Source organism: Dialister succinatiphilus YIT 11850 (assembly GCF_000242435.1).
Lineage (GTDB): Bacteria > Bacillota > Negativicutes > Veillonellales > Dialisteraceae > Dialister > Dialister succinatiphilus.
Genome location: NZ_JH591187.1, coordinates 1 through 56,621 on the forward strand (window position 1 = coordinate 1; position 56,621 = coordinate 56,621).

Consider the following 56,621-nt stretch of genomic DNA (forward strand, 5'->3'; position numbering starts at 1 on the left):
CACGGAAATTATAACATTTCCACTCAAGGGGAGGCTTTCCTCTTTTATTGTTTCTGGAAAAATTCCCCTACCGAGTAAAATTTTACACTAAGAAAGGCTGGCAGCTGCTTTTGCACAGGGAGCAGAAAAGGCAGGAAATGAAACGGAATTGATTTCCCTGGCAGGCAGGAAGCTGGGATTCTGCACCGGATGTCTGTCCTGCCAGAAAACATTTCGCTGTTACCAGAAGGATGACGGGGCGGTTCTCTGCGAAAAAATAGGGAATGCCGATGTGGTGGTATTTGCTACGCCCATCTATTACTACGGAATCAGCGGACAGCTGAAGACTCTGCTGGATCGGTGCAATCCCCTGTTTCCGCAGGAATACCATTTCCGGGATGTATACCTTCTGATGGCTGCAGCTGATGACAACCCCCATACACCGGAAAGAGCCATTTCCGGATTGACCGGCTGGATTGACTGTTTCCCCAAGTCCCGCCTGGCAGGTGTGGTATTTGCCGGCGGCGTGACGGAGGCAGGAGATATTGAAAATCATAAAGAGCTTCATGAAGCCTTCGTAGCTGGCATGCATGTGCAATAAATCAAGGGAGAAAACAGAATGAAAAATGTAAAGAAGATAAAATGGATGATTCTTGCCCTGGCCGGTCTTGCTCTGGCAGGCTCTGTAATGACGGCGGAGGCTGCCGATGTGAACAGCCAGGGAGAAAAGGGAAACGGGGTGCGCCGGATTTCTACGACTCCCTGGCAGGGAGAGGAACCGCTGAAGCTCACTGATACCTGGGACAAAACCTTTCCCAAAAGTGACAAGGTAGACCATTCCAAGGTCACCTTCCATAACCGCTATGGCATAACCCTGGCAGCAGACCTGTACATGCCGAAAAACAGGAAAGGGAAAATGGCGGCCCTGGCTGTGGCAGGCCCCTTCGGTGCCGTCAAGGAACAGGCGGCAGGTCTCTATGCCCAGAAGCTGGCGGAAATGGGATTTTTAACCATGGCTTTTGACCCATCCTTTATCGGCGAAAGCGGCGGCAGAATCAGAAATGTGGCCAGTCCGGACATCAATACGGAAGATTTCTCGGCAGCGGTGGATTATCTCTCCAGCCGCGACGATGTGAATCCGGATAAAATCGGTATTGCAGGCATCTGCGGCTGGGGCGGCATGGCATTGAATGCCGCGGCTATGGATACAAGAATCAAAGCCACCGTTACATCCACCATGTACGATATGAGCCGGGTGATTGCCAATGGCTATTTCGACTATGAAAAGAACCAGAGTCTTTTAAAGAAGGAAAGAATGGAAAGACGGAAGGTCCTTAATGAAGAGAGAACCCTGGATTATAGAAATGGAAACTACAAGAGAGACGGCGGTGTGGTAGATCCTCTTCCGGCAGATGCGCCTCAGTTTGTGAAGGATTACTATGACTATTACAAAACAAAGAGAGGCTATCATCCCCGGTCTCCTAACTCCAATGACGGATGGAACCTGACCAGTGCCCTGTCCTTCATGAATATGCCTCTTCTGACCTATGCGGACGAAATCGAAAGCCCTGTCCTCATGATTCATGGTGAAAAAGCCCATTCCCGTTATTTTTCGGAAGATGCGTTCAAGAAACTGAAAGGAAACAACAAGGAACTCCTTATCGTTCCCGGTGCCAGCCACACAGACCTTTATGACAACATGGACAAGATTCCCTTTGACAAAATCGCCGCCTTCTTCCACAAGTACCTGGGGTGATGAAGAGCGCAGAGAAATCAGGGGGAGGGAAGCAGCCATTTTTCTCTTTCCTTAGTGTAAAATTTTACTCGGTAGGGGAATTTTCCAGAAACAATAAAAGAGGAAAGCCTCCCCTTGAGTGGAAATGTTATAATTTCCGTGCACAAATAAAACAAAGAAAGGGCTTTCCTCATGGATATTATAACAAAAACTGGAGAAATTTGGAGTGAAAATGCAATAGGAGCAGTCATTTCTATCATCAAGGAATCTGATGATTCTATTGAGTCTGAAAGGAAGTTATCTCATTGGCTCGAAGAAATGAACTGTCAGCTTATAGCTATGGCTCTGGAGCGTATTGACGCGGAGCTGTATCAGATTTACAGGTCACAGGGGTGGCGTGTGGCGCGCCGGGACTCCCGGACGATTTACTGTCGCTATGGAGAGCTGACCTATACCCGAAGACTTCTGCAGAAAGATGGGAAGAGCTTCTATCCCCTGGACCGCAAAATGGGCTTTGAGCCCAGAAAACACTACAGCATGGGAATGATTGAGCGGATTGTCGAGGCTGTCGCAATTACCACATCTCGAAGTGCCAGCGAACTCCTGCAAAGCCTGGCAGGGATTACCATCTCCCATCAGTCCGTTATCTCACTCAAGAATTATGCCGGTAAGAAGGCAAAGGCTTACGAAAAAGCATTGGCAGAAGAGGAAAAGGTTGAAAAGCCGACACAGCCGGAAATTATAGCGATTGAAGGAGATGGAATTGTACTCAAGAACAAGGAGAAAGGCGGCGTTTCGGAAGTGCACCGCCTCCAGGTATATGAGGGAGTCAGGAAAAATGGCAACAGGACAGAACTGGTAGGACTTCGCTGCTTTGCATCTACCAGCAGGAAAGAACTTTTTGCAATGGTAAGAAGCTATCTGCTTGGGCACTATGACCTGTCTAAGACCACAGTGCTGTCGAATGGGGATGGAGGGTCCGGATACCAGTTTCAGGACTTTGAGCGAATGGTAGAAGGCTGCCTGGATCACCAGCACTTCCGCGACTGCTATCATGTGCATGAAAAGATCCGGAACCGGCTCAGCTTCTGCAACAAGGAACTGGTAGACCACATTATCCGAGAGCTTCACCGGACCGACAATATTATGAAACAGATTCCGGTATGGATGGACACTGCCCGGAGCTGCGCCCGAACAGAGGCGGATTTGGAGGAGGTAGACAAGCTGCAGAGCTATCTGGAGAGAAATGCTCCCTATATCCCCAGCCTGAGTCAGCGCGGCATCCATACAGAGATTCACCTGGGGACTGCAGAAACAAATCACCGGTTCTACAGCTATCGCATGAAGCGGCAGGGACGGAGCTGGTCCAGCGAGGGAATGGAGTGTATGGTTTGGGTATTAACCGCCCGGAAGAATAAAACACTTACAGCAGCTCTCCTGTACCATGCTAATGGGAAAAGCTACAAAAAGATGGATAGAGCCATGCACAAGGCTGCGGTGCAGACAGAGCGTAAAATCGCCCAGAATGTCCGGAGTGAGGCGCAGAAGCGTAAAATGAGAAACTATAGGCCAGGATGCCTGGAGGGGCGTATAGGCGTTTATGGAGCTTCTTCTTCACCAATGGGGAGACTGGCCAGAGCTATACAGAAATACTGATTAAACCGAAGCCACGGAGATAGTAATTATCGACAGTCAAATGAATTACCGAGGAAAACTTGACACTTACTTCTCTTTCTCCCTGCTTTGAAGCTCCGGTGCTTCCTGTGGTAAAATAACAGACATATGATTTCTATTTTTATGACAGGAGACACACATGGAAGCACTGAAAACGGTAACCATCAGCAAACGGGCGGAACTGGCGGCCAGGGGAGGCCATCCCTGGATTTACGGTTCTGAAATCAAAGACATGGATGAAGGCATAGCGCCAGGAGACATGGTGAAGGTCCTTTCTTCCAAAGGGAAATTTGTGGGGACCGGGTTTTACAATCCTCATTCCAAAATCACTATCCGTATCTTCTCCACCAATGCCAATGACCGGTTCGATGAAGCTTTCTGGAAAAGGCGGGCTGCCTATGCCGTCGATTACCGTCTCCAGGTGATGAGGAAGGAAGATTATGACTGCTGCCGTCTGGTGTTTGGCGAAGCAGATCAGCTGCCGGGCTTGACGGTGGACCGTTTCGGCGATGTGCTGTCGGTGCAGGTGCTGTCTCTGGGCATGGAAAAAAGGAAGCACCTTTTCCTTGACGGCCTCATCGAAGTGCTTCGGGAAAGAAATCTTCCCGTATCCTGCATTTATGAAAGAAATGATGTGAAAATCAGGGAACTGGAGGGCATGGAGCAGTACAAGGGATTTTACCATTCCCCTCTTCTTGCTCCGGAAGAGGAAAAGACCCTGGTAGACATTGTAGAAAACGGCATTCGCTATACGGTGGATGTGGAGAATGGGCAGAAAACCGGTTTCTTCCTTGACCAGAAATTCAACCGCCTGGCGGCAGCTTCCATTGCCCGGGGACGCCATGTGCTGGACTGCTTTACCCATACCGGCGCTTTTGCGCTGAATGCGGCCAAAGGCGGAGCCGCTTCGGTGACGGCTCTGGATATTTCAGAGGAAGCGGTGCATATGGCTGCCCATAACGGCATCATCAACGGTCTTCCTATCCAGGCTGTCAGGGCGGACGTATTTGACTTCCTTACGGAGCTGGATCGCACGAAGAATCATGAATATGATTACATCATCCTGGATCCGCCAGCCTTCACGAAATCCGGCAGGACCGTGCACGAAGCCTTCCGGGGTTACAAGGAAATCAACTACAGGGCCATGAAAATCCTGCCCCGGGGCGGATATCTGGCCACCTGTTCCTGCTCCCATTTCATGGGAGAAGAACTTTTTGTGAAAATGGTGAAGGAAGCAGCCCGGGACGCCGGAGTCACCTTAAGGCAGATTGAATTCCGTCAGCAGGCACCGGACCATCCCATTCTCATGACGGTGCCGGAAACCTATTACCTGAAATTCTTCCTGTTCCAGATCATCTGACCACAGGAAAATTACATATTTATATGCTGCGCAAAAGGACGTTGAAGAAATGAGAGCCATTTCTTCAGCGTCCTTTTGCTTGCACCCTTCAGCGGGCCCTTTCCTGCAGGTATTCCTTGAGGTTCAGAATTTTTACGGCGGTCCAGCTGCCGTTCACATCCTTTTCCATAAGCACCTGCCAGGTAAAGTCTTTGTCCAGTTTTTTATCATGAACCTTCACATACACCAGGGCTTTGCCATTCTCTTCCTTTACGTCCAGAATATCAGTGAGGGAAAGGGCAGCGGAGCCCAGGGAGGCAGACATGATTTTCCCTGCTTTGCCGGAAGATTCCTTGCCATTTCCTTCCGTAAAGCGGATTTCCGTTTGGCGCACCATTTCATCGACGGCCTGTTTTTTCAGCATTTTCAGAAGGGAAGCAGCCAGCTCATGGTCTACCCTGCCATCGGAAGCCAGGTAGGCGGCGGTGTCATCTACGGCAGAGCCATAGACCCTATCCATGTCTACTCGTTCCTTGAAAAGCTGCAGGTCCTTTTTCTTCAGGGCCTGCTGGATTTCCCCTGCTGCATAGGCCGGAGTTCTGGACCAGTAGAAAACGTACCAGCCTCCGGCGGCACAGAGGATGAGGGCCAGGACCAGGACAGCTTTTTTTACGATGGTATTGTTCATAGATTTCCTCCTTTTTCTTTATTATATCGAAAGGGAGGAAAAAGAAACAGGGCTTCCCCCTGAAGGGGAAGTCCTGTGAGGAAAGAGGCTATTTTCCTGTATCGAAGAGGGCCTTCTGCTGGGTAAATTCGAGCATGCCGTAAATGCCGCCTTCCCGGCCGATGCCGCTTTCCTTGTAGCCGCCGAAGGGAGCTGCCGTATCACGGGGGCTGGCATTGATGTATACATTGCCTGCCTGAATTCTATGGGCCATGGCGATGGCTTTGTCCTTGGGACCGTACACACCGGCGTTGAGGCCGTAGCGTACATCATTGGCAATGGAGATGGCATCGTCCTCATCCCGGTAGGTAATGACGCAGAGCACGGGCCCGAAGATTTCATCCTGGGCGATGGTCATATCATTTTTCACATCGGTGAAGATGGTGGGCTTTATGTAGTAGCCCTTATCCGGAGAGTCCGGAAGTCCGCCCAAAAGGAGGCGGGCTCCTTCATCCATGCCCTTTCTGATATATTCGGAAATCTTTTTGTACTGCTGCAGGGAGGACACAGGGCCCAGCTTTACTTCATGGTTTTCGGGGCTGCCGACTGTATATTCTTTGGCGATTTCTGTCAGCTGTTTTTCTATGGTTTCCTTTTCTTCTGCCGGAATGAGGAGGCGGGAGAAGGCAGTGCAGGTCTGCCCGGAATTCAGGAAGATGCTGTTGAAGCACAGGTGGATAGGTTCGGTGTAGTCATGATCTTTGGCAGGAAGAATCACATAGGGGGATTTACCGCCCAGTTCCAGACTGATATGTTTCACTGACTCCAGGGCCTTCTTGCCTACCGTTACGCCGCCGGAGGTGGAGCCGGTGAAGGAAATCATATCCACCAGGGGATGGGAGGAAAGGGCATTGCCCACTTCACCGCCCCGGCCGGTAACCAGGTTGAATACGCCTTTCGGGAAGCCGGCCTTTTCAAAGGCTTCTGCCAGGTAATAGGAAGAAAGGGGCGTATGCTGGCTTGGCTTTAAAATCACCGTATTTCCCATGAGCAGGGCCGGTACGATTTTCTGGATGACCTGCCCCAGGGGATAGTTCCAAGGCGTAATGCAGCCGATAACGCCCACCGGTTCCCGGTAGGTGGTGGAATAGGCCATCTTTTCCACCAGAGGAACCTTTGGCGCCAGGTCTATGTAGGAACGGGTGCGCACGTACTGGTATTCTACCTGGGATGATTTGGTAAAGCTGTAGGGAGAGCCCAGCTCTTTGATGGTGATGTCAATGAGGTCATTTTCCTGGCTTTTGAAAATGGCAAGGAATTTTTCCATCAGATTGATTCTCTCTGTCAGCGGAAGGGCGGCCCAGGCCGGAAGGGCCTTATGAGCTGCCCTGGCTGCTTTGTCCACATCTATTTCATTTCCGGCGGGCACTCGGGCAAAAATCTGCCGGGTGGCGGGATTCTCTACTTCGATAAACCGGCCTGACGCACCGGCAGTCCACTGGCCGTCAATGTAAAGCTTTTCAAAATCCACTGGTAAAAACCTCCCTTGTACAAAAATGAAAAAGGGAATAGCAGATGACTTCTATTCCCCTCTTCGGTTTTATGAAATTGCAAAGGCTCATGCCTTTCCTTTATTATAGCCATTTGATTCAAAGGATACAATGGGAGGGGAAGTACGGAAAATCTATCCATCCATGGTATAATGAAGTTGAATCTATTTTTAGCAGGTTAATAATAATTTAATGAAAACATAATAAGGAGGTTTGAATGGGTTTACTGGATGAAACATTGAATCAGATTCAGCCATTGGATGAAGAGGCCATGGAAAAGGCAGCATTCCGGTGGAAGAATCTGTACACAGGCATGGGGGACTTGGGAAAAATGGAAACCATGGTAACCCAGTTTGCCGGTGTGACAGGGGAGGCCATGCCGGCGATCCCGAAGTGCTGCACCGTCATTGCCTGCAGCGATCATGGCGTTTATGCAGAAGGGGTTTCCGCCTATCCTCAGTCCACCACTGTAGGCATGACAAAGGCCTACGTGGAAACGAAGGGGGCTGCAGCCAATGCCATGGCCTATTATGCCCGCTCTGACATGGTGGTGGTAGACATGGGAATTAATGCTGACATGAGCGGAGTGCCGAACCTCCTTGACCGGAAAATCGCCTGGGGTACGAAAAATATTGCCCAAGGGCCGGCCATGACCCGCCTGGAGGCGATCCGCTCCATTGAAACGGGCATCGAGATTGCAGACGAAAAGGCCAGGGAGGGGTACCGGGTATTTACCATCGGTGAAATGGGAATTTCCAATACCACTTCCTCTGCCTGTATTCTGGGTGCTTTCAACCATTGGAATGCCATCGAAGTCACCGGCCGGGGCACCAATATTTCCGATGAACGGCTTCGCCATAAAATCGATGTGGTGCAGAGGGCAATGGATGTGAACCATCCTGATCCCAATGACGGCCTGGACGTACTTTCCAAGGTGGGCGGTTTTGAATACGGCTGCATGACCGGCGTCATCCTGGGGGCCGCTGCCAACCATGCCCTCACCATCATTGATGGCTTCAACACTACCGCCAGTGCGTTCATTGCCAAAGCTTTGTGCCCGGAAGTGGTCCATTACCTTATGGCGTCTCATCTGTCCCTGGAACAGGCCCATAAGAAATCGCTGGCTGCCTTGGGACTGACGGAATACATTGACCTGGACTTCCGCCTGGGTGAAGCCATTGGTGCCGGCATTCAGACAAGAATGCTGGACTATGCCCTTTCCGTATATCGGGAATGCGCGGCTAAAGAGGAAGAGGTGAAAGCATGAGTTCCATTCCGAAGTTAAATGAAGATGTGATGAAAGCCTGCCAGCTTTACGTGGATAATCTGATTAAACCGATCCATTCTCTGGGAAAGCTGGAGGAAATGGCAGTCCGCATTGCCGGTATTACAGGCATTGTCAAGCCTTCCTATCTCAGCAAGGCCCTGGTTATTTTCGGCGGCGATACGGCAGTGGACGGAGAAAATAAAACAAAAGGCCAGCTCTCTCATGATGAAATGAAGCTGGTGGCCCAAGGATACGGGCCGGTCAATGTTATTGCCCGGCAGCTGGAGTCGCCGGTGTACCTCATTGATGCAGGCCTTGAAAAGGATACCTCCGATATAGAAGGAGTGCTTACAAAGAAAATGATTCACGGCACCCATCACGGCAGGCCTGCCATGGATGATGAGGTGGTGGAAAATGCCATTTCCCTCGGCATGTCTGTGGCCAAAACCCTGGCTGCCCAGGGCGTGGAAGCGGCAGGGATAGGAAACATAGGGGAAAGATCCCTTCTCTCCGCCCTGGCAGTGACGGCATCCATTATGAAGGAAGACCTGATGAAAGTTTCTCAGGGAAGCAGCTTCCAGCTCTCTTTGTCCGGTGTCGGGGATTTTGCCAAAGACCCGGTGGGCAATCTGGCGGAAGTGGGTTCTGCGGAAATTGCAGCTCTCTTTGGCTTCGTGGTGGAAGCGGCCAGAAAAGGCATGATCGTAGTCTTTGATAATGCAGTGACCGGAGCGGCCGTGCTGGCGGCAGTGACGGTGTATCCGGAAATCAGAAACTTCATTTTTCCTTCAGTCTATTATGAAGAACCGATTCATAAAATGCAGATGCAGAAACTCAAGATGAATGCTTTCCTCCATTATGATTTCACAGAAGCCGAAGGATTCGGATCAGCCCTGGGCCTCTCCCTTCTGGATGCGGCCATTGACATGCTGAACCAGATGAAAACCTTTGGCACCGCCGACGTGGATGTGGCCATCGACGGCGCAGGAAGCGGGAGGCAGAGAAAGGAGATTAAATAATGAAAGCCCTTTTTATCAGATGCTACGGAAAACTGACGGCAGATATGATGATTGGCGGCCTCATCGACATGGGGGTGCCGCCGGTGTACCTGAAATCAAAGCTGAAGGATGCCGGCCTTCCGGACAATTTCATTGAAAAGCCCAATCCGAAAGCTCAGATTTCCGCTCATTATTTCCATATCCCGCCCTATGGGGACAAGCCCCTTCTTTTAAAGCAGGCAGACCTTTTCAGAATCTGGAAGGACATCTGCAGCAAAGGAGCGCCGGAGTGGGAAGAAACGGGATGGAAGGTATTCTCCGCTTTAACGGCCGGCGTGTCTCATGCCATTGATGAAATTCCGGCGGATGTGGTGGACCTCAGGCGGGCAGGCGTATCGGAGGAAAATCTGATATCCCTTTACCTCTTCCTGGCATGCCTGGACTATCTGGAGGTGGAAACCCTCTTTACCTGTCCCTTTACCATTTCCAAAGGAAAAACGGAGAAAGGAAAGTCATCGGCTGCTATTTTGACCGATGCCGTTTCCACAGTGGGGAAAGAAGTGCCTGCCGAGGATGTGGATCCTTTTGCAGCAGCCATGCTGGAAGGTCTTTCGGCTGCCTTCATGCCCATGGACGGCAGGTTCCTTACGGACCGCACTGCCTATGGCAGTTCCAGCGCTGAAAAGCCGACAGGCGATAATACCCTGGCAGAATATCTGGGATATTTCACGGACCGTGGAGAGTCTGTCTTCAGCAGGCACATGAAGGTCTTTGGCATGAGCGCAGGATTGGATTTATAGGGCTTCTGACTGACCGCACCGGCATCTTCTATGGATGCCGGTGTATTTTTATGCTTTTTTTAAATAATTTGTAAAAAGGGGCTTGCCAAAAGAAGAAAAATGAGCTATAATCACTTTCGTCGCACGGCGGAAGTCCAAAGACAGGAAATGAGATCTTGACTGATTCAAAACTTCCTGTTGACAGAAATGTCACAATGTGATAAAGTATAGGACGTGACGTTGAGGGTCAAATCACTGAAAGATAAAATTTCAAGAAGTGACTTGACAAACGACGAAAGCAATGATAAAATAATATCGTTGCTAACAAATGCGGAAGTAGCTCAGTGGTAGAGCACAACCTTGCCAAGGTTGGGGTCGCGGGTTCGAGTCCCGTTTTCCGCTCCATAGTTAGTATCATCCGAGAGGATGTGCTATAGATTCCTGAATAGCTCAGCCGGTAGAGCGCGTGACTGTTAATCACGATGTCGCAGGTTCGAACCCTGCTTCAGGAGCCATAGGGGTATCGCCAAGCGGTAAGGCAACGGACTCTGACTCCGTCATGCGTAGGTTCGAATCCTACTACCCCTGCCAATGATCCATTAGCTCAGTCGGTAGAGCACTTGACTTTTAATCAAGGTGTCCCGCGTTCGAGTCGCGGATGGATCACCATATGTGGCCTGTTCGTCAAGTGGTTAAGACACCGCCCTTTCACGGCGGGTTCGCGAGTTCGAATCTCGCACAGGTCACCAATGTGGGCGATTAGCTCAGCTGGGAGAGCGTCTGCCTTACAAGCAGAATGTCAGCAGTTCGATCCTGTTATCGCCCACCAAACGGCCCGGTGGTGTAGTGGTCTAACATGCCGCCCTGTCACGGCGGAGATCGTCAGTTCAAATCTGATCCGGGTCGCCACAATTTTGCCTCGGTAGCTCAGTTGGTAGAGCAAAGGACTGAAAATCCTTGTGTCAACGGTTCGATTCCGTTCTGAGGCACCATATATGCGGCTGTGGCGGAATGGCAGACGCGCTACTTTGAGGGGGTAGTGATCTTTCGATCGTGTGAGTTCAAGTCTCACCAGCCGCACCACAATTTCCTAATTACTTGTTGTTTAACTTCATATGCGGTCGTGGCGGAACTGGCAGACGCGCTATCTTCAGGCGGTAGTGGAGTAATCCGTGAGAGTTCAAATCTCTCCGACCGCACCACTCAAAAATGAACTTCCAAGTGTTGAACTTGGAAGTTTTTTTGTGTCCAAAAAACTGGAAAGAAAATGTTTTTCTGCTGAGAGGTGTACAGGATTTTTTCTCCTCTTTGCCATATAATAAAAGGAAAAAGGAGGTTTCCATGCATTCGTCGGTCTACTTCTTCGCCTTAGGGCATTTGGCCACAGACTGGTCTCAGGGCGCCATACCGGCGCTGCTTCCCTATTTCATTGCCCGCTTCGGTCTTTCTTACCAGGAAGCAGGCCTGCTGGTTTTTGCCAATGTGCTCATTGCTTCTGTCATGCAGCCGCTCTTTGGTTATTATTCCGATAAGGTTTCCAAGCCCTGGTTTGTGCCGCTGGGCCCTCTGATCTGCGGGGCCGCTATTTCTTTCGCAGGCTTTGCCCCGGGCTATGCGTCCCTTTTTCTGTCAGCCCTCTGCTGCGGCATAGGCAGTGCCCTTTTTCATCCGGAAGCGGCCCTTATGGTGAATCGGATTTCCGGAAGCCGGAAAGGCCGGGCCATGGGAATCTTCTCTGTAGGCGGCAATGCGGGGTTTGCCATAGGCCCCCTTCTGGCAGGTTTCTGCGCCTACCGGCTGGGCATCCAGTCCCTCCTGATATTCGGTATCCTTAATGCGGTTATGGCATTTGCCATAGTCCGCTGCATGGCTTCCCTTCGCCCTGCCATGGCTATGGCGGAAAAGGAAGAAGCCCGGGTTCTTGGGGGAATGGAAAGAAAGAACGACTGGATATCTTTTGGAAAGCTGTCTGTATTGATACTGGCCCGTTCTCTTGGATTTACCTTAAGCAATACCTTCATCCCGCTCCTCTGGATTCACGTACTGGGGGCCACGGAAGGGGAGGGAACCACAGCGCTATCCATTCTTTTCGGGCTGGGGGCCTGCTTTACCTATCTAGGCGGTCTGCTGGCAGACAAAATGGGATTTTTGAAAATCATTCACCTGGCCTTTCTTTCCATGGTACCGGCCTATTTCCTTCTCACCCACACAGAAAACCTGGCATGGGCTTTTGTGCTTCTGATTCCGGCGGCCCTTTCCGTCTTTATGCCCTATAGTCCCATCGTTATCCTGGGGCAGACCTATCTGGGGAGAAATGCCGGCTTTGCCTCCGGCGTGACCCTGGGACTTTCTACCACCCTGGGCGGCATGGTTGCACCCCTGGTTGGCTGGGCAGCTGATATATGGGGCCTTCAGACAGCCCTCCAGATTCTCTGGGTGGCAGGCCTTATGGGAGCAGCCGTATCCTTCACTCTTCCGGCTGTGAAAAAAGAGGAATGACCTGTTTCAAACATAGAAGGTTTCATATGATATAATAAAAGAAATTTATACCTTATACCTATTTTTCAGTCACAGGAGGATATATGAACGCATTTGCAGCACTTGGGGTAGCAGAGGATTTGACAGCCCTTTTGAAACTGCAGGGGATTAAAATGCCCACCCCCATCCAGCAGGCTTCCATCCCGTCCATTTTTAAGGGAAAGGATCTGATTGGTCGATCCCAGACAGGCACCGGCAAGACCCTGGCCTACCTGCTTCCGGTTATCCAGCGGGTGGATAAGGACAGGGGCGCCACCCAGGTCCTCATCATGACCCCCACCCGGGAACTTTCCAAGCAGGTATTTGACGTATTCCGCCCCTTTGCTCTGAAGCTCGGTCTTGACGGCGTAGATATCATCGGCGGCAGGACCATTGAAAACCAGCTGCAGAAGCTGAAACGGGATCCACAGGTCATTATCGGTACCCCTGGCCGCCTTCTGGATCATATCCGGAGGAAAAGTCTGGACCTTTCCCAGGTGAAAACGGTAATCCTGGATGAGGCGGATCAGATGCTGGCCAATGGTTTCAGGGAAGATATCGAAGCTCTGGTGGATGAAACGCCGAAAAAGCGGCAACTTCTCCTCTTCTCTGCCACCATGCCGGACGAAGCGGTGCGGCTGGCAAGGAAATATATGAAGCATCCGGCTTTTATCGATGTTTCTGAAAAAACGGCAGCTTCCACAGTGGAACAGCGGGTCTATGAAACGACCAAACCAAGGAAGTTCAAGCTTCTGGTACGCCATCTGACGGAAATGAATCCCTACATGGCAGTGGTTTTCTGCAATACCAGGGAAGAAGCCCATGAAATTGCAGGCAAGCTGCAGGAAGAAACAGATTTCGTGGTTGATGAAATCCATGGCGACATGAGCCAGGGTCAGCGGAACCAGGTGATTCGTGAATTTGAAAAGGCGAAAACCCAGATTCTCGTGGCCTCGGATATTGCAGCCCGGGGGCTGGATGTGGAAGGCATTACCCACGTATTCAACTATGACATTCCCCGGAATCTGGAATACTATGTCCACCGCATCGGCCGCACCGGAAGAGCAGGAACAAAAGGTATTGCCATTACCTATGCCACCCCTGAAGATGGGAGTCTCCTTCGAAAACTGGAAAAATCCATTTCCGAAACCATTACCCGCTACGATGAAAAGGGAAATGTACGGCGCGTAAGACAGGGAAAACCGAAAAAGAAAGTGGTAACCCCCGGCATGTACAAGCCTACCAAGAAAAAGGAACATAAAGCTCTGGGCCACAAGGGAAAGAATATGCGCCAGAAGCGGAAGAAAGACAAAACGGATAAAAAAGGAAAAAAGAAATAAAGAAATAAAGAAATAATGGAAACCGTCCGGACATCCGGACGGTTTTTTCGCGGAGGGCTGGTGGAGAGTGAGACGGCTTTCCTCTATCCGCTTACCGAGGAATCCTATGCTTGAAAGAAATCAAAGACCACTGATTACCAGACAGCAGTCTTTCCTCCGGCTGATTGTTATGGGCAGAGGAATCGATATCGGCAGGTACCTGAATTCTTTGCTCTGGCTGGAATGACCGTGTGCTGCGGGCGGGTTATTCTGCAGCGCTGACTTCATATTCATTGCCTCGGCGGCAATCCGCAGCCCTTCGGCCCAAAGGGTCATTAACCTTTCTCATTGGACGCTGCCCCATGTGGTACAATATACCTATTGAGGTGATAGTATGTGTAAAAATAAAGACTGCATAAAACAGATGCTCTGGCTGATGGCGCTGACCATTCCCTGGGGACTGGGGGGATTTGTGGTTCACACGGCCTTTTCCCTGTCCCTGGGAATCCTTGTTTACTGGGCGGCAGGACTTCTGGTGCCTTTGATTTTCTACCTGGTGCAGAAGAAGGGCTGGGGCAGCGAGCTGGGAGGCCTTAGGGGTGCCGTTCACGGGCCTGTCTGGATTTCTCTGGTGATTGTAGAGATGGTGGTATTCTGGAATTATCTGCCCTCCATTGACCGGATATGGAAGACTTCCCCGGTTCCTGCGGCAGCAGCATCATTCCTGGTGCTTTCTTTCTTCGTTATCCTTGCATTCTTCCTGGACCGGTGGCTTTCTCTTATCTACGTCCGGCTGAAGGAGAAAAACACCCTGGCTGCCCGATGGCTGGGCTCAGCCTTTTTCAGCGGCCTTATCCCCGGCACGGCCATGATTTCCTTTCTGGGGCTTTACTATGCCGGCGGCATGCGGCTGGATCCCTTTACGGCCTCTTTCTTCCTCATGGAAATCTTCGGCTTTGTATTTTATGGGAAGATTCTGCTGGCTATGATGACTTTCGGAGTTTTCCTGTTTCTATCCCTTGAGGGGCCCCGGGGCGAGCGGGCGGTGACTTCTGTATTTTCAGCCATTTTCTGGCTCTTCCTCCTCTTCATTCCAGTGGTGGTTTCTTCCCGCATCACGGGAAGCGGCCTGTGGAGGGCTTACCTGGATCCTTCCTATCTTTCCGTATTTCCCTATCTTTCCGATCTCTGGCTTACCGGCCTTGCCCTTATGGGAGCCCGGCGGCTTACGGCATGGATTTTCAGGTAGAGAAGTGTTGACAAATAAAATTTGTTCGCTATAATAATTGTTGGCAGATAGAGGGGCTCTGCTTTGCCGGTATCGGAAAAGAACCGGACCGCAGAGTGAGTATATCGCTAAGTTTACGGCTTATATCTCGATGAGAGTAAGAACGGAGGTTATCAAATGGAAAAAGTTAATCATGCACCCCAGGAAAATCACGTATTTTTAAGTATCCGTCAGCTCACCGTATCCGGTCTTCTGGCAGGAATTACCATTTTCCTGGGCCTTACGGGGTACGGATTTATTCCCCTGATTGTAATGAATGCCACCATTCTTCATATCCCCACCATTATCGGTGCCCTGGTGGCAGGACCGAAGGTAGGAGCGCTGGTGGGATTCCTGTTCGGACTCTTCTCCTTCATCCAGACCCTGCGGGCGCCAAGTCTGCTTCTGCAGTTTGCCCTGCAGTACAATCCTTTCTATGATGCTTTCATCTGCATCGTTCCAAGGGTGTGCATCGGTCTCTTTGCATGGTTCCTTTATAAACATATGCCCGGCAGGGAAGGCATTCGTGTTGGTATTGCCGCTGTAGGCGGATCTCTCTGCAACACCGTCCTCTTCCTGGGTTCCTTCTTCCTTCTGGTAGGTGCTCCCTATGCAGCATCCAAGGGGATTTCTGTGGAAGCTGTCGGTGCAACCATTATGGGTATCGTTGGCATGAACGGTGTACCGGAAGCCATTGTTTCCGGTGTCATCATTGTACCGGTGGTGACCATGCTGAAAAAATCGGGCTGGAAGATGAAATAAAATGAGAAGACTGCAGGCAGGTGCCTGCAGTTTTTTTATGGGGAGACAGGTATGAAAGTGCTGATTGACGGCGACGGCTGCCCGGTGATTGCGGAAACGGAAAGGGCGGCCGCTCTCTATGGGCTGGAGGTCCTTATATTCTGCGATACCAGCCATCTCATCTCTTCCAGGACAAGCCGGGTCATTCTGGTGGATCAGGGACGGGATGCGGCGGACTGGGCTATTATTTCCGCTGCGAAGAAGGGGGACCTGGTGATTACCCAGGACTATGGACTGGCATCACTTGTCCTTTCCAGAAAGGCCTACGGGTTTCATCAGAATGGATGGCAGTACAGGGATGAAAATATAGAATCCCTTCTGATGGAACGGTATGAGGCGGGAAAGGCCAGGCGCTCAGCCAGGAATCATCTGAAAGGGCCGCCCAAGAGGGACAAAAGACAGAATGAACTCTTTTTCCAAAGACTCTGCGCATTTTTGGAAAAGGTAAAAGACAAATAAAAAGGATGCGGCATTTGCCGCATCCTTTTTATTTGCTGCCATCAGGCTTCGTCTTTGCCCCGGAGCCGTTCATCGCATTTGGCAATGAGGGCGGCAGAGTCTACTCCTGCGTCCCGGCACATGGTGCCGATGGTGGTCTTCATGTCAGAAGGCATGGCAATCTTTTCTTCCTGGAAAACGGGAAGGAGCTGGGGATACATGGTGAGAATGGTTTCCATGGGGGTATCATTGGTGAGAAGGGGTTTCTTGTACTTGTCTGCAATGAACTCATTCATTTCACCGATGATTTCAAATACATCCATACCATGGGACTGGGCGGCCTGCCACAGGTTTTCATCGTAGGAAACAAAGCAGCCTACACAGGACATGCCGTATTCCATAAGGAAGGGTCCCATTTCCGGATAGACTTCAATAATCTGCATGATATTGTTTTCCGGGCGGACGAAATCTCCTTCCTTCAGAGGCGGCACATCGGGGGATGCGAAACCGCCGCCGTAATAATCGCCGGCTTCTCCCTCAGAAGCGCCGGGCATGGTATTTCCAAGCACCGCATCCCGGAAGGCTTCATAGCCCATGTTGTCAATAAATTCTTCCATGGACTGGTAATTTTCATGTTCCAGGTAGTAAGTGCAGGCTTTGGTCATAATGGAAAGGGCATCGGAAGGGAACTGGGCGAAGGCGAAGAAGGTCTTCTTTCCGGTGTAAATATCCCAGCCGTCGGACATGCCTACGGAACGGATGGGAAGCGGTGTGGTCATGGTGCAGGTCAGGATGCAGGAAGGCCAGGAACCAAAAGCCAGAAGGCCCAGGTCCTTCAGCGTATCTTCCACATCATCCTTTGCCAGTCCGGAAATGATGGGACGGCCCTTGGGGTCAAGGATATAGGTGCCCTCATGCTTTTCGGCCACCTCTTTCATTTTGTGCTTAAATTCATTCCGTCCTTCTGCAATGTCAGGAATGAAATCGATTTCAAGGGAAAAGGTCAGATTATCTGCTGTCATACATAAGCTCCTTTCAAGAGGATGGATTCTATACATTCATACTTTTCTATCTTATCACGGACCGGCTGTTTAAGCAATACAGGAATGAGGTTTCCTGTTGATGTGAAAGGCGATGGGGCCATGACAGGCAGGAAACTATGAGCGAAGAGTTTCCTGTGGAAAAGAAACACAGTGGGACCAGGGTGGACAGCGAACTATTCCTTTTCCCCTCAAACATGGTACAATATATCAAATCCATCTGTGTTCTTCTCAGGGAGGCAGGAACATGAAAAATTGGAAGAAAAAACTGACAGCAGCCATGCTGGCAGCGGTATGTCTTACGGGGGCAGCTGCGCCGGTGACGGTGGAAGCAGCCACTACGACCCAGAAGATTCTTTACGGAGCGGCGGCTCTCCTTTTTATTTCCAGCTATTATACCCGCATGGATGATAAAGCGGGGATGCAGCTTCTGGACCAGTGCCAGCAGCAGACAGGCGTGTATGAATCGGCAGAAGCGGATAACCGGGTGCAGTCCATTTATGAAAATATACGGAATACCGGCGCCGTGGAGCGGAATTACAATGTCTATGTGTCCCCCAGCGAGGACATCAATGCCTTCATGAGCCTGGGCGGCGTGCTCTGTGTCAATAAAGGCTCCCTGGATGCCTTTGACGATGATGAGCTGGCCTATGTGATGGCCCATGAAATTTCCCACGGCGAAAAGCGGCATAACGTGAACGGCGTGAAGAAGAGTGTAGGCCTGATTACGGCGCTGGATATTTATCTTGGCAGTGATGCGTCCTACGGCGAATATCTCCTTGGAAATATTGCGGCCAACTATGTGGCCAATGCGGTATTCACCAAGGACCAGGAAAAAGAGGCGGATGATATGGGCTTCCAGTACCTTGTGGAAGCGGGCTACAACCCCGGCGGCGGAGCAGCCTCCATGCAGGTGCTGAAGGATAAGTACGGCGAAAGCTCTCCCTCCGGCATCAAGGCGGTGCTGGCACCGGGCAACCACCCCAAAACCAGCGACCGTATCAATAAGAACCTGAAATGGATGAAGCAGTATTCCGGCGGCCATGTGGATGTGAAGGACGGCTGGATCGTGGTGAATGGTGAAAAGGCTTTCCAGCCATCTGCCGCAGGCCGCTATACCGATAAGGAGAGGACCTTCCTCACGGCGGGCAAACTGGACAGACTCTACCATGCGGGCCATGTACCGGATGCGGTGATCCAGGATGATACCATTTACTGTGGAAATACGGCGGTGTACAGCCTGTCATCTGCAGAAGATGGAAAGCTCTATGTGGCAAACCTGAACAAAGGGATTGCCAAAGACCGGGGCGAAGCAGTACAAAGTGATTTTGACATCGATTCCCGAAGAAAAAAGATAGAAAAGAAAGCAAAGGCCGGGAAGCAGAATGGCGGCAGCGTTGAAAACGAAGTACAGGCAGGCGCCATTCCAGAAGCCGGCTGACAGGATTGACAGTACTGATTTACTCATGAAATCTGCTTTTATAAGAAATTATATGAAGTGGCATCATGGGATTCCCATGGCATAACACGTAAGGCATCAAAGCAGTGAGGGGTAAATCTGTGCTTTCGCAGAAAGGATTGTATGAATTAAATTATGAAGAAATTATTGGCTCTCCTTGTTTTGGCGGTTGTATTTGCAGGCGTGGCTTTCGGCATTCTGGCTCTCATTACCCCGGAGCCTCCCAGAAAACCGGAGCTGCCGGCTCCGCCGAAAACGGGAGCCGTAGCGGCGGCCTTGGTGGACGGTAATTCGGGAGAACTCCTGGCAGAGAAAGAAGGTACCCTGAAGGTGTATCCTGCCAGTACTACCAAGATTCTGACCTGTATCATCGCTCTGGAAGAGGGGAAGGACAAACTGGATCAGAACGCAGTGATTACTCAGCGGGCCATGAAGCAGGACGGCACAAACCTGGGAGTCCGCCCGGATATGCCTTTGTCCCTGCACCAGATGCTCTACGGCATGATGCTTATTTCCGGCAATGATGCCGCTGTGGCCACAGCGGAAACGGTGGGCGGCTCCTATGACCGCTTCATTGAAATGATGAATGAAAAGGCCGCATCCATCGGCGCCAAAAATTCTCATTTTGCCAACCCCAATGGCCTTACAGACCCGAATCATTACACCACAGCTGAGGATATGGCAAAGATTGCAGTCTACGCCATGAAGAATTCTGATTTCAGGGATATTGTAAAGAGAAAGACCTATCCCATGACCTACAAAAATGGCATTTACCGGAATGTGGCAAACCGGAATGAATTCCTTTCCAGCGGCTACGAAGGAGCCAACGGCATTAAAACGGGCATGACCGAGGCTGCCGGTGACTGCCTGGTGGCCTCAGCAGAAAGGGATGGACAGCTGATGATTGCAGTGTTCTACAATGATCCCAAACGGTGGCAGGATGTGAAGACCTGGATGGACTACGGCTTTGCCGCTGCCAAGGTGGAAAGGGAATATCATGAGGCACTGGCAGCAGAACCCTCTATTTATAAATTTGTGAACCGCATGCTGGGAAAGGAGCCGAAGGAAGTGAATGGTTAAAAAGAAAAAAGCTCCCTTCCTGAAGCGCCTTTTTCCAGGAAGCCCGGTGCTGCGCATTATCTTTGTGGTAGTTACCCTGATTACGGCCATTGTGGTGGTGCAGAATGCATACCATTACATCAGAATCAGACAGCAGGAAGCGCAGCTTTTCCAGGAACGAGATAAACTGGCCCAGGAAAAGCAGGAACTGGAAACAAAGAAAGAGGAACTGGAAGATCCGGCCAAACTGGAGAAAAAAGCCCGGGATGACCTGGGCCTGGTGAAACCGGGAGAAGTGCCTTATGTGCGATGAACAAAAAGACTGCGAGAAAATGGTCAGCCATTTTCTCGCAGTCTTTTTGTTTCCTTACCATTCCGATGCGTGGTCAAGGAGCCAGCCGCCGGCAGTGCAGGCCGGGCAGATACAGTATTTTACGCCCTTATCCTTTGCCTCATGGGCAGCCTTTGCCAGATTTCTGGCAGTATCGGCGCCCAAAAATGCAGCACCCTCTTTTGATTCAAAGAAAGGAATCACATGGTCGATGGAGTTCACATCTTCCTTCAGTTCCTTCTTCAGCAGAACAGCGGCTTTCTCTTCATCCGCTGTTCCGGCGGCATCCAGGTATGCCTGACATACCTTTTTCAGCCCGCTGTAGCAGCTGGGCGCATTCATGACTTCTTTCACCTTGTTTACGATTTCTTCTTTTGCCATAAGAATCATCCTTTCTGTTCAAACATCATATGAGACGTGGCTTCTGCAGCCACCGTGCCGTCCTCGTGGAGTACCCTGGCTTCCATCACCGACAGGGGTCCTTTCCGCCGGATTTCGCGGCACACAACTTTCACTGTTTCTCCAATGAGCACGGGCGTGCGGAAACGGGTTTCCATTTTTCCCGTATAGGCGGGAATGCCGGTATTCAAAAAGAGATAGTTGCCCATGACTTCGTCCATGAGGGTCATAATCAGGCCGCCGTGCATGCGGTCATTATAGCTCTGGTGTTCATGGGAGGGGGTAAAGAAGGCAAGACAGCCGCTGGGAATGGAAAAGAAATGGAGATGAAGCCCCAGAGGGTTTTCCTTCCCGCAGGCAAAGCACATACTGTAGGCCGGTCCGCCGGACAGTTCGGTAAGGGGGCGGCCCAGCTTCTCCTCTTCTTCATGAAGAAGCTCCTTTTCCCTCACGTTTAAGGGGTATGGTTCCTTCTGATTCATATAAAGCCTCCTTCAGAGATGCAGCAGCTTTCTCTTTTTATTATAGCATGATGAAACAGAGGGAAATAAAAAAACTGCGGATATTCCGCAGTTTCAAGTGGGTTTTTCTGCTTCTCAGAAACGGTCCAGCAGGTGGTAGCCTTTTCCTTTGAGGAAGGCTTCTGTTTCCGATTCAGTGGTGGAGAATACAGCAATAGGGGAGCTGGTCTGGCGGTCGAAGGAAATATAGAGATAGCGGATCATGACATTGGCATTCTGCAGGTCCGAAAGGATATGGTCCAGGGTGCCGGGCTTATCGGATTTCATATCTACAGCCAGTACCAGGTCTACCCGGCACTGATATCCTTCTTTTTCCAGCGCTTCACTGGCCTTGTCGGACTGATCTACAATGAGTCGGATAATGCCGAATTCGGCACTGTCTGTGGCCAGCATGGTATAAATATTGATGTCGTTCCGGGCGAGAATAGAAGTGATTCGGCTCAATGCGCCCTTTGTATTAGCAGCGAAAATGGAAACCTGGTGTAACATAATATCCTCCTTCATCAGAGCCTTCCGCTCTGTTTATTACAGTGATTTTATCATAAATGGCAGAAAGGAGATAGGGGAGAAATGAATGGATGCTGCCGGCGCCATTCCAGGCCGTTCATGGCGACAAAACTTTACAAATTTATTTCAAAAATCCTATTGACTTTTTTCATCAAGGCAGTATAATATCAACCATAACACGAAAGAACGAATGGCAAGGATCGGGATAAGTATCGTGCAGAAGGTTTCAGAGAGCTGACGGCTGGTGCAAGTCAGTACGAAGCAGGATACAAGCTCACCCGGGAGTTTCGGAAGTGAACCAAGTAATTTTCGACGCCGCCTGCGTTACAGGCATGACAAGCAATGATCGGGACAAGGAATATATTGGTCCATGGCACAGAGAGCCGGCGGATGGTGCAAGCCGGTGCATTCCAGTATTGACTATCACCTGTGAGCCCCTTGGTTGAACGTAGTAAACCGAGGCGTCTGTCCACGTTACGGATATAAGCACAGAGTATAATGTAGGGTGGTACCGCGCATGTCGCCCCTATTTCCGAAAGGAAATAGGGGCGTTTTTTGTAGGACCTCTTTTCATAAACCTCTTGCTTCATGAGTGATAAATACAGGGTGGTACCGCGGATTCCAATTCGCCCCTGCTGCAATGACGCCAGATTGCAGCAGGGGCGTTTTTTTAATCCATTCGTTCTTTCATAGAAATGAAGGCCTGGCCTTCTTATTTTGGAAAGGGGATTGAAGATCGTGTTTTTTCAACAGCTTGTCAACGGTTTAACGCTGGGAAGCGCCTATGCGGTCATTGCCATCGGCTATACGCTGGTATTCGGCGTATTGAACATCGTCAACATGGCACATGGCGGCATCTTTATGATCGGCGCTTACATCGGCCTGCTTCTCGTAACAGAAGCGGGACTGGGCATTTTCCCGGCACTCATTGGTGCCATGATTGGCGGCGCCGTATTAGGGTATGGACTGGAAATCTTTGCACTCCGTCCGCTCCGCCGCCGCAAAGTGACTCATCTGGCTCCATTAATCAGTACTATCGGTGTGTCCACATTCCTGGAAAGTGTGGCACTTATGGTATGGGGTCCGCAGACCCGTTCTTTCCCGGCTGCTTTCGGGAACGGTCTGATGGACTTCGGCGTATTTAAGATTTCCGGCATCCAGATTATTTCCCTGGGTACCGCTGTGGTTCTCATGGCTCTCCTTACGGTGATGCTGAACAAGACAAAAATCGGCAAAGCTGTGAGAGCCACTTCTGAAAATGCGGAGACCGCCGGTCTTCTGGGTATCAATACCAGCCGCATCATTACCTTTACCGTCATGCTGGCTTCTGCCTTAGGTGCTGCAGCCGGTGTCCTCATCGGACTTTCCTTCAACGCCATCGAACCAACCATGGGTACTTCCATGGGCCTTAAAGGTCTGGCAGTCCTCATCATGGGCGGCCTGGGCAATGTAGAAGGCGCTATGGCCGGCGGCTTTATCCTCGGCATTGCTGAAGTCTTTGCCGTAGCTTATGGCTCTTCCACCTATCGTGATGCTGTGGCATTCGGCATTATTATCCTGATTCTCTTCATTCGCCCTGAAGGCTTGTTCTCCAAGGCAGGCAAAGGAGGCAGACCGTAATGGATGAAATTTTAAATGGCTACTTCCTGCAGGTATTCACCTTTGTATGCATTAACATTATCCTGGCACTCACCGTCTACATGACCGTGTGCACCGGTATCCTTTCCCTGGGCAATGCAGGCTTTATGAGCCTGGGGGCTTACACTTCCGCAATTGTTACCACCCAGTATGGCGTACCTATGCCTGTGGGCATTGTATTAGGCGGTCTTTTCGCCACTTTGATTGCATTGATTATCGGTCTTCCGACCATTCGTCTTCGCGGCCTTTACCTGGCCATTGCCACCATGGGCTTTGGCGAAGTGGTTCGAGTGATTGCCCTGAACCTTGACATCACCCACGGTGCTTTGGGTTTCTCCGGCATTCCTTCCATGGCCAGCGTTCTCTCTGACTATGCCAGCGACATGGGCCTTCTGGATGCTCTGGAAATTGATTCCCAGACCGGCGGGCAGCTTCTGATGAACATTGTTCTCCTCATTATCGTAGTGGCAGTAGTAACCTTCTGGTATCGCCTGGAACATTCCCGCATCGGCCGTGCCTGGGCTGCGGTAAAGGCAGATGAATATGCTGCATCCCTCACCGGCATCAATGTGGTGGAATACAAGATGATGGCCTTCCTCTTCAGTGCTTTCTTCGCCGGTGTAGCCGGTGCCCTCTATGCCCATGCGACCTTCTTCATCAGCCCCACCGACTTCTCCTGGAACAAGGTGGTTGATATCCTGGTTTACACCGTATTCGGCGGCAGCAACGTACTTTGGGGCTCCGTCCTGGGCGCTACAGTGCTTACCATCGTTCCGGAATCTCTCCGTGCCATGGCAGAATACAGAGATATCATCTACGGCCTCATGCTGGTAGCCCTCATGGCCTTCCGTCCTGACGGCATCCTGTCCTATGATGCGGTGAAATGGATTTCCCGCAAATTCAGCAAAAAGCAGAAAGCCTCTGCAGAAGGAGGAAACCAGTAATGCTTCTTGAAATGAAAAACGTAGTGAAACAGTTCGGCGGCCTTACCGCTGTTTCCAATATGTCCTTCTCCGTAGAAAAAGGAGAAATCTTCGGCGTCATCGGACCAAACGGCGCCGGCAAGACCACCATTTTCAACCTGATCACCGGCGTATACCAGGTGACGGAAGGGGATATCCTCTTTGACGGCCAGTCCATCGAAGGGAAGAAACCCTACCAGATCATCAACATGGGTATTTCCCGTACCTTCCAGAACATCCGCCTTTTTTCCGGCATGACTGTACTGGAAAACATTCTGGTCGGTCATCATGACCGGCTGAAATCCGGTCTTCTGGCCAGCTTCCTCCACACCTCTTCCCAGAAGAAGGAAGAAAAGGAAGCCCGCCAGCAGGCGCTGGAACTCCTGCGGTTTGTAGGCCTTGAGGCAGATGCGGACCGTCTGGCCACTGAACTTCCTTACGGCAAACAGAGAAAACTGGAAATCGCCAGAGCTCTGGCCACCCAGCCCAAACTCGTCCTTCTGGACGAACCGGCAGCCGGCATGAACGACAGCGAAACCGCAGCTCTCACTGAGCTGATTCACAATATTCGCGAAAAATTCGGCACCACCATTATCCTCATTGAACACGACATGCACCTTGTCATGAGCCTCTGTGACCATGTCATGGTAGTCAACTTCGGTAAGAAACTGGCTGAAGGGGTACCGGAAGAAGTACAGAACAACCCAAAGGTTATTGAAGCTTATCTCGGAAAGGAGGATGAATGATGCTTCTTGAACTGAAAAATGTAGAAGCTGCCTATGGCAACATTAAAGCGTTAAAAGGCATCAACCTCTCCGTACCGGAAGGGAAGATCGTAACCCTTATCGGCGCCAACGGTGCCGGTAAGTCTACCACCATGAAAACCATTATGGGTATCATGAAACCCATTGCCGGTGATGTTCTCTTCAAAGGAGAATCCATCGCAGGCATGAAGACCCACAACATTGTAAGAAAAGGAGTAGTCCTCGTTCCGGAAGGTCGTCAGATTCTTCAGAATATGACAGTCCGTGAAAACCTGGAAATGGGTGCCTACCAGAGAAATGACGCAGAAGGAATCAAGGAAGACCTGTCCAAGGTTTTTGAACGGTTCCCCCGCCTCTTTGAAAGACAGGGCCAGTTCGCCGGTACTCTTTCCGGCGGCGAACAGCAGATGCTGGCCATTGGCCGCGCCGTTATGGCCAAGCCGGAAGTCATGCTTCTGGACGAACCGTCCATGGGCCTGGCTCCTCTGGTGGTACAGCAGATCTTTGATGTTATCAAAGACATTAACAAAATGGGTACTACTGTTCTTCTTGTAGAACAGAATGCGCGTAAAGCTCTCCAGATTGCCGATTATGCCTACGTTATGGAAACAGGCAAAATCGTCATGGAAGGCCCGGCGCAGGAAGTTGCCAGCAACCCGGATGTCATGGCGGCATATCTGGGCGGCAAGAAGAAACAGTGACCAATATAACAGCCGTTCAGGTTGTAACACGATCCGGGAAAAGGGACAGAGAAATCTGTCCCTTTTCTCTTTGCTAAAAAAGAACATAAAGTGGGCAGTGCTTTGCGGACAGGTCTGAAATTCAAAATCTCAAATCTCAAATCTCTCTCTTCTGAACCATCCTATGGGGTATGGTATAATAAAAAGTAACTTTATGCGAAATTCCGATTTTCCCATGATGGGAAAATCCTGCTGATTTCTGCTCCGGCAGAAGGAGGAACAATGAAGAAGAAACTGGTTATTATTGATGGCAGCAGTCTTTTATACCGCGCCTTTTTTGCCCTGCCGCCGACTATGACATCGCCGGACGGGACGCCTACCAATGCCATATACGGGTTCCTGCGCATGCTTTTGGGCCTGTACCGGGATCTGGACCCGGAGTACATGGCAGTCACCTTTGATAAGGACCGCCATACGTTCCGTACCGATATGTTTGCCGATTATAAGGCCACCAGAAAGCCGGCGCCGCCGGAGCTCATTCCCCAGTTTGATCTGATTCTGGATGTGCTTTCCGTGCTGGGGGTAGCGGTATACAGCATTCCCGGCTATGAAGGGGATGATATCCTGGGCACTTTATCTGCCCGCTATGAAAAGGAGCTGCCGGTAGATATCGTCACCGGCGACAGGGATGCCCTGCAGCTTTCCAGCAGCCGCACCACGGTGCTTCTGACCCAGAAGGGAATCACCCATATGGCCGTCATGACGCCGGAGGCAGTTTATGAAAAGTACCACATTACCCCCTCCCAGGTCATTGATATGAAGGCCCTCATGGGGGATACGGCGGATAATATTCCCGGAGTCCCCGGCATTGGAGAGAAGACGGCCCTGGGGCTTCTGACGGAGTACAAGGATCTGGATAATCTTTATGCCCATGTAGATGAAATCAAGGGAGCCCGGGGAAAGAAGCTCACCGCCCATAAGGATATGGCCTACTTATCCTACAAGCTGGCCACCATCAAGCGGGATGTACCTGTGGATGCTTCACTGGAGGATATGAAGCAGCCTGTACATGTGGCAGAAATGAAGGAGCTTTTTGGAAAACTGGGAATCAACCTTTTAAAAGAGTTCGCTGCACTTCCCCGTTTCCAGGAATTGTCCCAGGTGAAGAAGGAGGAAAGCGAAGAAGTTCTTCCGCCTGTGGAAATCTGGAATCCCGCTGTCTCCTTTAAAGGAAAGACCGCTGCTCTCTGGGTCCATCTGTCCGGCAGGGCGCCTTTCTTCAAGGCGGAAGAGGTGGTGGCTGCTGCTGACGGCCATGCCTGGCTGGTGGAGGCGGACCATTTCGGCCCTGCTGCCAAGGCACTGAAAGAGGCAGAGGCTGTGGTGGTGGAAGACAGCAAATCCCTTCTTGAGTCGGATTTTCCTGCAGAAGACCTTCCTTTCTTTGATATGTCCCTGGCAGCGTACCTTCTGGATCCCACCAGGGTGACCTATCCCTTGTCCTATATGGCCGGCCTTTTTGAAAAGCCGGTGATTTATCCCGATGATTTGGATGATATGAAGGAGAAGGGCTGCTGCATTACCCTTTTCCTGGCTTCCCTCTATGAAGATGCAAAGAAGAAGCTGGAAAAAAACGGGGTGCTGTCCCTGTTCCGAAAGGTGGAGCAGCCGCTGGTGCCGGTACTGGCAGCCATGGAGAAAGCAGGCATTGCCACAGACCAGGAAAAATGGAAGACTGTCAAAGAAGAAATGGAGAAGGAAGAACGGCTTCTCATGAAGGATATCTTCACTGAAGCCGGGGAATCCTTCAATCTCAATTCTCCGAAGCAGCTGGGCCATATTCTTTTTGAAAAAATGGGTATGCCTGCAGGGAAAAAGACGAAAACCGGCTATTCTACCGCCGCCGATGTGCTGGAGGAGCTGGCTCTGTCCTATCCTATGGTGAAGAATATTCTTCGCTATCGCAGTCTGGCCAAACTGGTTTCCACCTATCTGGAGGTCCTGCCGCAGCTGATTCGTCCGGAAACAGGACGCATTCACACCTCTTTTAACCAGACTGTCACCGCCACAGGCCGGCTTTCCAGCTCGGATCCGAACCTGCAGAACATTCCGGTACGCACGGAGGAAGGAAAGAAAATCCGCTCTCTCTTCGTGCCGGGAAAAGGCTATGACTGCTTTATTTCCTCCGATTATTCCCAGGTGGAGCTCCGGGTGCTGGCCCATATGTCAGGCGACGAAAGTCTGATCAAAGCCTTTCTGAACAGGGAAGATATCCATAGAAGAACGGCGGCAGAGGTGCTGGGCATTCCTTTTGAAGAGGTAACACCGGAGCAGCGCTCTCATGCCAAAGCCGTTAACTTCGGCATCATCTACGGCATCAGCGATTTCGGCCTGGCCAGGCAGCTGGGTATTCCAAGAAAACAGGCGGCCAGCTATATCGAGGCCTACTTCAAGCGCTACCCCAGTATTCATGATTTCATGCATTCCATGGTGGAAAAAGCAAAGGAAACGGGGCGCGCCGTCACCCTCTTTGGAAGGTATCGGGAACTGCCGGATATTAACAGCAAAAACTTCAACCGCCGCTCCTTCGCCGAGCGGACAGCCATGAACACCCCTATCCAGGGTACGGCGGCGGACATCATGAAAATGGCCATGATTGAAGTGTACAAAAAGATGAAGGCAGGCGGCTATAAGAGCCGGGTGCTCCTTCAGGTACACGATGAACTGGTGGCAGAAGTGGTGAAGGAGGAAAAGGAAGAAATCGCAGCCCTTCTGAAGGAAACCATGGAGTCTGTGGTGAAGCTGAAGGTTCCCCTGGTGGCTGATGTGAATGAAGGAAAGAACTGGGCGGAGACGAAATAGTGAGCTAGTGGACTAGTCCACTAGCCCACTAGTCCACTAGTCCATTAGCAGACATTTTATAAAAAGGAAGTATTATGTATCGTATCGGTTTAACGGGAGGCGTCGGCAGCGGCAAGAGCACGGTGTCCTCCTATATGCATGAATTAGGCATTCCCGTGATTGACGGGGATAAGCTGGCCCGGGAGGCAGTGATTCCCGGGAGCCTGGCCATGAACCGGCTGAGGGAAGTCTTCGGTCCCCATATTTTCCTTCCCGACGGGTCGCTGGACCGGCTGAAGGTGGGGGAAATTGTTTTTAACGATGAAGAAAAGCGACAGAAGCTGAACGGCATCATTCATCCCTACATCTGGTACCGCACCAGGGAAGAGCTCATCCGGGCCCAGGAAGATGGGTTTCCAGTGGTGGTGCTGGATATGCCGCTCCTTCTGGAAATCAGCTGGCAGCTCAGGGTGGAAGAAGTATGGCTGGTGGAAGTGCCTCTGGAGGTGCAGATTGCCCGGGTCATTTCCCGGGACGGTTTCACCAGGGAGCAGGTGATGGAGCGCATCCGGAAGCAGATGCCTACCACGAATAAAATGAATTACGCAGACGTGATTATCGACAACAGCCGCTCGGTGGAAGATACCCGGCGGCAGGTGCGGGAAGCACTGAAGCATGTACCGGGATTTCAATTTCCCAAAGGAATGGAAGAAGTATGAGAGTCGCATTGAAACGCAGAAAAAAAGAGGTACAGAGACACCAGGGAAACACCGGCGCCATGGTGTTTACTCTTTTGACTGCGCTTCTTTGCGTGCTTACCCTTCTTCTTACCGATAATATCCGCTTCCTGAAGCCCAGCGAGCAGGTGTCCCATATTATCGTGCAGTGCGCCGATGAGGAGCATATTTCCGCAAGCCTTCTGGAAGCAGTGATACGGACGGAAAGCAAATTCAATGAAAAGGCGGTATCCCATGTAGGCGCCGTGGGCATGATGCAGCTCATGCCGGAAACGGCCCACTGGATTTCCGAGCAGAGCGGTCTGCCTTCAGACAACCTGGCCAGTCCGGAGCAGAATATCCCCCTGGGCGCCTGGTATCTGAATTATCTTTTGAAACAGTACCATAACAATGAAGTCTTTGCGCTGGCAGCTTATAATGCAGGCCGGGGCAATGTGGATGAGTGGATTGAGAAAAATCACTGGCCGGAAGGATTTTCCGACATGGACAAGATTCCCTTCCCGGAAACCAGGGAATTTGTGAAATCCGTGGTTTCCGCAAGGGACCGGCTGGAAGCGGAAAAGAAAGGAACATAGTATGGGAAAAGAGGATAAGCTGGAACAGGAAAGGGCAGAAAGGCGTCAGAAATTCCTGGACTGGGACATAGAAAAGGAGCTGCCTTCGGATATAGAAGGGTATAAGCTGAAGCCGCTGGACCGGCAGGAGGGGCGCATTTATTTTGCCTTCTGCTGGGAAAATGAAAAAAACGGCTGGCAGGTGAGGGCTCTTTTTGATGAGGAAACCATGGATTACATGGTGAAATCGGATCTGCGCATGATGATCCTGACAGAAATCGAGCTCATTACCGGTGATTTTGAAGAATTTAAAAGAAATATGAAGCTCCTCACACCCCGGTATATTGCCAGGGAACTGGTGCATAGGGAAAATGTATCGGTGCTGGTGCGGGGAAAGGGGTTCATGGTGTGGGATTACAGTCAGTTCTTCCCGCCCGTCATCGGCCACTATGAACGGATTATCGAACCGTCCCGTCCTCTCCTGGGGCTCAATGGCTCCTATATTATCGCGTCCTATGAATGCAGGGAAAAGGAAACAGGCATCCTTTTTTTCTACAATGTATACAGAGATGAATATTACGGCGAACTCAGGGCCAAAGGTATTCCCGGCATTATTCATCAGTATGATGCCAAAACCATACAGGACCTGGAAAAGACCATCAAGGCCCATTTGGAAAAGGACCTGAGTGAGCTGTATGAGCATCCGGAGATTCCGGACTGAAAGCAGTTTCAGATACCAAGGCATAACCGTTGATTTCATGGAAGGGGAGAAGGTCATGAAAAGCAGTGAAGAAGTGGTGATGGCCTATGTACGGCAGCTGGAAGACATGGAAGAAGAAGTTTCCCGGCTTTTGAGCGAGAATCGCATACTGAAAGGAAGACTGGAGGGAGCCCGGAGAGCTGGCACGCCCATCGATTCGGAGCTCCTCTCTGCGGGGAAGGAAAAGGATCTCTATCCCGGCGAACGGCACGAAATTCTCATGGATATTTTGAAATCGGTGAGGAAGGACATGAAGGACGGCACTCGGCGGGCCGATATTTTAGATGACCTCATCAAGGCCAATCCGGTGAGCGGTGAACCGAAACGGCGCTCGGAAGCGGTGAAGGTGGCGCTGAAGGGGTACCGCGGACTGGATGATAATACGAAACGAAAGCTGGCGGTCCTTGGCATTGAAGGAAACGAAAAGCACAGCAAGCACTATATTTTAAGATATTACGGTGATTCCCGGTACATGGTGACCATGACCGCCTCCGGCAGCGATGCGGGACGGGGCGGATTGAATCTGGCCAGTGACGTGGTTCGGAATTTCTTCTGACAGGAGGAACTCATGAGAATCCTGATTTTCGGCATAGGCGGTATCGGAGGCTTTGCAGGCGGCGCCCTGGCAGGGACAGGGAGTGATGTGTATTTCTACGTTCGGGGAAAGAACCGGGAAGCCATAGAAAAAGAAGGACTTCATGTGACATCAGAGCTTCTGGGCGATTTCACTGTGCATCCCAAAGGCATGGGACAGGATGGAAAGGCCCTGGGGAAGATGGATGTCATTCTTCTGGCCTGCAAGGGAAACGGACTGGCAAAGGCCTGCCATGACATGGCGCCCATGGTAGCAACCCACACGGTGGTGGTGCCTCTTCTGAACGGCGTCCTTGTGTCGGACCTCATGGAGCCCCTTCTTCCGCCCTGCTTCATAGCCGATGGCACCATCCGTGTCTTCAGCCATCTGGAAAAGCCGGGTCATGTGGTGCAGACGGCAGGCAGCGGACAGGTGGTGATGGGCATGAAAGACGGCAGGGATCTGCCCCTTCTCCATGAACTGGCAGCCCTTTTGCAAAAATCGGGCATTCCGGCCAAAGTGACCCATGATATCCGGCTGGACAGCTGGGAAAAATACGCCCTCATGGCAGCCAACAGTGCCCTTTTCTGCCTTTTTGACGGTCCTGCAGGAAAAGTGCGGCGCCAGAAAAACTATAGACAGGTGGTGGCAGAAACAGTGGGAGAAGTGATTGCCATGGCCAAAGTGCAGGGCGTCATCATTCCTCCGGCCTATAAGGAAGACTATCTTCGTCTCTTTGATTCCCTCCCTGACGACACCGTTACCTCCCTGTATCGGGACCTGAAGGATGGAAAGAAAGTAGAAGATACGGAAACAGAAATGATTCTGGGAAGGATGGTGGACCTTGGAAAGAAAGCGGGGCTTTCGGTGCCCTGCTTTGAAAAAGCCTATGCAATGGCTAAAAGCATAGGGAAAAGAAATTGGGGCGGCCATGGGATGAAACATACATGACAAAATGACAGGGGGTGTCTCTACATCTAAAGAGGCACCCCTTTTTCCATGCTCTGACAAACATGAAAAAGTCGGTATACAGGGCGCAAAAGGGCTGCTGTTTTCTTTGAACTGCAGGCTCAATCGTGGTAACATAGACATAAAAAAGAACAATGTTTTGAAATTCAAGGGAGAGATAGAAATGACATTGGATGAACTGCCTCAGGGGAAAACGGCAGATGTGACAGTGGTTGGCGGAGAGGGACCTCTGCGCCAGCACTTTCTTGATATGGGCCTGATTCCGGGGGCAGAGGTGACGTTTATCAAGTTCGCTCCTCTGGGGGACCCCATGGAGCTCATGGTTCAGGGGTATGAACTCACCCTTCGCGTGGAAGATGCAAAGAAAATTCAGGTAGATCATCTGCGGGACCGGGATATGACAAAGAAGGAAATAAAGCAGCCCACGCTGATTCAGCATCCGGGCCTGGGGGAACCGGGGCGGGTGCACGAGCTTTCGCCCTACCATGATGCAAAACCGGTGGAAGGAAAACTCGTTTTTGCGCTGGCAGGAAACCAGAACTGCGGAAAAACCACTCTTTTCAACCAGCTCACCGGGTCCAACCAGCATGTGGGCAATTTCCCCGGCGTTACCGTAGACCGGAAGAGCGGTTTTATCAAAGGCCATCCGGACTGTGAAGTGGTGGATCTTCCGGGAATTTATTCCCTGTCTCCCTATACCAGTGAGGAAATCGTTTCCCGTAAATTCATTCTGGAAGAGAAGCCCAGTGCCATTATCAACATTGTGGATGCCACCAACCTGGAACGCAACCTGTACCTCACCATGCAGCTTATGGAGCTGGATGTGCCCATGGTGCTGGCTCTCAATATGATGGACGAGGTGGAAAAGAACGGCGGCTCCATCCTTATCAATGAAATGGAAGAAATCCTGCAGATTCCAGTGGTTCCTATTTCCGCCGCCAGGAACCAGGGGGTGCAGGAACTGGTGCGCCATGCAGTCCATGTGGCAAGGTACAGGGAAAAACCGGGCATCCGGGATTTCTGCAGCCCTTTGGACCATAAGGGAGCGGTGCATCGGGCCCTTCACGGCATTATGCACCTGATCCAGGACCATGCGGAAGCGGCCGGTATACCGCTGCGCTTTGCGGCAGGCAAGCTGGTGGAAGGAGACCATCTGGTGGAAGAGGCCCTTCATCTGGAAAACAATGAAAAGGAAATGATCGGTCACATTATCAAACAGATGGAGGAAGAAAGGGGACTGGACCATGCAGCAGCCATGGCAGATATGCGATTCCTCTTTATCCGGCGCCTCTGCGATAAGACGGTGGTGAAGCCGAAGGAAAGCAGGGAGCATGCACGGAGCCGGAAGATGGACAGGATACTTACAGGGAAATACACGGCCATCCCCATTTTCATCCTCATTATGGGTCTTGTATTCTACCTGACCTTTAATGTCATCGGCGCCTTTTTCCAGGATCTGCTGGCCAGCGGCATCGACAGGCTCACAGAGCAGGTAGACGCAGCCCTGACGGCAGCTGGGGTGAATGAGGCGGTGAAGTCTCTCCTGGTGGATGGTATTTTTACCGGCGTAGGCAGTGTATTGAGCTTTATCCCTATCATTATGGTGCTCTTCTTTTTCCTTTCCATTCTGGAAGACGGAGGATACATGGCCCGGGTGGCCTTTGTTATGGATAAGCTGCTTCGGAAAATCGGTTTGTCCGGAAGAAGCATTGTGCCCATGCTCATCGGTTTCGGCTGTTCCGTACCGGCCGTCATGTCTACCAGGACACTGCCTTCCCTTCGGGACCGCCGAATGACCATCATGCTCATTCCCTTCATGAGCTGCTCTGCCAAGGTGCCTATTTATGCTTTCTTTACAGCGGCCTTCTTCCCTCACACCGGGGGTCTGGTCATGACGGGCCTGTATCTTACCGGTGTATGTATGGCCGTAGTGGTGGCCCTTCTTTCCAAGAACACCTTTTTCAAGGGAGAAGCAGTTCCTTTCGTCATGGAACTTCCCAATTACCGTATGCCGGGAGCTAAAAACGTGGGCCGTCTCATGTGGGACAAAGGAAGGGATTTCCTCCAGCGGGCCTTCACCGTCATTTTCGTGGGCACTATCATCGTATGGTTCCTCCAGAGCTTTGACCTGACCCTCAACATGGTGGAAGACAGTAAGGACAGCATTCTGGCCCTCCTGGGCGGCTGGATTGCGCCCCTCTTTTCGCCCCTGGGATTCGGAGACTGGAAAATGTCCACTGCCCTTATCTGCGGCTTTATGGCCAAGGAAAGCGTAGTGGCCACACTGTCCGTGCTTTATGGCAGCGTTGGCGCTCTGGAAACGGCGCTGACACCGATGGCAGCCTTTTCCTTCCTGATTTTCTGCCTTCTCTATACCCCCTGCATTGCCACCATTGCGTCGGTGCGCCGGGAAAACGGCGGCCGCTGGGCATTGGAAATGGTGATTTTCCAGTGTGTCGTAGCATGGATCGTGTCCTTTATCGTATGGCATGGAGAACTTCTCCTTTTTGGAAATTAAAGGAATTGAGATGAAAAAAGTCTGGCTCACAGCCCTTCTATCCCTCTTTCCTGCGGTGGCAGGAGCAGAGGTGTATACCCTTCCCGGCGTGGTAGTGACGGCGGAAAACCGGAAGGAAACAAAAGATACCGTCTTTCTGCCCCATGAAACTTTGACAGAAAAGGACATGGAGCGCATGGGTGCTTCCAATGTGGTGGAAGCCCTTTCTACAGCACTGGGGGTGGACCTTTCCTCCGGAAGCCAGGACAGCCGGACGGTCATGGGCAGCAATCAGCTCATGATACGGGGCATGAACAGCAGCCAGACACTGGTCCTTGTGGATGGACACCGTCTGGCCGATGAAGATACCGCCTCTTCCCAAAACATGAATCTGCTGCAGCGCTTTGACCTGTCCCAGGTGGAACAGATAGATATTATCCGTGGCGCCGACGGCGTTTCATACGGCTCCTCCGCCATGGGCGGTGTGGTCAATATCAGGACGAAGAAACCGGGCAGCGGTGAAAGCAGCGCCGGATTCCGTCTGGGGGAGGGAGAAAATACCCTCTATTTTCATGAAGATGCAAAGGGGAAAGGCCCTTTCTACCTGGCGGTAAGCGGCAGAGTGACCAGAGTCAGGCCCCTTTCATTCTGGCGGGACAGTTTTTCCAGAAGCATTCATTACGACGGCTTTGATGTACCCTCCTACGGCATTCGCCGCTATGCAGGGCTGGATGGCCTTTATGATTTTCGAAACGGCAGCACCCTGAGGCTCAAAGCAGACTATTTTGATGAAGATACATCCATGCGTTTTTCCGATGCCTCCATGGATGCCTCTGGCATCCATGTGGTGCTGCAGCAGGATGAAAAAAGCCGCACCGAAAGGACCCAGTGGAATACGTCCCTCACCTATGAAGGGAAAACAGCAGGAAATGTATACAGCGGTGAGGTCTACTACAGCCGCTTGAAGAAGTACAGCGAAACATGGAATGGCAGACCCGATTTCAAAGACCAGATCCATAGTCCTTACGTACTGCCGGCTCTGACTTCTCTGACTTCCAGACTGGACAATCTTTTCAAAGCCCGGGACTACGACCGCGCCTTCTATGAAATCTGGGGAATCAGCGGAAAGGATACCATAACCCGGGGCAGCCACCGCCTCACCTTCGGCAGCGAATGGAACAGGAGCACCTACACCGGTACCAGGCTTTCAAGGGAAACGTATTCCGGCACAGGAAATAAAGGCGAAGATGGTCACGGGCAGACAAACGGTGCCTCCTATGTTTCCGACACCTGGCATGTGAACTCCCGTCTCACCTTCCTCCCCTCTGTCAGATTGGAAAGGGACAGCAGCTTCGGTTTTCTGGGCGTACCGGCGGCAGGCCTGTCCTATCGGTTCAATGACCGCATGACCTGGAAAACGAGCTATGGAAAGGGGTTCCGCGCCCCTTCCATCAGTGAAAGATACATTCATCTGGACCACATGGGGGTTACGGTGGACGGAAATCCGGACCTCAAGGCAGAAACTTCCCGCAGCTTTGATACGGGACTGGAATGGAAGGATGGAAAAACGGCGTGGACCATTTCATGGTTTGACCAGAAGGTCAAAAATCTCATTGACTATGAAGAAATGGCAGGCAGCGCCATGGAATACCGGTATGTAAACAGGAAACAGGCGGAGCTGAAGGGACTGGAAGGAGAAATTTCCTACGCCCTTCTGCCGCGCTGGACAGTGCGGGGCACCTATACCTATCTGGATGGCCGGGATCGATCTGAAAACACGCGGCTTCCCAACCGCAGCCGCCACACCGCCATGCTTTCCCTTTCCTACGACAGTAAAGCTCCCTATGGCCTCTCCGGCATGATCTGGTCCGCCTTCAAAAAGGATTTCTACTTCGATGACAGGAACTACACATGGAATGAAGTGAACCTGTCCCTCCAGAAACACTGGGGAGAGAAATTCACCGCTTCTTTTGGCCTCTACAACCTGCTGGATAAGAAAATAGATGCCCTCTATATCCACGGCCGTTCCTGGTTTGCTGGAATGGAAATGAAATGGTAGGAATCACAGGCGCTTACAGGCGTAAGAGGTTGGCGCCTTTACATGTAGAAGGCGCCCTTTCATCATAAAACCGGTGTAGAGAGCTGGTAAAACATTCGCCATCAGAAGCGTCAGAATTTTTTCAAAAAAGTACTTGACAGACAGAAAAACGGGCGGTATTATATACACATCTTCAGACAACCAAACGAACTGAAACAAGCTATGAACGAGACAAAAGGTTTGTTGTTCAATCTTCAGAGAGCCGGTGTATGGTGCGAACCGGTAGATGGCAGCATTCATAATATCCCTCGAGAGCTCTTACACCGAATTAAGTAGGTGCAGGCGATCATTCACGTTACGAATAGGACTACAAGTACAATGTAGGGTGGTACCGCGATCATCGCCCCTATCTTCTGATGAAGGTAGGGGCTTTTCTTATAGGTGCCGGTTGATTTGCAGTCCGTAAGTGATAAGTGGGAGTGGTACCGCGCATAAAGCGCCTCCGCTGATGGGAAACCATCAGCGGAGGTTTTTATTTTTCTGTTTCATTCACGTTTGGAATCTATTTAATTTTTTTGAAAGAGGGATAAACTATGCAGAAGAAATGGTTAAAAGGAATGGCAGCTGTCATGGCAGCTGCAGCACTGGCAGGCGCATTCGCAGGATGCGGTGGAGATAAGAAGGCAGCAGCCAGCGGCGCTGCCGGCGGACAGACTGTAAAGCTGGGATTTGTTACCGCTTATACCGGCCCCGGTGCAGCTTATGGCCAGGCTATGAAAGACGGTGTAGATCTGGCTGTTGAAGAAATCAACAAGGATCCGAACACCAAGGTTAAAATCGACCTCAAGACCTACGATACCAAACTGAACAAGTCCGAAGCCATCAATGCTTTCAAGAAATGCATTGAACAGGACAAAGTTCTTGCCATTGAAGGACCTATGACCTCCGGCGAAATGTTCGCTGCAGGCCCCATTGCCCAGCAGTCTAAAGTCGTTGCTTTCGGCACCGGCACCACCGCTACCGGCATCACCGACCTGGGTGACTACATCTTCAGAAACGCCATCCCTGGCAAACTGGCTATTCCGGTGACCCTGAAAAAAGCACATGACAAACTGGGATTCAAGAAAGTAGCTGTTCTCTATTCCAACAACAACGACCAGATGGTTCGTGAAAATGATATTTACCAGGAAGAACTGAAGAAGATGGGTGTAGAAGTGGTAGCTACCGAAACCTTCGCAGATAAGGATACCGACTTCTCTGCACAGCTCACCAAGATTCAGGCTGCCAACCCTGATGTCATCGCTGTAGCAGGCCTCTATCAGGAAGGCGCCCTCATTGCCAAGAAAGCCCGTGAAATGGGAATGAACCAGCCCATCATCGGCAACAACGGCTTCAACAGCCCGGCTTATATCCAGCAGGCCGGCGATGCAGCTAACGGCACCCTGGTAGCTACACCGTGGAACCCGGAAAGAAAGACCGACAAGGCCCAGAACTTCCGCAAAGCCTTCGTTGCTAAGTACGGTCATGAACCGGATCAGTTCGCTGCCCAGGCTTATGATGCCATGTACGTCATCCACCAGGCTGTAGAACAGTCCGGCACCACCACGGACCGTAAGAAATTCCGTGATACCCTGGCTAACATCAAAAACTTCGAAGGTGCTACAGGCAAATTCGAATTTGACCAGAACCGCGATCCGAAGATGGACCTGGACGTACTGGAAGTCAAAGACGGAAAATGGGTTCCTTTCGCTTAACAGTTTAAAAAGCGCATAGCCTGTCCCTGATAGGAAACGGGAAAAACCAGTGGATAGGGCAGGACGAGCAGCACCCCTGACGCTGCGTGTCCCTATCCATCATAGTTTTTCCCCAACGCAAAACCGCAGTGCATCCCTACGCACTGCGGTTTTGTATTGGGGAAAATAAGCGGCCCTCCATATGGGAACGCCGGGTGCTTTCCTGTATTTCCCTAGGGGCCTGCGCCTGCGGCGCAGAGGGTCGTATAGCCCTAGGCTGACGCATGGACCAAGGGTTGTGTCCCCACAGGGGAAACGACTCACTATGATTTGTGCGTCGCTGGCGCTCCTGCATCCTCTGCTGTCACTGACTCACTGGATTTTCAGGGCGCTAATGCTCCCTTACAAATCCAGTTCGCATAGTGCAAATCATGTTCGCTGTGCATCGCTTCGCTCAAGGGGCAGCGGCCGTGGCGGGCATCTTTAATTTATAGATGGCGCCGGTATGATCAAAACTTCACAGTCCTCGGGACCAAAGACCGTCAAACTTATGAACCCGATCGCCGAAGGCCGTTCCATCTTAAAAACCTTCCCCTATGAACCCTCACGGGGGGCTCTCCATCTCATTTCTAATCCTGTGTTCCGTTGTATACAGAGAACGAGCATTCTATAATAAATACAGAACGTTTATTTCACAAAAATAAGTTTGATGGAGGAGCCATGGCGGACGATGTGTATGTGTGCATAGATTTGAAAAGTTTCTATGCTTCGGTGGAATGTGCGGCCCGGGGGCTGGACCCTTTTACCACGAACCTGGTAGTGGCGGATCCGTCTCGAGGGCCCGGAGCCCTGTGTCTGGCGGTGAGTCCCGGGCTTAAGGCAAAGGGGGTCAGGAACCGGTGCCGGCTTTTTGAAATTCCTCCTTCCCTGAAATACATTACGGCCCTGCCGCGGATGGGGCTCTATATGGAAGTGTCTGCAGATATTTACAATATTTATCTTCATTTCTTTTCTGCAGAAGACGTGTACGCCTATTCCATTGACGAATGTTTCATCCACGCTTCGCCCTATCTGGCCATGTACCGGAAAGACGGCATGGCACTGGCGGAGATGATGATGAAGGCTGTGTATGAAAGGACCGGCATCTGCGCCACCGCAGGGGTGGGAACCAATCTTTTTCTGGCAAAAATCGCCATGGACATTGTGGCCAAGCATGTACCGGAGCATATAGCCTATCTGGATGAAGGCATCTTCAAGGAAACCCTGTGGTACCACCGCCCTCTCACGGACATATGGAACATAGGAAAGGGCATTGCCGGAAGGCTTCAGAAATATGGGGTCTATGACCTTCATGGCGTCACCCTCCTTCCTCCCGAAATGCTGTATAAGGAATTCGGCGTGAATGCGAAATACCTCATCGACCATGCCCATGGCTGGGAACCCTGCACTCTGCAGGATATCCATTCCTACCGTCCTGGGACCCGTTCCATCCATACGGGACAGGTCCTTTTTGAAGATTACACCTATGAAGAAGGGGAAATCCTGCTTTATGAAATGGCGGAGTTGCTGATACAGCAGATGCTGGGACAGGGCCTCGCAGCCCGGGGCATCTCCCTCTATGCCGGCTATTCGGGACGGGAGAGGAAGGGGAGCAGCGGCAGCAGAAGGCTGGATGGATATACCGACGTTCCGGAAGATATATGGCAGGCTTTCCATCAGCTGTATCAGGACAAGGTCATTCCCCGTTTGGGCATACGCACCCTCCGTCTGGCACTGGAGGATGTGGCGCCGGCAGATGAAGTACCCCGGCACTTTTCCCTCTTCCGATCGCCTTGGGAAGAAGAAAGGCAGAAAAAGGTGGAGCTGGCTATGATGGATATTAAAAGTAAATTTGGAAAAAATGCGCTGCTTCGCGGTATCGACTATTTCCCGAAAGCCACCCTGCGGAGCAGGAACGGTCTCATAGGAGGTCATCATGAGTGATATCAAAAGGGCCTGCCAATTTCTTCCCTTCGATGGTCTTTCCGGCTATGGCACCCTTCTGGCGGAAACAGGAAGGGAAAGAGAAGAGAAAAGGCAGGTATCAGAAGATCGGGCGGCGGTACTGGATCAAATGACAGGACTTCTGAAGAAGAAAGACAGGTTGGAAGTGGTGTTTTACGACCGGGACTGCTACCGCAGGATAGAAGGCACGGTGGAGATGGTGGACCGCATCGGAAGGAAGCTCTGCCTGGAGGGAAGAAAGATTCCCTTTGAAGATGTATGGGAAATCCATAGGAAAAAGAGACCATAGAAATTTCATCAAAAGGGATGTGAAGAAAGGATTGACATTTTTTCACATTCCTTTTTCAATGCCTCTCGGCTCCATGCACCGGGCTTCCGGGCGCCTTGGAATCTGTCTGCTGCAGACATACATAGGCCTCTCATCTCCATGGTATAATAGTAAAAATATGAAGAAAGCTGATGCAGGAATCAAAGCAGCGGGCCATGGCATCGGCATTTTTCTGAAAGGAGGGATAGGATGGACAGCCGCTTTTTTGTGGTATTTGCAGATATTCTGCTGCCCCTGGCTCTGGGCATGGCGCTCAGGCGCTGGGGCCTTTCCAGAGACATACTCCGACTGATTATAAAGGCCAATGTGGTAGGGGTGGCGTCATTTCTGTCCCTCGTATCATTCTGGTCCGTCCATGTGACCCGGGAGCTGCTGTGGCTCCCTGTTTCCATTCTGCCCATCTGCTTTCTGCCGGTGCTGATTTTTTATCTGTTCCAGAAGAACCGTTTCACCAATCCCCTGGACCAGGGAAGCTACCTGATTTCCATGATGCTGGGCAACATAGGCACTCTGGCGGGCCTCTGTGCTTATGTACTGTATGGAGAAGTGGGCTTTGCCTATGTACAGCTCATTGCAGTGCCCCAGATTCTGGTGATTGTGCTCTTCTGCTTTCCCATGGCCCAAAGATTCTATGAAATGGGAAACGCCAAAGGGAAAAGAGGGGAAAGGACGCAGTTTATCAAGCTCCTGCTCACACCGAACCAGCTGCCTGCCCTGGGCGTGGCAGCGGGGCTTCTGCTCTCCGGATGTCAGGTGGAACGACCGGAAGCCGTGGGCACCCTGTTTACCCTGCTGATTCATGTCAGTGCCTGGATGGGCATGATGCCTGTAGGTTATGACCTTCATCTATCCAGCGTAGGCACCTGGGCTTTCCGCCTGTGGCCTATCTTTCCGGTGAAATTCATTTTTCTGCCGGCCGTTCTTTATGGTCTGACCCGTCTTTTCGTATCTGACCCGGCCATGATTACCTGCGTCATTCTTTCTGCCGGCGCGCCGACTGCCATTTTTGCAGTGGCAGCGTCCCAGCTGTATGGATTAAATGTGGATATGGCGGAATCGTCCTTCGTCACCACCACCCTGGTCTTTCTCTTCATCCTCTATCCGCTGGTTTATTTCAGCGGTCTGGCAGGATAAGCGGGCGAGAGAAAGCAGGCGCACGGAAAGAGGGACATGAAATCTTCGGAAATATGGAGGCGGCCGGTCGCAGGGCCATGAGGAAACGTGTATAATAGAAATACTATTTCATGGAAAGAAGCAGGGAAGCGAAAAGGAAACTTTTCAGGGGAGGATGTATGAAAGAAGAAACCATGAGGGCCAAGGGCCAGTTTATTTTTGCTATGATGATTTTCGGGACGCTGGGGATTTTCATCCGTTATATCCCTCTGCCCTCCACAGTGATTGCAGAGGCCCGGGGGATTCTGGCTACCCTGTTTCTTCTGGCGATGGTGTGTCTGCGCCATTCTTCCATATCCAGAGAAGCAGTGAAGAAAAATTTTAAAATTCTATTTCTTTCCGGTGCCGCCATCGGGGTGAACTGGATTCTTCTCTTTGAAGCCTACCACTATACTACGGTATCCACGGCCACCCTGTCCTACTATATGGCGCCGGTTTTTGTCATTCTGGCCTCTCCCTTTGTGGTGAAAGAAAAGCTGACGGTCGTGAAATTTCTCTGCGCCCTTTCTGCCTTTGCAGGCATGGTCCTCATTTCCGGCGTTCTGACGGAGCCGGGAGAAGGGGTTACCTTCAAAGGCATCGGCTTTGGCCTGGGGGCCGCCGCCTTTTATGCGTCAGTCATGCTTTTGAACCAGTTTCTGAAAGATATCAGTGCCTACGACATGACCATTACCCAGCTGGGACTGGCATCCCTGGTGCTTCTGCCCTATACTCTGGGAACAGAGGACTTTTCATCCATGACCTTTGCACCGCTCACGGTGGTTCTCCTTCTTACGGTAGGCATCGTCCATACAGGCATTACCTACACCCTTTATTTCGGAAGCATGCACCATCTCCATGCCCAGACTGCGGCCCTTTTCAGCTATATCGATCCCATCGTAGCCATCATTCTCTCCGCCTGCTGGCTGGCAGAGCCTCTGGGCTTTAGCGGCATAGCTGGAGCCATTCTCATTCTGGGCTCCACAGTGCTGAGCTCCTTTTGCCAAAAAACAAGGGCCTGAGGATTGGGGGCTGCCGGTGGCGCCTTTTATTTAGGGTAAGCCTGTAACGCTGACTTCATGTGCATCGCCGGTTGGGGCGATACCATACCCCTCGGGCCCGCAGGGGCCGTCCATCTTGATAACCTTTTTCCTTTCCCTTCAGACTGAAGGCCTGTCGCCCCCTGGGCGAGAGCGAATCATCTATAAGGAGATTTTTATGCTTTTCATATCTATGATTTTATTAGGCGCTGTCATCGGCTTTGTGGGAGCCGGCGGTGCCGGCGTCACCATTACTCTTCTCACCGTTGGATTTGGCGTGCCCATCCACACAGCACTGGCAGTGGCCCTCGCGTCCATGACTTTCACCATGCTTTCCGGCGCCTACAGCCATTTCAGGGAACATGAAGTGGTGGTGAAGGTAGGCGCCATTATCGGCGGCGGCGGGGTGGCAGGCGCCCTTCTGGGGGCCGCCGTGTCGGACCATATGCCCTCTGACGATTTAAGTTTCATGACAGGGCTCATGATTCTTTCCAGCGCTCTCATACTGTATGTGAAACTGTACCACGCAGACTGGCTGAACCATCATCTCCACGGGCGCCGGACTCTGCTCACCGGCAGGAAACTTTATATCTACGGGATTCCCACCGGTATAGTTTCCGGATTTCTGGCAGGCGCCTTCGGCATCGGTGCAGCGGCTTACATCCAGATAGCTCTCATGGTCATCTTCGGCGTGCCCCTTCTCCAGTCCATCGGCACCTGCATGATGATTATCCTCCCCATTTCCGCCTCCGGCGGCTTGGGCTACCTGGTAAGCGGTCATCTGGATATGTGGATATTTCTCCAGACCTTGGCAGGCCTCACCGTGGGCGCCTGGATTGGCGCCAAAATGACCCATCTGGCACCTCTTCCCCTGCTGAAGGCCTCCATCGTGGCCCTTCCCACCATAGGCGGCGGGATTATGATGCTCTTTCATTAACTTTCTGGCGGCGCCCATGGCGCCGTTTTTTGTGCAGCTTTTTACAGGGGGCCCGCTTCCAGCTGCCTCCGATATCATGAAAGATATGAAGAGGAACAGAAACAGGCCGGGCTGGAACAAGAAAATAAAAGGCTGAAACAGCAGCTGGCTCTTTTGCAGACATCATCCTGATGCAGAAATCAAAAGGTCATGAAAAATCCTGCCGCTTCTTTGAGAGCGGCAGGATTTTTGCCTGCAGTGCGATGAAAGACAGGGGAGAAGATGGCCCATATAGACAGCCGTCTTTTCAGCTCCTATTTCTCTCTTTTGAAGTTTCTTCCTGCTTCGGCCGGGTGGGTGAGTTTGTATTTTTCTTTTTCTTCATACATGCGGTCGTCTGCTTCATTGAGATGATCATCAAAGGAGAGAGGCTGGGAAGGGTCATGGATGCTCCAGCCGAAGGAAGCGGAAGGATCTTTGGGCATATGGGGCAGACCCTTCAGCTCCTGCATTTTTTTCCGAATGGTCTTTATGAGAGGGAAAAGAGAGTCTGCTTCATGGGGCGGAAGAAGGATGATAAATTCATCGCCTCCAAGTCTTCCGCAGAAGGCGGAGGAAGGGGTGACGGAAGAGAGGATTTTTGCCATGTGGCAAAGGAAGAAATCACCGGCTTCATGGCCGTAGCGATCATTCACTTCTTTCAGTCCGTTCAGGTCCATGAAAAGGAGGGCGTAGGATTTCCGGCTGTCCAGGCTTTTGGCAATGTGGAATATGCCGGCATGGTTATAAAGGCCTGTGAGGGCATCATGATAAGCCAGATGGAGAGCGGCTTTCTTTTCCTGGGCTTCTTCCGCCTGTGCCAGGATCTGGAATACGTAAGAGAGGATGACAGAAAAGACGAATACCAGGAGAGCCCAGGTGGACAGGGCCTGCATCACATAGATATGGATAATACTGTGGCTGGAGGTAATGTAGTACTGGGCTGTGTCCAGGGCGGCGGCACCGGATGAAAGAAGGATGCCCCAGCGCATCACGACTTGCCAGGTTTTTTCTTTGCCCAGCGGGTGGAGCTGGTACCAGCATACAAGTATGCCTGAAAGTATAATGGATATATGAAGCAGAGGCAGCATGTCATCCAGGGTATAAAGCCCCCCTGCCTGCAGAAGGAAGGCAGCGGCAAAGAGGAGGACAAACCACAGGGACAGATGATGGTAAAGGGTTCTTCGTTTTCCCTCTTTTTCTGAAAGGAAAAGGAAGTAGAGAAAGGGCGCCGGCAGGAAGTAGAGAGAGCCGTATTCCAGAAGAGAATTGATGTAAGGACTGTCTATCCAGAAGGCAGTCATATGATGGTAACAAAGACACCACAGGATGAAGGATGTGAGGAAAAGGGATATGGCCAGCCCTTTTTTTACGAGTAAACTTTTTTTCAGGAAAAGAAGCACAAGGAAAGCGGACAGGGACAGGGTCAGAAGGGCGTGGTACAGGATAAAGAAGAATCCTTCTCTCTGCAGGTAGTAGGTATAGCTCTTTCTGGTGGGAATAACAAAGATATCTCCGATATAGGGAATGGAAGTAGAGGACAGGAGCTCTTCTTCAATGGTAATGGTGGAACCATAGGTGCTGGCAGGCAGTTCTGCCATACAGATGACGGCGCCGAAGTTATGGTTTCGGGATATACGGGATTCATCGTAGTAAGAAAGAATCTGGCCGTTCCAGGATACCTGGTAGTATACGCGGGCTGCGGTAAAGGCCAGGGTATACTGCTTTTTATCGGAATGGAGGGACACCGGTACATGGATACGGATCCGGCTTCCGCTGGGGTAGGAGAAGCGGGGATTTATATTTTTTTGAATGGTACCGTCCGGTTTGACCAGGTCTATGGTTGCGTTTTGGGTAACTTTATATTCATTGTAACGGGTACCGTAAATAACGTAGCAGGCATTGACAATGAGGAAAAAGCAGAGAACCAGGGACAGAATCGCAAAAATATAAAAGGCTCTTTTATTTTCTCCCTGGCTCTGCAGCCATTTTTTTAATTCCATCATTTGTATGTTTTCTCTCTCCTTTATGGATTTCTATGTGCATTCCATTATTATTTATTTTAACACAAAGGAAAAAATTTAGAAGAAAAGGATCATCTTTCCAACCTGTTAAAATCCGGAATGGCTTCCTGCCCCTCCGCAGTGTATGATGAAAAAAGAAGAGAAGACCAGGGAGGTTTGAAAGTACATGATTTTCTTCCATGGCGGTTATTCAAAAATGTACTTTAAACCGGCAGAAGAGTCTTTCTTCTCTGGTGAGGGGAATGGCAGGTGATTGAGCAGGCCCGATGCCTGCGAAATCCATTTACAAATCCACGGTTTCAGTTTCCTTTTGCAGGGTGGAAGGGTATCGGATACTATAAAGATAGATGCATTTCCCTTTTGCTCAGCAGAGGAGGCAGCCATGGCACTGGTGATGGATAAGGTTATAGAAGAGATATTGAAATACAGGAAGTACAAAGTGTGGCGGTGTTTGGATGATAACAGTCTGCTTGCCTTGCAGAGGAGGGATGGAGACATTGCCACCGGCCGCCATCCGGAAACCCAGGGGCTTTTTCCTATGGAGGCAGATATGGAACGGGGCTTCTTCAAGGTGAATGAACATTTTGAAACGTCGGTGCCCGGTATCTATGCCATCGGCGATATCGTCTACGGCGGCATCCAGCTGGCCCATGCGGCGGAAGCGGAAGGAAAAGCGGCGGCCGCGGCCATAGCCGGAAAGGAACGGGCCATTGATATGGGCCTGGTGCCCCAGTGCGTCTACACCATTCCGGAAATTGCAGCGGTTGGGATTTCCGAAGATCAGGCCAAAAAAGAAGGCCTTTCCTTCAAGACAAGCCGGGTGGTCATGGGCAGCAATGCCAAAAGTCTCATCGCCGATGAAGGGGGATACATGAAAATCTTTACGGACCAGGAAAATCATATGCTGGGAGCCCAGCTCCTCTGCAGCGGTGCCGATAATCTGATTTCCGAAGTGTCCCTGGCCATAGCCGGCGGACTGACCATGGAAAATTTCCTCAAAGTCATCCGTCCCCATCCTTCTGTGGAAGAATCGCTGGGACAGGCGGCAGAAGGTATCCTTTTGAAATAAAATAAAAGGGGCTGTGAAGAAATGTGAATCATTTCTTCACAGCCTTTTTTCTATGACTTTTTTCTAATAATAAGGCCTCCAGTCCCTGTTTCATCTCGAGCGGGGCTGCGTGCCGGTATGATGGTAAAGACTTTGGCTCTATTGAGACTCTGAGCCGAGAGATCTCTTGCCACCATGCTCTCTGTACCATTGAGAAGTGAGATTTCGATACTTTGCTTCGACCGCCGAAATGACAGTGGGACGGAGTGATATCTGTGTCATTCATGGTATGGGATTCAGGAATTTTGATTCTCTTCCTTTCAATGGCTTACTACCTGATAAAGCTCCAATCATTTTTTCACGGCCCCTTTTCTGTCTGCAGCGGTTTCGCTCTTCTTCCGGCTATAGGATTCTCCCTGCAAATGGAGTAAAATAGTAAGGTATCTGAGCGAATGGAGATGAAGTGATGGACAGGATTGCCGTATTGATTCCCTGCTGGAATGAAGCCCTTACCATCGAAAAGGTGGTGTCCGATTTCAAAAGGGTGCTTCCGGAAGCGGTGATTTATGTATATGATAATAATTCCACCGACCGCACCGCAGACCTGGCAGCCCGGGCAGGCGCCGTGGTGCGCCATGAATACCGGCAGGGGAAGGGGAATGTGATCCGTTCCATGTTCCGGGATGTGGATGCGGACTGCTATGTCATGGTGGATGGAGATGATACCTATCCGGCGGAAAATGCCAGGGACATGGTGAATCTCGTTCTGGAGGGAAAGGCGGATATGGTCATCGGTGACCGTCTTTCCTCCACCTATTTTGAGGAAAACAAAAGACCCTTCCATAATTCCGGCAACATGCTGGTGCGCCGTTTCATCAATATATTCTGGGGAGAAAGCAGTCATGAAATCAAAGACGTCATGACGGGCTACCGCGCCTTTTCCCCCATGTTTGTAAAGACCTTCCCCATTCTTTCCAAAGGATTTGAAATCGAAACGGAAATGACTATCCATGCCCTGGACAAGAATCTTCTCCTGGCCAATGTGCCTGTATCCTACCGGGATCGTCCGGCGGGCAGCGTGAGCAAGCTTCATACCTTCCGGGACGGCGCCAAAGTACTGAAAACCATTTTCATGCTGTACAAGGACTACCGGCCCCTTCGCTTTTTCACCTTCGCCGCTGTCCTTCTGGCCTTCATTTCTCTCGCCCTGTTCCTGCCGGTGTTCCATGAATACGTGATGACCGGTCTGGTACCCAAGCTGCCTACCCTGGTGACTTCAGGCTTCTTCATGATGGCGGCGGTGGTTTTTCTGGGTATCGGCCTCATGCTGGATACGGAGGTCAAAAACAGCAGGAAAAACTTTGAAATCCAGATGAATATCATCCGCATGATGCTGAAAAAATAGATTCCTTTGGCCATGGAAGGTGACTGATTTCCTACTTTCCCTTAATTCAAGAAAGGCAAGACCATGTTTGATTCTCTGATTCGTCGATTCTTTCCTTCCACAGAACGATTCTGGGAAGTTTTTCGTTTTCTCGTGGTAGGAGGCGGCTGCTTCCTGCTGGAATATTTTCTCCTCTACACCCTGACTGAATATGGAGGCCTTGATCCACTGGTATCGGCGCCCATCGCCTTTACCGTGTCCCTGGTGGTGAACTATATTCTCTGCGTCTATGTCGTTTTTCATGCGCAAAAGCAGACAGGCCTTCAGATGGCTCTTTTCGTGCTGACTTCCCTCATGGGCCTTGGCATTAATCAGCTGGTTATGTGGTTCTTTATCGACATCATGGGCATATGGTACATGTTTGCCAAAGTCATTGCCTCAGCCATTGTGATGATATGGAACTATTTCACCAAGCGGTACGTGCTTCACGGCCATGTGTGACAGGCGGGGAGAGCGTGGGGTGAAAGCCCTTTGCGGCAATCCAAAACTTTCAGCGCAAAAGGCGCTGTCAAACCTGAAGACCTTAAGAACCTCCGGGGCGAAGCCCTGTCAACCTTCCCCTCTGCACGTAAAAAACCGCACCATGGAAAATGTCCATGGTGCGGTTTTTTATGCCAGTGCTTCTTTCAGCTGGGATCGGAAAATATTGGCGCCTCCGTTGGCGGGGTGCCGGAGGCCGGTGACGGTAAAGCCGGCTGCGGTGAGGGTATTTTCACTCTTTTTCCCGATGGCGAAGAGGGGAAGGGGACCGGTGAGGGAGAGGAGCTCCCTGGTATAGGCAAGGCCTGCGGCCAGTTCTTCTTCCGAAGGGGTACGGTTGGTGAGAAGATTTCCTTTTTTATAGGGATGGAAGGGGAAAATGTTCCAGAGAAGGAAATCCCGGGGAGAGAGGCCTGCTTCCAGGCAGGCTTTCCACACCACCGAATCGGTGGGTTCATTGAACCCTTTTTCCTGCTGGATAGGCTTTAAAAGGGGACTGTCCTTCCGGCTGGTGCGGTTTCCCCTATGGCCCAGGACCATGGCGCTCGTAACGGCAGGGTGAAAGTCCAGGAGCATTCTTTCGCAGGTCATGGCGATGCCGGAAAAATGGCCGCCCTGATAGCCGCAGGCTTCGGCCACGAGAAGAATTCTGGCGCCGCCGATGCGAAGGGTGAGGTAGTCTTTCAGGTTGGCTCTCCGGATGGCGAGGGCCTTTTCTATTTCATAGTTTTCATCGTGGTCGGCCCAGGGGTTGAAGGTATTTTCACCGCTGTATTGGGCCAGATGGTTCAGAAAACGGGATATATCCATGGCAGGGCTCCTTTTACTCATCACTTTCTGCGGAATCATCGGAATCATCGGTTTCATGAGATTCTTTTATGTCCTCTTTGATCTGCTTTTTGGCTTCTTTGAAGGATTCAGGAATATTTTCTTCGCTGGTCAAAATGTAGATGGTGCCGGTCAGGAGAGGCTTCACCGGCTTGAAACGGTATTTGAAGAACCAGTGGTCGAAGTGATTGGCATCGCTTTTAGAAACGAAGAGGAATACCGGCTTGTCCGGATGGCGGTGGCTGTCCATGAATTCTTTGTCGGACAGGGAGGGCATCACATATTTTTCATTCCACAGGGGATTTCTTTCTTCGATTTCACCGGATACCGGCGGCACCACCCTGATGGCGGTTTCACCGGAATAGAAGGTGTATCCGGCAGGGTAGGAACGGAAGAAGTAGTGCTCTCCCGGCGCAGCTTTCATTTCCGGTGCCAGGTCGATGGCGGAGCGGCGGGGGAGATAGTGGGGCAGGCCTTCCATCATGAGGCAGAGGAACACCGAGGCCGTTACGGCGGTGATTACAGTGAGCCGCCGGCCGCTGCTTTTTTTATAGCGAAGAACCAGGGACCAGAAGGCATAGAAAATCACCGCATAAAGGACCCACCAGCTTCCTTCCTTGATGTAGATGGAACCGCCGATGGCGGCAGCGAGGAAAAGGGCAAAGCCCAGGGCTGTCCAGAGGTAGGGCTTTTTCTCTCCCTGCCGGATGGCAGGCGCTGCCAGGGCAGCGAAAATGATGGCCGGCACCACGGCAATGTAGGTGTAGGTGACGTACTTGGTGGCCATAAGGGTGTAGAACAGCAGGGTGCCCCAGCACCAGACCATGAGGAAACGGTAGAAGGGGGTCTTTTCCTTCCAGCCCCGGACCATTTCGTAAAAAGAGGTGAAGGTCCAGGGGAGAAGAGCGGCAGGAAGAAGAACCAGGTAGTAATACCAGTGGTTATCTTCGGGGTGCTCGGAAGAAGTGGCTCTCAGAATATTGTGAAGGCCCAGGAACTGTTCCACGAAATCATTGCCATGAATGAGGTACATGCCGCCGTACCAGGGGAGGGTGACGGCAAAGAAAGCAAGAATGCCCTGCCAGGGGAAAAGGCGGGCTGCCATTTTCCCCGATTTCATGGTGAGGCACCACAGAAGGAGCAGGGCGCCGGGAAGTACCAGTCCCACGGGGCCCTTGGTCAGGCAGGCAAAGCCGGCGGCGGCATAGGCCAGCACCAGGTGTTTCCTGTTTCCCTCCATCACACCGATATAGCCGGAAAGCATGGTGGGAATGGTGAAGAGCAGGAGGATGCTGTCAGTAATAACGGCGTGGGAAATGATCCAGAATTCCAGAGACAAGGCCAGCATGGCGCCGGACCATACGGCAGTCACATTATCCTTCCGAATCCGCTGTATGTACCAGATGAGGAGGGTCACCGACAGGGCGCCTGAAAGGATGGCAGGCATGCGGGAGGCCAGACTGGTAAATCCCAGAATGGTATAGGAAATGGAAAGAAGCCAGTAGACCATGATGGGCTTGTCGTACCAGAACGTACCGTAAATCTGGGGTGACATCCAGTTGCCGGAAAGCACCATTTCCTTGGCCGTCAAGGCATAGTTGGACTCCACCGGATCCGTCACCGGAAGGAGCCAGGAGCCCCAGAGAAGGAAAAGAAAGGCTGCCAGAAAGAAAAAGAGAAGAGTTTTCAAGACGCCTTTTTCCCCGGTTTCCTGCTTTCCATGATTCAGTTTATTTTTTCTTTTCATGCGCTTTGTGCTCAATGTCAGTCTTCTTTCTTTAACAACAGAAGGGCCGTATCCTTTTCCCAGAGAACCGTAAGGCCCGATTTCTGCTCTTCCGGCCAGTTTTTAAATACTTTTTTCTGCACCAGGATATACGCATTCTCCGGCAGACGGGAGGTTTCTTTTCCTGGAAGGAGGACGCCCTTTTCTTCATTCTTCTCGTCTGTTTCCTGTTTCCTCCGGTCAAACTCAGGCAGCGCCTTTCCGTAGATGTCGGTGTAGAAAGCCGTGGAAGGACGGTAGAAGGTGTCTACATAGAGGGGGATGGAAGGATCCCGGTCTGTGCTGGCAAGCTTCTCCGCAATGGCGGCGGAGGTAAAGAGGGAAGATACGGCGGAGGCAAAGGCGCCCCATATGGAAAGAACGAAGACGAGTATCAGAAGGGCCTGGGTCATCATGAAGGCGCGGAAACGGCCCCTTTTGAGGCCCAGGGCGGCCAGAACGGCGGCAAGGACCATGAAGAAAACGATGAGCCACCGGATGATGGGGCCTCCGTCGGGATTGATGGGCGCCAGGGCAATGGCTCCTGCTGTGAGTAGGGAAAAGAAAAGATGGGAAAAAATCAGGGTCTTTGAAATATGGCCGGACTCTTCACAGTCCGTCAGATACATGCCTGCCAGAAGGGACAGGGGCGGGAACATGGGAAGCACGTAGGAAAAGAGCTGGGTAGAAGAAAGGGAGAAGAAAATAAAAATAAACAGGGTCCATACCAGGAAGAAAGCACTGGTCCTATCCTTCAGCCATTTCTTCGTACGGCGGAAAATACCGGGCAGGGTGCCGCTCCAGGGATAAAATCCGGCAAGAAGCACCACTATATAGAGCCAGTAATGGTTCTGCCCCGCATGCTCCGGGCTGACAAAACGGGTCACATTGTGGTATCCCAGGAAGGTGTCGATGAAGGCGCTGCCGTGGATATGGCCCATGGCTATATACCAGGGAAGGCCTATCAGGCAGGCCAGCGGGATGCCCCAGTACCATTTGAGGCCCAGGATTTCCTTCACATGGAACTGCTTTGTAAGAACCATCCAGATGCCCACAATGAGGGCAGGAAAACCAAAGCCCACAGGCCCCTTGGTGAGGAGCGCCAGACCGCAGAATATGTAGGCCGCTATATATTCCTTCCGGAGGAAGGACATGAGGGTGATGGTGAGGGTCAGCGTAAGGAGGGTATCGGTGACACTGCTCCTGGCAAGGACGATGATTTCAAGAGAAGTGGCGCAGATGAAAGCACCCCGGAGGGCAGCCTTTCCGCCAATGAGCTTTCGGGAGGAAAGATACAGGTACACCGGGGTGAGGGCGCCCAGAAAGAGGGAAGGAAATCGAGCGGCCCAGGTCGAAACACCAAACAGGCTGAAAGACAACGCTTCCAGCCAGTAGAAGAGAGGCGGCTTGTCGTACCAGAATTCCCCGTAAATGCGGGGAGAAAGGAAATCGCCGGTGGCTATCATTTCCTTGGCCGTTTCCCCGTACACCGGTTCATCGGGGTCCAGAAGTGGAATGGTGCCAAGAAAGGCGCCGTAGAGGACAATACAGAAAAGAAAGAGGAAGATACAGTTTTTATTCAGTTTCATTTTGATTTTCTCTTATGGTAGATATAGTAAGCCAGACCGATGCATGCGGAAATGGCGGCGCAGGCAGCAGCGATTTCCAGCTTGTAGTCCAGAATCATGGTCCAGTTGTGCCCCAGCTCGGAGCCTACATAAACAAGAAATATGGTCCAGGGCAGGGTGCCCAGTATGGTAAGGATGACGAATTCAGGCAGAGGGAACTGGGCGATACCGGCAGGAAGGGAAATAAAGGTGCGTACCCCCGGCAGCAGGCGGCCGGTGAAAACGGCAATGGCACCATAATTTTCAAACCAGTCCTTGGCGGCAATCATCTTTCTGGCACCAAGGCCTCCTTTGGCGGTATGCTTCAAAATCATGTCGCGCCCTCCTCTGGCGCCCATATAGTAGGACACCACGGACCCCGTAATACCGGCGGCGGTTCCGATGATGACTGTAGGCCAGAAGGAGAAAATATCCTGGGAAACAAGAAAACCGGCAAAGCCCAGAATGATTTCACTGGGGATAGGGATATTCATATTTTCCAGCACCATGCAGATGAAAAGAGCCAGATATCCCCATTCAGAGAGAAATGAAATAATGAATTCCATAAAGAAAGTCCTTTATCGATCAAAAAATGAATGAATCCTGTGGCGGGAATTTTTCCTGCCTGCTTTATTTATTATATGTAAAGAAAGTATACATTATATATACAACATATAAACAATCAATGAACGGCCCTGAAGGTAATCCAATCTACCTTTCGAGACTATCACTATAAAATATAACATGGTAAGAGGGCAGGGTCAATGAACAGGATGAAGCGCAGGGAAATTGACTCTTCCGGAATCCCTGGAAAGAGGCAATTTCGGGTATCCCATAAGTTCGTTTCCCCTTTCCCGTCCAATTATGCATGTTCTATTTGACAACTGTATAAAATATTGATAAAATATGCATAGATTGTATAAAGATACCGACTTGCGAAAATGATACTTGCAAAGATTTCGCTGAATTAGGACGAAATTTGGGAAAATCAACGAAATCTTCCGGATGTCTTTATGAAAGGAAAACAGGAAGCCTGAATAAAAATTCATAGGGGAGCTTCCAATCAGTGAAAATATCTGTATGGAGATGATTTGTCATGATGGGTAAGAAATTAAAAATCGCATTGGCATTAGGCGCTATGGCCGCTGTATTTGGCGCAGCAGGCTGCGGCGGTGGAAGTTCAAGCAGCAGCTCTTCTTCCTCCAAGAACGGCATTCCTTCGGTCATCCGTGTAGGTTCGGAAACCACCTTCCCGCCCTTTGAATTTACAAAGGACGATAAATATGTAGGCTTTGATCTTGATCTGACGGATGCCATCATCAAACAGATGGGCAGCAAGATGGAATTCAAGAGCATGGGCTTTGATGCCCTCATCCCGGCCGTACAGTCCGGTCAGATCGACCTCATTGCTGCCGGCCTCAATGCCACACCTGAAAGAGCGAAACAGGTAGCCTTCTCGGATCCTTATTTCACCCAGGACGGCTTCGTCATTGTTGTCAACAAAGACAATGACAGCATTAAAGACTGGGCTGATCTGGAAGGAAAGAACGTAGGCGCCCAGGTAGGCACCCAGCAGGTGAAAGTGGCTCAGGAAGCCAAGGCAGCCAATGTAAAGCAGCTGGATTCCAACTCCCAGGCCTTCATGGAACTGCAGGCAAAGACCCTGGATGCGGTGGTCATCGACCAGCCGGTGGGTATGTACTACCTGAAACAGGGTGCCGACAAGGACCTGAAGATCGTGGGCACTGCCAAAGACGCAGAAGGCATGGTATTTGCCATGAAGAAAGACAACAAGGAACTGCAGGCTGCTGTCAACAAGGCGCTGAAGGAACTGAAGGACAACGGCACCTATGATAAGATTTACACCAAGTGGTTTGGCAATGAAGGAAAGAAATAATTCATATAAGGAAACCGGGCTCAAAGGGGCCCGGTTTTTTTAGTTAGCAGGATTACTGGCGGGCTGGTGGGAGCTTCTGAACCCGGGAAAGCAGGCGGTCCCTCTCATTTCCTATTTGATAATTCAATTTCCGCCCTATATAATGAAGACAACACTTGGTGGGTTTTTCGGGAGGTGTTTTGTATGAACAGATGGATGAAAGCAGGAGCAGCAGCGCTGGCCCTGTGCATGATGGCCGGCCTGTCCGGCTGCGGCGGCGAAAAGCAGGCTGCTTCGAAGGCAGCTTCAGCGCCGGCGAAGAAGGAGCTGAAGGTGGCCTGCGTGGCTACCTATCCGCCCTTTGTGTACAAGGACAAAGAAGGGAAAATCGTAGGCTTTGACGTGGATATCACCGGTGCCGTGGCAAAGGAGCTGGGAGCTCAGGTGGTGTATGAAAGCATGCCCTTCAATGAAATGGTACCGGCTCTTCAGGCCAGCAAGGCGGACATAGCGGTGGCAGCCGTAGACATGACCCAGGACCGGGCGGACAAGGTGGATTTCAGTAATATCTACTACAGCAAGGAAAATGTTTCCATCCTGGCCCGGAAAGAGGACAATGAAATCAGGGGACCGGAAGACCTGAAAGGGAAAAAAGTGGCTGTGGAAAAGGGTACGGTCTATGTAGGAACAGCGAAACAGTACGGCGCCGAAGTGAAGGAGTATGACTACCACGACCAGCTTATCAAGGCGGTGGAGGACAACGAGGCAGACGCCCTGATCCTAGATAAACCGGTGGCCCGCTTCTACCTGGCCCACGGCGCATCGGAGAAATTGAAGCCTGCCGGCATTATCAGCGGTTCCGGCGGATTTGTCATGATGGTGAGCAAGAAAGATGAAGGCCTCCGGGAAAAGGTGAATGAGGCCCTGGATAAGCTGATGAAGAACGGCGAATATGATAAGATTTACGATAAATGGTTTGCCGATGAAAACTTCAGCAAAGAGCCGGACGTCAAGTCCTGAGGGCCGGAAAAACAGAATCGCTGTCTCATGGGGCAGGGCTTCCGGACCATGGTATAATAAATGAAGAGGCATAGACCTCTTCATTTACAAAGAAAGAGGGATGATTCCATGAAGAAAAGCACCCTGATTATTTCCCTGGCTGCTGCCGGTCTGATTTCTCTTGGCGGCTACAGCGTATTTGCCGATAACAGTGACAGCAGCTGGAATGGCTGGTGCCCGGGCCCAAGGCAGACCGTGAGCCGGGACTCCCGTGACGGCAGCTACGGCAGAGGCTACGGCTGCGGTGGATACCGGCAGAGCGACCGGGATGATTACTACTGTCCCGGACCGGGATATAGAAGGTAAGAGAAAAAGAGCGGAAGCTATCCGCTCTTTTTTCGTGCCTGTGACACGCTTCCCACCGAGGTGGTAAGGGACCGCCCTTCTGTAACTTGACTTCCCTGCCTGCCAGGAGGCGTGGGACCACGTCAGTGGTGGAAGGGGTATGCCGCCGGATAGCGGCCTGTAAAAGCTGCGGCGAAGCGGCCGCCGCCACCCTGTGGACCCTATATATAATATACTCATTTATCTTCCCTAAATCCGTATGGATAGGATTACACATTGAAAAAGTTAGATAGGATGTGGCCCTGCAGGGTGAAATGGCAGGAAGGATGCAGT

The 56,621-nt window shown here is 51.2% G+C and carries 50 protein-coding genes, 10 tRNA genes and 2 other annotated features; of the genes, 49 read left to right on the forward strand and 11 right to left on the reverse strand.

Annotated elements, in window-relative coordinates:
* The first annotated feature begins 97 nt into the window (after positions 1-97).
* The 4 genes from HMPREF9453_RS00005 (at position 98) to HMPREF9453_RS00020 (ending at position 4,748) form a co-directional block, all read left to right on the forward strand.
* Complete coding sequence (locus HMPREF9453_RS00005) at positions 98-580, forward strand: flavodoxin family protein (protein WP_050805675.1); 483 nt, start codon at positions 98-100, stop codon at positions 578-580.
* An 18-nt stretch (positions 581-598) separates the two neighbouring features.
* Complete coding sequence (locus tag HMPREF9453_RS00010; RefSeq protein WP_008858509.1) at positions 599-1,735, forward strand: alpha/beta hydrolase; 1,137 nt, start codon at positions 599-601, stop codon at positions 1,733-1,735.
* A 171-nt stretch (positions 1,736-1,906) separates the two neighbouring features.
* Positions 1,907-3,370 (forward strand): ISLre2-like element ISDsu1 family transposase, encoded by a 1,464-nt coding sequence (locus HMPREF9453_RS00015; RefSeq protein WP_008858510.1) that lies wholly within the window; start codon positions 1,907-1,909, stop codon positions 3,368-3,370.
* A 157-nt stretch (positions 3,371-3,527) separates the two neighbouring features.
* A complete protein-coding gene (locus HMPREF9453_RS00020) occupies positions 3,528-4,748 on the forward strand; it encodes a class I SAM-dependent rRNA methyltransferase (RefSeq protein ID WP_008858511.1) in 1,221 nt (406 codons plus the stop codon).
* 88 nt (positions 4,749-4,836) lie between these two features.
* Here the strand turns inward: HMPREF9453_RS00020 and HMPREF9453_RS00025 are convergent, their stop codons facing one another.
* Both HMPREF9453_RS00025 and HMPREF9453_RS00030 read right to left on the reverse strand, forming a co-directional pair.
* Entirely contained in the window at positions 4,837-5,415 is a 579-nt protein-coding gene (locus tag HMPREF9453_RS00025; RefSeq protein WP_008858512.1) for a DUF2939 domain-containing protein, read from the reverse strand.
* Between the two features lie 88 nt (positions 5,416-5,503).
* Entirely contained in the window at positions 5,504-6,925 is a 1,422-nt protein-coding gene (locus HMPREF9453_RS00030) for an aldehyde dehydrogenase family protein (RefSeq protein ID WP_008858513.1), read from the reverse strand.
* A 236-nt stretch (positions 6,926-7,161) separates the two neighbouring features.
* On the opposite strand from HMPREF9453_RS00030, the gene cobT reads away from it, so the two are divergent.
* The 18 genes from cobT (at position 7,162) to HMPREF9453_RS00120 (ending at position 16,351) form a co-directional block, all read left to right on the forward strand.
* A complete protein-coding gene (gene cobT / locus HMPREF9453_RS00035) occupies positions 7,162-8,211 on the forward strand; it encodes a nicotinate-nucleotide--dimethylbenzimidazole phosphoribosyltransferase (RefSeq protein ID WP_008858514.1) in 1,050 nt (349 codons plus the stop codon).
* Complete coding sequence (locus HMPREF9453_RS00040) at positions 8,208-9,230, forward strand: nicotinate-nucleotide--dimethylbenzimidazole phosphoribosyltransferase (RefSeq protein WP_008858515.1); 1,023 nt, start codon at positions 8,208-8,210, stop codon at positions 9,228-9,230. Before cobT ends, HMPREF9453_RS00040 begins: the two co-directional genes overlap by 4 nt.
* Entirely contained in the window at positions 9,230-10,009 is a 780-nt protein-coding gene (gene larC, locus HMPREF9453_RS00045) for a nickel insertion protein (protein WP_008858516.1), read from the forward strand. The genes HMPREF9453_RS00040 and larC overlap by 1 nt, the downstream gene beginning before the upstream one ends.
* Before the next feature lie 309 nt (positions 10,010-10,318).
* Positions 10,319-10,393 (forward strand) — tRNA-Gly (locus HMPREF9453_RS00050).
* Positions 10,394-10,427: 34 nt separating this feature from the next.
* Positions 10,428-10,503 (forward strand) — tRNA-Asn (locus tag HMPREF9453_RS00055).
* 1 nt (position 10,504) lies between these two features.
* Positions 10,505-10,579 (forward strand) — tRNA-Gln (locus HMPREF9453_RS00060).
* 2 nt (positions 10,580-10,581) lie between these two features.
* Positions 10,582-10,657, forward strand: a tRNA-Lys gene (locus HMPREF9453_RS00065).
* Positions 10,658-10,662: 5 nt separating this feature from the next.
* Positions 10,663-10,737: transfer RNA gene (locus HMPREF9453_RS00070), tRNA-Glu, on the forward strand.
* A 4-nt stretch (positions 10,738-10,741) separates the two neighbouring features.
* A tRNA-Val gene (locus HMPREF9453_RS00075) sits at positions 10,742-10,817 on the forward strand.
* A gap of 3 nt (positions 10,818-10,820) precedes the next feature.
* Positions 10,821-10,897, forward strand: a tRNA-Asp gene (locus HMPREF9453_RS00080).
* Between the two features lie 7 nt (positions 10,898-10,904).
* Positions 10,905-10,980, forward strand: a tRNA-Phe gene (locus HMPREF9453_RS00085).
* A gap of 5 nt (positions 10,981-10,985) precedes the next feature.
* Positions 10,986-11,071, forward strand: a tRNA-Leu gene (locus tag HMPREF9453_RS00090).
* 34 nt (positions 11,072-11,105) lie between these two features.
* Positions 11,106-11,190 (forward strand) — tRNA-Leu (locus tag HMPREF9453_RS00095).
* Between the two features lie 139 nt (positions 11,191-11,329).
* On the forward strand, positions 11,330-12,487 hold the full coding sequence (locus tag HMPREF9453_RS00100) for an MFS transporter (RefSeq protein WP_008858517.1): 1,158 nt from the start codon (positions 11,330-11,332) through the stop codon (positions 12,485-12,487).
* A gap of 83 nt (positions 12,488-12,570) precedes the next feature.
* Entirely contained in the window at positions 12,571-13,845 is a 1,275-nt protein-coding gene (locus tag HMPREF9453_RS00105) for a DEAD/DEAH box helicase (protein ID WP_008858518.1), read from the forward strand.
* Positions 13,846-14,218: 373 nt separating this feature from the next.
* Positions 14,219-15,073, forward strand: a complete 855-nt coding sequence (locus tag HMPREF9453_RS00110) for a hypothetical protein (protein WP_008858519.1) — start codon at positions 14,219-14,221, stop codon at positions 15,071-15,073.
* A gap of 156 nt (positions 15,074-15,229) precedes the next feature.
* Positions 15,230-15,853: an ECF transporter S component gene (locus tag HMPREF9453_RS00115; RefSeq protein ID WP_008858520.1), complete on the forward strand. Its 624-nt coding sequence runs from the start codon at positions 15,230-15,232 to the stop codon at positions 15,851-15,853.
* 51 nt (positions 15,854-15,904) lie between these two features.
* The gene (locus tag HMPREF9453_RS00120; RefSeq protein WP_008858521.1) at positions 15,905-16,351 is read left to right on the forward strand and encodes a YaiI/YqxD family protein; all 447 of its coding nucleotides are present in this window, start codon (positions 15,905-15,907) and stop codon (positions 16,349-16,351) included.
* 41 nt (positions 16,352-16,392) lie between these two features.
* Here HMPREF9453_RS00120 and HMPREF9453_RS00125 read toward each other — a convergent pair whose 3' ends face one another.
* Positions 16,393-17,352, reverse strand: a complete 960-nt coding sequence (locus HMPREF9453_RS00125; protein WP_008858522.1) for a DUF1858 domain-containing protein — start codon at positions 17,350-17,352, stop codon at positions 16,393-16,395.
* A gap of 265 nt (positions 17,353-17,617) precedes the next feature.
* Here HMPREF9453_RS00125 and HMPREF9453_RS00130 point away from each other — a divergent pair, with 265 nt between their 5' ends.
* The 3 genes from HMPREF9453_RS00130 to ftsL all read left to right on the forward strand — a co-directional run bounded on the left by HMPREF9453_RS00130 (position 17,618) and on the right by ftsL (position 20,201).
* Positions 17,618-18,811 carry a M48 family metallopeptidase gene (locus tag HMPREF9453_RS00130; RefSeq protein WP_008858523.1) on the forward strand — a complete coding sequence of 398 codons (1,194 nt, stop codon included), beginning with the start codon at positions 17,618-17,620 and terminating at the stop codon, positions 18,809-18,811.
* A 153-nt stretch (positions 18,812-18,964) separates the two neighbouring features.
* Positions 18,965-19,909, forward strand: coding sequence for a D-alanyl-D-alanine carboxypeptidase family protein (locus tag HMPREF9453_RS00135; RefSeq protein ID WP_008858524.1), 945 nt, complete (start codon positions 18,965-18,967; stop codon positions 19,907-19,909).
* Positions 19,902-20,201, forward strand: a complete 300-nt coding sequence (gene ftsL, locus HMPREF9453_RS00140) for a cell division protein FtsL (protein WP_008858525.1) — start codon at positions 19,902-19,904, stop codon at positions 20,199-20,201. The genes HMPREF9453_RS00135 and ftsL overlap by 8 nt, the downstream gene beginning before the upstream one ends.
* A gap of 54 nt (positions 20,202-20,255) precedes the next feature.
* Here the strand turns inward: ftsL and HMPREF9453_RS00145 are convergent, their stop codons facing one another.
* From HMPREF9453_RS00145 to HMPREF9453_RS00155, 3 genes are all read right to left on the reverse strand, one after another.
* Positions 20,256-20,600, reverse strand: coding sequence for a hypothetical protein (locus HMPREF9453_RS00145; RefSeq protein ID WP_008858526.1), 345 nt, complete (start codon positions 20,598-20,600; stop codon positions 20,256-20,258).
* 5 nt (positions 20,601-20,605) lie between these two features.
* The gene (locus HMPREF9453_RS00150; RefSeq protein ID WP_008858527.1) at positions 20,606-21,100 is read right to left on the reverse strand and encodes a PaaI family thioesterase; all 495 of its coding nucleotides are present in this window, start codon (positions 21,098-21,100) and stop codon (positions 20,606-20,608) included.
* Positions 21,101-21,214: 114 nt separating this feature from the next.
* The gene (locus tag HMPREF9453_RS00155) at positions 21,215-21,628 is read right to left on the reverse strand and encodes an ACT domain-containing protein (RefSeq protein WP_008858528.1); all 414 of its coding nucleotides are present in this window, start codon (positions 21,626-21,628) and stop codon (positions 21,215-21,217) included.
* Positions 21,629-21,979: 351 nt separating this feature from the next.
* Positions 21,980-22,177, forward strand: a binding site (T-box leader).
* Between the two features lie 207 nt (positions 22,178-22,384).
* Between HMPREF9453_RS00155 and HMPREF9453_RS00160 the strand changes: the two genes are divergently transcribed.
* The 18 genes from HMPREF9453_RS00160 to HMPREF9453_RS00250 all read left to right on the forward strand — a co-directional run bounded on the left by HMPREF9453_RS00160 (position 22,385) and on the right by HMPREF9453_RS00250 (position 43,854).
* On the forward strand, positions 22,385-23,266 hold the full coding sequence (locus HMPREF9453_RS00160; RefSeq protein ID WP_040379370.1) for a branched-chain amino acid ABC transporter permease: 882 nt from the start codon (positions 22,385-22,387) through the stop codon (positions 23,264-23,266).
* Complete coding sequence (locus HMPREF9453_RS00165) at positions 23,266-24,228, forward strand: branched-chain amino acid ABC transporter permease (protein ID WP_008858530.1); 963 nt, start codon at positions 23,266-23,268, stop codon at positions 24,226-24,228. The genes HMPREF9453_RS00160 and HMPREF9453_RS00165 overlap by 1 nt, the downstream gene beginning before the upstream one ends.
* Positions 24,228-24,992 carry an ABC transporter ATP-binding protein gene (locus HMPREF9453_RS00170; RefSeq protein ID WP_008858531.1) on the forward strand — a complete coding sequence of 255 codons (765 nt, stop codon included), beginning with the start codon at positions 24,228-24,230 and terminating at the stop codon, positions 24,990-24,992. The genes HMPREF9453_RS00165 and HMPREF9453_RS00170 overlap by 1 nt, the downstream gene beginning before the upstream one ends.
* Entirely contained in the window at positions 24,989-25,711 is a 723-nt protein-coding gene (locus HMPREF9453_RS00175; protein ID WP_008858532.1) for an ABC transporter ATP-binding protein, read from the forward strand. Before HMPREF9453_RS00170 ends, HMPREF9453_RS00175 begins: the two co-directional genes overlap by 4 nt.
* Positions 25,712-25,972: 261 nt before the next feature.
* Positions 25,973-28,552 carry a DNA polymerase I gene (gene polA / locus HMPREF9453_RS00180; RefSeq protein ID WP_008858533.1) on the forward strand — a complete coding sequence of 860 codons (2,580 nt, stop codon included), beginning with the start codon at positions 25,973-25,975 and terminating at the stop codon, positions 28,550-28,552.
* A 74-nt stretch (positions 28,553-28,626) separates the two neighbouring features.
* Positions 28,627-29,250: a dephospho-CoA kinase gene (gene coaE, locus HMPREF9453_RS00185; RefSeq protein WP_008858534.1), complete on the forward strand. Its 624-nt coding sequence runs from the start codon at positions 28,627-28,629 to the stop codon at positions 29,248-29,250.
* Between the two features lie 8 nt (positions 29,251-29,258).
* Positions 29,259-29,843, forward strand: a complete 585-nt coding sequence (locus HMPREF9453_RS00190; protein WP_187368020.1) for a lytic transglycosylase domain-containing protein — start codon at positions 29,259-29,261, stop codon at positions 29,841-29,843.
* Between the two features lies 1 nt (position 29,844).
* Positions 29,845-30,543, forward strand: coding sequence for a hypothetical protein (locus HMPREF9453_RS00195; protein WP_008858536.1), 699 nt, complete (start codon positions 29,845-29,847; stop codon positions 30,541-30,543).
* A 55-nt stretch (positions 30,544-30,598) separates the two neighbouring features.
* A complete protein-coding gene (locus HMPREF9453_RS00200) occupies positions 30,599-31,138 on the forward strand; it encodes a hypothetical protein (RefSeq protein WP_008858537.1) in 540 nt (179 codons plus the stop codon).
* 12 nt (positions 31,139-31,150) lie between these two features.
* Complete coding sequence (locus HMPREF9453_RS00205) at positions 31,151-32,107, forward strand: ketopantoate reductase family protein (protein WP_008858538.1); 957 nt, start codon at positions 31,151-31,153, stop codon at positions 32,105-32,107.
* Between the two features lie 181 nt (positions 32,108-32,288).
* Positions 32,289-34,643, forward strand: coding sequence for a ferrous iron transport protein B (gene feoB, locus HMPREF9453_RS00210; RefSeq protein ID WP_008858539.1), 2,355 nt, complete (start codon positions 32,289-32,291; stop codon positions 34,641-34,643).
* Between the two features lie 10 nt (positions 34,644-34,653).
* Positions 34,654-36,681: a TonB-dependent receptor plug domain-containing protein gene (locus tag HMPREF9453_RS00215; protein WP_008858540.1), complete on the forward strand. Its 2,028-nt coding sequence runs from the start codon at positions 34,654-34,656 to the stop codon at positions 36,679-36,681.
* Positions 36,682-36,873: 192 nt separating this feature from the next.
* Positions 36,874-37,071: a binding site (T-box leader), on the forward strand.
* Positions 37,072-37,253: 182 nt separating this feature from the next.
* Positions 37,254-38,414 carry an ABC transporter substrate-binding protein gene (locus HMPREF9453_RS00225; RefSeq protein ID WP_008858542.1) on the forward strand — a complete coding sequence of 387 codons (1,161 nt, stop codon included), beginning with the start codon at positions 37,254-37,256 and terminating at the stop codon, positions 38,412-38,414.
* A gap of 699 nt (positions 38,415-39,113) precedes the next feature.
* Positions 39,114-40,376, forward strand: coding sequence for a Y-family DNA polymerase (locus HMPREF9453_RS00230; RefSeq protein WP_008858543.1), 1,263 nt, complete (start codon positions 39,114-39,116; stop codon positions 40,374-40,376).
* Positions 40,369-40,686 (forward strand): hypothetical protein, encoded by a 318-nt coding sequence (locus HMPREF9453_RS00235; RefSeq protein WP_008858544.1) that lies wholly within the window; start codon positions 40,369-40,371, stop codon positions 40,684-40,686. Before HMPREF9453_RS00230 ends, HMPREF9453_RS00235 begins: the two co-directional genes overlap by 8 nt.
* A gap of 228 nt (positions 40,687-40,914) precedes the next feature.
* Positions 40,915-41,859, forward strand: a complete 945-nt coding sequence (locus tag HMPREF9453_RS00240; protein ID WP_008858545.1) for an AEC family transporter — start codon at positions 40,915-40,917, stop codon at positions 41,857-41,859.
* 158 nt (positions 41,860-42,017) lie between these two features.
* The gene (locus HMPREF9453_RS00245; RefSeq protein ID WP_008858546.1) at positions 42,018-42,899 is read left to right on the forward strand and encodes a DMT family transporter; all 882 of its coding nucleotides are present in this window, start codon (positions 42,018-42,020) and stop codon (positions 42,897-42,899) included.
* 196 nt (positions 42,900-43,095) lie between these two features.
* Entirely contained in the window at positions 43,096-43,854 is a 759-nt protein-coding gene (locus HMPREF9453_RS00250) for a sulfite exporter TauE/SafE family protein (RefSeq protein WP_008858547.1), read from the forward strand.
* A 293-nt stretch (positions 43,855-44,147) separates the two neighbouring features.
* On the opposite strand, the gene HMPREF9453_RS00255 is transcribed toward HMPREF9453_RS00250, so the two are convergent.
* Positions 44,148-45,878, reverse strand: a complete 1,731-nt coding sequence (locus HMPREF9453_RS00255) for a GGDEF domain-containing protein (protein ID WP_008858548.1) — start codon at positions 45,876-45,878, stop codon at positions 44,148-44,150.
* A gap of 400 nt (positions 45,879-46,278) precedes the next feature.
* On the opposite strand from HMPREF9453_RS00255, the gene HMPREF9453_RS00260 reads away from it, so the two are divergent.
* The 3 genes from HMPREF9453_RS00260 to HMPREF9453_RS00270 all read left to right on the forward strand — a co-directional run bounded on the left by HMPREF9453_RS00260 (position 46,279) and on the right by HMPREF9453_RS00270 (position 48,829).
* Positions 46,279-46,965 carry an FAD-dependent oxidoreductase gene (locus tag HMPREF9453_RS00260; RefSeq protein ID WP_008858549.1) on the forward strand — a complete coding sequence of 229 codons (687 nt, stop codon included), beginning with the start codon at positions 46,279-46,281 and terminating at the stop codon, positions 46,963-46,965.
* Positions 46,966-47,410: 445 nt separating this feature from the next.
* Positions 47,411-48,349 carry a glycosyltransferase family 2 protein gene (locus HMPREF9453_RS00265; RefSeq protein ID WP_008858550.1) on the forward strand — a complete coding sequence of 313 codons (939 nt, stop codon included), beginning with the start codon at positions 47,411-47,413 and terminating at the stop codon, positions 48,347-48,349.
* A gap of 63 nt (positions 48,350-48,412) precedes the next feature.
* Entirely contained in the window at positions 48,413-48,829 is a 417-nt protein-coding gene (locus tag HMPREF9453_RS00270) for a GtrA family protein (protein WP_008858551.1), read from the forward strand.
* Positions 48,830-48,997: 168 nt separating this feature from the next.
* Here the strand turns inward: HMPREF9453_RS00270 and HMPREF9453_RS00275 are convergent, their stop codons facing one another.
* From HMPREF9453_RS00275 to HMPREF9453_RS00290, 4 genes are read right to left on the reverse strand one after another with little or no spacing between them, the layout of a single operon-like run.
* On the reverse strand, positions 48,998-49,735 hold the full coding sequence (locus HMPREF9453_RS00275; RefSeq protein ID WP_232217300.1) for a uracil-DNA glycosylase: 738 nt from the start codon (positions 49,733-49,735) through the stop codon (positions 48,998-49,000).
* The gene (locus HMPREF9453_RS00280; RefSeq protein WP_008858553.1) at positions 49,692-51,443 is read right to left on the reverse strand and encodes an ArnT family glycosyltransferase; all 1,752 of its coding nucleotides are present in this window, start codon (positions 51,441-51,443) and stop codon (positions 49,692-49,694) included. The genes HMPREF9453_RS00275 and HMPREF9453_RS00280 overlap by 44 nt, the downstream gene beginning before the upstream one ends.
* A gap of 17 nt (positions 51,444-51,460) precedes the next feature.
* Complete coding sequence (locus HMPREF9453_RS00285; protein ID WP_008858554.1) at positions 51,461-53,050, reverse strand: ArnT family glycosyltransferase; 1,590 nt, start codon at positions 53,048-53,050, stop codon at positions 51,461-51,463.
* A complete protein-coding gene (locus tag HMPREF9453_RS00290) occupies positions 53,047-53,634 on the reverse strand; it encodes a DedA family protein (protein ID WP_008858555.1) in 588 nt (195 codons plus the stop codon). Before HMPREF9453_RS00290 ends, HMPREF9453_RS00285 begins: the two co-directional genes overlap by 4 nt.
* A 530-nt stretch (positions 53,635-54,164) precedes the next feature.
* On the opposite strand from HMPREF9453_RS00290, the gene HMPREF9453_RS00295 reads away from it, so the two are divergent.
* The 3 genes from HMPREF9453_RS00295 to HMPREF9453_RS00305 all read left to right on the forward strand — a co-directional run bounded on the left by HMPREF9453_RS00295 (position 54,165) and on the right by HMPREF9453_RS00305 (position 56,309).
* Positions 54,165-54,965 (forward strand): basic amino acid ABC transporter substrate-binding protein, encoded by an 801-nt coding sequence (locus HMPREF9453_RS00295; protein WP_008858556.1) that lies wholly within the window; start codon positions 54,165-54,167, stop codon positions 54,963-54,965.
* A gap of 183 nt (positions 54,966-55,148) precedes the next feature.
* Entirely contained in the window at positions 55,149-55,964 is an 816-nt protein-coding gene (locus HMPREF9453_RS00300) for a substrate-binding periplasmic protein (RefSeq protein ID WP_008858557.1), read from the forward strand.
* A gap of 108 nt (positions 55,965-56,072) precedes the next feature.
* Entirely contained in the window at positions 56,073-56,309 is a 237-nt protein-coding gene (locus tag HMPREF9453_RS00305) for a hypothetical protein (RefSeq protein WP_008858558.1), read from the forward strand.
* The last annotated feature ends 312 nt before the right edge of the window (positions 56,310-56,621 follow it).

What these genes read in the sequence shown, in the direction of transcription:
- HMPREF9453_RS00010 (WP_008858509.1), top strand. Translation starts at nt 599, where the DNA reads ATGAAAAATGTAAAGAAGATAAAATGGATGATTCTTGCCCTGGCCGGT.
- HMPREF9453_RS00015 (WP_008858510.1), top strand. Translation starts at nt 1,907, where the DNA reads ATGGATATTATAACAAAAACTGGAGAAATTTGGAGTGAAAATGCAATA.
- HMPREF9453_RS00020 (WP_008858511.1), top strand. Translation starts at nt 3,528, where the DNA reads ATGGAAGCACTGAAAACGGTAACCATCAGCAAACGGGCGGAACTGGCG.
- HMPREF9453_RS00025 (WP_008858512.1), bottom strand. Translation starts at nt 5,415, where the DNA reads ATGAACAATACCATCGTAAAAAAAGCTGTCCTGGTCCTGGCCCTCATC.
- cobT (WP_008858514.1), top strand. Translation starts at nt 7,162, where the DNA reads ATGGGTTTACTGGATGAAACATTGAATCAGATTCAGCCATTGGATGAA.
- HMPREF9453_RS00040 (WP_008858515.1), top strand. Translation starts at nt 8,208, where the DNA reads ATGAGTTCCATTCCGAAGTTAAATGAAGATGTGATGAAAGCCTGCCAG.
- larC (WP_008858516.1), top strand. Translation starts at nt 9,230, where the DNA reads ATGAAAGCCCTTTTTATCAGATGCTACGGAAAACTGACGGCAGATATG.
- HMPREF9453_RS00100 (WP_008858517.1), top strand. Translation starts at nt 11,330, where the DNA reads ATGCATTCGTCGGTCTACTTCTTCGCCTTAGGGCATTTGGCCACAGAC.
- HMPREF9453_RS00105 (WP_008858518.1), top strand. Translation starts at nt 12,571, where the DNA reads ATGAACGCATTTGCAGCACTTGGGGTAGCAGAGGATTTGACAGCCCTT.
- HMPREF9453_RS00110 (WP_008858519.1), top strand. Translation starts at nt 14,219, where the DNA reads ATGTGTAAAAATAAAGACTGCATAAAACAGATGCTCTGGCTGATGGCG.
- HMPREF9453_RS00115 (WP_008858520.1), top strand. Translation starts at nt 15,230, where the DNA reads ATGGAAAAAGTTAATCATGCACCCCAGGAAAATCACGTATTTTTAAGT.
- HMPREF9453_RS00120 (WP_008858521.1), top strand. Translation starts at nt 15,905, where the DNA reads ATGAAAGTGCTGATTGACGGCGACGGCTGCCCGGTGATTGCGGAAACG.
- HMPREF9453_RS00125 (WP_008858522.1), bottom strand. Translation starts at nt 17,352, where the DNA reads ATGACAGCAGATAATCTGACCTTTTCCCTTGAAATCGATTTCATTCCT.
- HMPREF9453_RS00130 (WP_008858523.1), top strand. Translation starts at nt 17,618, where the DNA reads ATGAAAAATTGGAAGAAAAAACTGACAGCAGCCATGCTGGCAGCGGTA.
- HMPREF9453_RS00135 (WP_008858524.1), top strand. Translation starts at nt 18,965, where the DNA reads ATGAAGAAATTATTGGCTCTCCTTGTTTTGGCGGTTGTATTTGCAGGC.
- ftsL (WP_008858525.1), top strand. Translation starts at nt 19,902, where the DNA reads ATGGTTAAAAAGAAAAAAGCTCCCTTCCTGAAGCGCCTTTTTCCAGGA.
- HMPREF9453_RS00145 (WP_008858526.1), bottom strand. Translation starts at nt 20,600, where the DNA reads ATGGCAAAAGAAGAAATCGTAAACAAGGTGAAAGAAGTCATGAATGCG.
- HMPREF9453_RS00150 (WP_008858527.1), bottom strand. Translation starts at nt 21,100, where the DNA reads ATGAATCAGAAGGAACCATACCCCTTAAACGTGAGGGAAAAGGAGCTT.
- HMPREF9453_RS00155 (WP_008858528.1), bottom strand. Translation starts at nt 21,628, where the DNA reads ATGTTACACCAGGTTTCCATTTTCGCTGCTAATACAAAGGGCGCATTG.
- HMPREF9453_RS00165 (WP_008858530.1), top strand. Translation starts at nt 23,266, where the DNA reads ATGGATGAAATTTTAAATGGCTACTTCCTGCAGGTATTCACCTTTGTA.
- HMPREF9453_RS00170 (WP_008858531.1), top strand. Translation starts at nt 24,228, where the DNA reads ATGCTTCTTGAAATGAAAAACGTAGTGAAACAGTTCGGCGGCCTTACC.
- HMPREF9453_RS00175 (WP_008858532.1), top strand. Translation starts at nt 24,989, where the DNA reads ATGATGCTTCTTGAACTGAAAAATGTAGAAGCTGCCTATGGCAACATT.
- polA (WP_008858533.1), top strand. Translation starts at nt 25,973, where the DNA reads ATGAAGAAGAAACTGGTTATTATTGATGGCAGCAGTCTTTTATACCGC.
- coaE (WP_008858534.1), top strand. Translation starts at nt 28,627, where the DNA reads ATGTATCGTATCGGTTTAACGGGAGGCGTCGGCAGCGGCAAGAGCACG.
- HMPREF9453_RS00195 (WP_008858536.1), top strand. Translation starts at nt 29,845, where the DNA reads ATGGGAAAAGAGGATAAGCTGGAACAGGAAAGGGCAGAAAGGCGTCAG.
- HMPREF9453_RS00200 (WP_008858537.1), top strand. Translation starts at nt 30,599, where the DNA reads ATGAAAAGCAGTGAAGAAGTGGTGATGGCCTATGTACGGCAGCTGGAA.
- HMPREF9453_RS00205 (WP_008858538.1), top strand. Translation starts at nt 31,151, where the DNA reads ATGAGAATCCTGATTTTCGGCATAGGCGGTATCGGAGGCTTTGCAGGC.
- feoB (WP_008858539.1), top strand. Translation starts at nt 32,289, where the DNA reads ATGACATTGGATGAACTGCCTCAGGGGAAAACGGCAGATGTGACAGTG.
- HMPREF9453_RS00215 (WP_008858540.1), top strand. Translation starts at nt 34,654, where the DNA reads ATGAAAAAAGTCTGGCTCACAGCCCTTCTATCCCTCTTTCCTGCGGTG.
- HMPREF9453_RS00225 (WP_008858542.1), top strand. Translation starts at nt 37,254, where the DNA reads ATGCAGAAGAAATGGTTAAAAGGAATGGCAGCTGTCATGGCAGCTGCA.
- HMPREF9453_RS00230 (WP_008858543.1), top strand. Translation starts at nt 39,114, where the DNA reads ATGGCGGACGATGTGTATGTGTGCATAGATTTGAAAAGTTTCTATGCT.
- HMPREF9453_RS00235 (WP_008858544.1), top strand. Translation starts at nt 40,369, where the DNA reads ATGAGTGATATCAAAAGGGCCTGCCAATTTCTTCCCTTCGATGGTCTT.
- HMPREF9453_RS00240 (WP_008858545.1), top strand. Translation starts at nt 40,915, where the DNA reads ATGGACAGCCGCTTTTTTGTGGTATTTGCAGATATTCTGCTGCCCCTG.
- HMPREF9453_RS00245 (WP_008858546.1), top strand. Translation starts at nt 42,018, where the DNA reads ATGAAAGAAGAAACCATGAGGGCCAAGGGCCAGTTTATTTTTGCTATG.
- HMPREF9453_RS00250 (WP_008858547.1), top strand. Translation starts at nt 43,096, where the DNA reads ATGCTTTTCATATCTATGATTTTATTAGGCGCTGTCATCGGCTTTGTG.
- HMPREF9453_RS00255 (WP_008858548.1), bottom strand. Translation starts at nt 45,878, where the DNA reads ATGATGGAATTAAAAAAATGGCTGCAGAGCCAGGGAGAAAATAAAAGA.
- HMPREF9453_RS00260 (WP_008858549.1), top strand. Translation starts at nt 46,279, where the DNA reads ATGGCACTGGTGATGGATAAGGTTATAGAAGAGATATTGAAATACAGG.
- HMPREF9453_RS00265 (WP_008858550.1), top strand. Translation starts at nt 47,411, where the DNA reads ATGGACAGGATTGCCGTATTGATTCCCTGCTGGAATGAAGCCCTTACC.
- HMPREF9453_RS00270 (WP_008858551.1), top strand. Translation starts at nt 48,413, where the DNA reads ATGTTTGATTCTCTGATTCGTCGATTCTTTCCTTCCACAGAACGATTC.
- HMPREF9453_RS00275 (WP_232217300.1), bottom strand. Translation starts at nt 49,735, where the DNA reads ATGAAACCGATGATTCCGATGATTCCGCAGAAAGTGATGAGTAAAAGG.
- HMPREF9453_RS00280 (WP_008858553.1), bottom strand. Translation starts at nt 51,443, where the DNA reads ATGAAAAGAAAAAATAAACTGAATCATGGAAAGCAGGAAACCGGGGAA.
- HMPREF9453_RS00285 (WP_008858554.1), bottom strand. Translation starts at nt 53,050, where the DNA reads ATGAAACTGAATAAAAACTGTATCTTCCTCTTTCTTTTCTGTATTGTC.
- HMPREF9453_RS00290 (WP_008858555.1), bottom strand. Translation starts at nt 53,634, where the DNA reads ATGGAATTCATTATTTCATTTCTCTCTGAATGGGGATATCTGGCTCTT.
- HMPREF9453_RS00295 (WP_008858556.1), top strand. Translation starts at nt 54,165, where the DNA reads ATGATGGGTAAGAAATTAAAAATCGCATTGGCATTAGGCGCTATGGCC.
- HMPREF9453_RS00300 (WP_008858557.1), top strand. Translation starts at nt 55,149, where the DNA reads ATGAACAGATGGATGAAAGCAGGAGCAGCAGCGCTGGCCCTGTGCATG.
- HMPREF9453_RS00305 (WP_008858558.1), top strand. Translation starts at nt 56,073, where the DNA reads ATGAAGAAAAGCACCCTGATTATTTCCCTGGCTGCTGCCGGTCTGATT.